Raw genomic sequence first — 44,115 nt, 5'->3', positions numbered from 1 at the left:
CCCCGCCCCCCCCGTCGTGACCGTGGTGCGTCACAGCCCCCTGCGGGGCGCGGGCGGCAGCGCCGCCGGCACATGGTGATGGCCGGTGGCCCGCCGGATCGTCTGGACCGGCTGCCATCCGCCCGTGTAGCCGCCCTGGTGCGTCTGGTACGACCCCGGGCCGCCGCCCGCCCCGAACGACGAACCGAACGAGGAACCGAACGCCTTGAACCCGAGGTCCTCCTCGCCGCTGCGGTCGCCGGGCAGGGTCCTGAACGACCTCAGGTACTCGGAGTACAGCGCGTCGTAGATCGGCGTGGCCGACGGGGCGGACAGTCCGTCCTGCGTGGAACGCATGGCGGGAATCTGCTGGTACGGCTGGCGGGAAGACTCGTATGCGTGCACGTATGAGCCAACGACCTCACCGCCCTTCGGATGCGGTCCCGGGGCGGAAAACGCCGGGCGCGGCACGGTCGGCGCGTGCCCAACCCGTGTGCCGGGGCGTACGGCCGGGTCCTCCACCGCCCGGCCCTCCCCGGCCCTCGAGTGCATCAGGTACCGGCCAGCGGCATCGCCGCCGCGACCAGCCGGCCGTTCGCCGCCGCCTTCTCCAGCGCTTCGCGCAGCAGGTCCTCGCGCGGCTGCTGGCCGATGGAACCGACCGGGGCCGCGAAGACCAGCACCGTGTGCGACTTGTTCGCCGCCGCGCGCCAGCCCTCGGTGACCTGGAGCGGCTGGTGGGCCTGCCACCACGCGACCGGGCTGCCACCGCCCGTGCCCGGCTGGAGGATGGCGTGCAGCTGGCCCATGGCGAGCAGCACCGACCAGCCGGCGATCGGGCCCGGCCTCTGGTTGACGTCACCGACGGGCAGGAAGCCCTGCTCCATCAGCAGCGGCAGGAACTCGTCGCCGTCACCGGCCGAACCGGGACGTGCGATGGGCGCGGTCGGCTCGACGACGAGAGCCGGGTGCAGCTCGTTGTCGATCAGTACGAGACCGCTGGTGACACCCAGGACGGCCTGGTCGCCGGCCGGAGCCGGTGCCGGGGCGGTGGGGGCCGCCTGCGCCTCCGTACCGGTGATCGACCGGACAGCGCCCTGGAGCTGTTCCTCGGCGACCTTGACGACCTGGGAGGGGATGCAGGTGGCGTGGGCGAAGGCGAGGACGGCGGTCTCCTCGCCCACGAACAGGACGGTGCTGGTGCGCTCCTGCTCGGAGTCGCCCTGGGTGCGGCAGGAGGTGCAGTCGTAGCTGCCCGGGGCGTTCTCGCCGGCGAGCAGCCGGTCGGCTTCCTCGTCGCCGATCTCGGCGCGTACGTCCTCGCTGACGTCGAGCATGCGGGGCACGGGTGGCTCCTCGGACTCGTTGCGTGCGAAGCCGGGCGGTTCCCGGCTCGTCTCATGAAGAGTTCAACGGATGACCCGCGGCCGGAGTCACGGGTTGACCCGCGCCTCGGTGCTTCGGCCGTCCGGGTGGGGTTTAGCCGCCGCCCCGCGCGGCGACGGCACCCGGCGCCGCGACCCCCTCTAGCGTGGGCCGATGCCGAAGATCCGCCTGTGGCCGGGAGCGTTGCCCGCCGTTCTGCTGCTCGCGTGGGGGACGACGGACGCGGCCGCCGCGCCGGACGCCCACCCGCCACCGCCCGCCCCCGGGGCGAGGGCCCCGCTCACGTCCGCCGCCGACTGCGCCGGCGACCAGTGGCCTTGGGGCTGCGTCGCGGACTGCGAGAGCGGCGGCCGGTGGAACCTGAACACCGGTAACGGCTACTACGGCGGGCTGCAGTTCAAGCAGTCCACCTGGGAGACGTACGGCGGCCTCGCCCACGCCCGCCGCGCCGACCTGGCGACCCGGCCGCAGCAGATCGCGGTCGCCGAGGAGGTGCTGCGCTGGCACGGGTGGAGCGCCTGGCCCGCCTGCTCCCGGAAGTACGGGCTCTCCGGCCGCGCCCACACCGTCCAGCCGCGCGACACCCTGACCTCCGTGGCGCGGCGCTTCGGGGTGCCGGGTGGGTGGAAGGCGCTGTACAAGGCCAACGGGAAGGTCGTGGGGGCCGATCCGAACCGGATCCGGCCGGGGATGATGCTCACTCTCCCCGGTCTCGCACCCGCCCCGAAGGCGGCTGCGGTTCCCCCGCCGCACGGGAGGTGAACTCGGCCAGCTCACCGCTGAAGGACAGGGTCCCGCGCCGCAGCTCATGGGCGAGCGTCCCGCCGGGCAGACCGGCCGGCGGCCGCTGCTCGGCCACCACGACCGCCGTGCCGTGCCGGTCGCACAGGCCGCACAGCAGACGGTAGGCGCGGCCGGCCACGGCGGGCGCCATGCCGAGGACCGGCTCGTCGACGAGGACGACCCGCGCGGGCGTCAGCAGGGCGCGGGAGAGCGCGAGCATCCGCTGCTCGCCGCCGGAGAGCGTGCCGGCCCGGCGGGGGAGGAGCGGGCGCAGCTCGGGGTAGGCGTCGAGGGCGGGCGTGAGGTCCCGGCCCCGGGCGCCCAGGGCGAGGTTCTCGGCGACCGTGAGCGTGGCGTACAGGGCGCGGCGGTCCGGTACGAAGCACAGGCCGCGGCGTGCCCGGCGGTGGGCGGGCAGCCGCGTCACGTCGGCACCCCGCCACACGACCCGCCCGGCGCTCAGCGGCACCGTTCCGGCGAGGGCGCGCAGCACGGTCGTACGCCCCGACCCGTTGCGGCCCAGGAGCACCGTCACGGTGGCCGGCGGGACCGGGAGGTCGACGCAGTGGAGGGCCTCCAGGGGGCCGTAGCGGACGCGGGCGGCGCGCAGCGAGATCTCGACGCTCATGACACGATCCGCCCCGCTTCCATGACGTGCACGGTGTCCGCGATGTCCGCGACCAGGTCCAGGTCGTGCTCGACGACCAGCACGGCCGTGCCGTCCGCCGAGAGGGCCCTGAGCACACGGGCGAGGGCGGCCGCCTCGGCGGCGTCCAGCCCGGCGGCGGGTTCGTCCAGCAGCAACGTGTGCGGCTGCCCCGCCAGGGCGCGGGCCACCTCGACACGGCGCAGGGCGCCCGTGGACAGCCCGGCGGCGGGCAGGTGACGGACGCCGGTCAGACCGAGGAGGCGCAGGGCGCGCTCGACGGCGTACGGATCGTCGCGCACGCGGCCCTGCTCGCCGCCGACGCGGACGTTCTCCTCGACGGTCAGGGACGGGAACACGGCCAGTTCCTGGAACGTCCGGGCGATGCCGAGCCGGGTGCGGGCGGACGCGGGTCGCGCGGTGATGTCGGCGCCGTCCAGGCGGACCCGGCCGGTGGTGGGGCGGGCGGTGCCGGCCAGGCAGTGGAAAAGGCTGCTCTTGCCTGCGCCGTTGGGCCCGACGAGGGCGGTGACCCTGCCCGGCGCGACGAGGAGGTCGACACGGTCGAGGGCGGTGAACCCGGCGTGGCTGAGGGTGAGGCGCTGGGCCTCCAGCCCATGGGTGGGCGCGGGGGCGGGGGGACGCGGTGGTGCGCCGGCCGCCGTGCGGTGGCGGCGCGCCCGGGCCGCGGCGCGGAGGGGCCAGGTGCTGGTGGTGGTGCCGGTCAGGGCCGGGGGCTCGGGTGGGGGCCCCGCGAGGCGCCGGGGAGCGTCCCCGGCGGTGGCGGCCGGGGCCGGGGCTGCGGGCACGACGGGCGGCCGGCCGTGCGGGGCCTTGCCGCGTGGGGTGCGGGCGGCTCCCGGCAGCAGGGAGGCCAGCGGCGGGACGCGGGCGGTGAAGGCGGCCAGGAGGCCGATCACGGCGGCCGCCGCGCCGCCCCCCGCGCCCGCGTCGAGACCGACCAGCAGGGCCGCGGCGGCCAACGGGGCCAGCAGGCTGTCGGCGCCCAGGACTACGACGGCGGCGAACCACAGCAGGCCGCGCAGCGGGTCGTACGCCGCCGGATCGAAGGCCTGGACGCCCATGCCGAGCAGGCCGCCGCCCAGCGCCGCCAGGGCCGCGCCCGCCACGAAGGCCAGGACCTTCAGGGCGGGGACCCGCACACCCGCCGCCTCCGCTCCCGCCTCGTGGTCGCGCAGCGCGGCCAGCGCCCGGCCCGTACGGCCCCGGCGCAGGGCGCCGACCGCCAGGAGGGCGCACGCCAGCACGGCGAGCTCCACGGCGTAGTACGCGCGGTCCGACGCGAGGCCGGCCGGGCGCGACAGCGACAGCCCCGCCGTCGCGTACGGCTGCGCGAAGACGAACCGGCTCACCGCCACCCCCACCGCCAGCGTCGCCAGCGCCAGCGCCAGGCCGTGGCGGCGGATCGCCGGCCAGCCCGTGAGCAGGCCCAGCGGGGCGACCAGCGCGACGGCCACCGCAAGCGCCGCGGGCTCCGCCAGGCCGGGCAGGCCGGGGAAGCGGCCGGCCGCCAGCAGCGCCGTGAACAGCGCGCCCAGACCGGCGTACGCGGCCTGGCCCAGGGAGATCTGCCCGCCCCGGCCGGTCACCACCACCAGGGAGAGCAGGACGACGGCGAGCGCCGGTACCTGGACCGCCGTCCGCAGGTCGCTCCCGGCGAAACCGAGCGGCAGCAGATACAGCACCCCAGCGGCAACCCACAGCCCCGCCGGGACGCGTGTCCCGGCCGTCGACGTACGCGGCAGGGCGTCCCGCGCCCCCACCCCCGGCAGGACCAGGGCGGCGACCAGCAGGGCGACGACGAACAGGTTCGTGGCGACCGCCTGGACCAGCGGGCCCGCCCAGCCCTCCGGGTGGAAGCGGGTCAGCTGCGCCTGGGCGACCCCGATGACCAGCGCCGTCCCCACCGCCACCGGCAGGCTCCGCATCCGGGCGGCCACCGCCACCACGATCACCTCGACGACCAGCAGCGGAAGCCCGTACGGGTCGAGCCGGACGTACGGCGCCAGCAGCACGCCCGTCAGTCCCGCCGTGAACGACCCGAACGCCCAGCCCGCCGCCGACAGCCGGTCCGCGTCGATCCCGCCCAGCACCGCCAGCTCCCGGTTGTCCACCACCGCCCTCAGCTCGCGCCCCGGCCGCGTCCACCGGGTCACCGCCCCGACCGCGCCGCCCACCAGCAGCACCGTCGCCAACTGCGCCCACGGGTCGTCGCCGAGCAGCACCGGTGCGTCCGCCCGTGCCCCGCCGCCCCACACCAGGGCAGCGCCGCCGACGAGCAGCACGAACACGCCGATCGACGCGACCAGCGTCCTCGCCGGGTCCAGGCCGAGCACCGCCGCCGGCCGGAACACCGCCCGGTCCAGCGCCAGCCCGATGCCGGGCGCCACGACCAGCAGGGTCACGCACGCGGCGAGCGGCAGTGGCCAGCCCCACTCCACCACCAGGTTCCGCAGGATGTACGCGCAGACCATGGCGATCGCGCCGTGCGCGAGGTTCAGTACGCCCGTCGCGCGGTACGTGACGATCAGCCCGATCCCGGTGAGGGCGGCCGCGCTGCCCACCGCGAGCCCGGCCAGGACGAGTTCGTACGTCAGCGAGGACACCGGGGCTTCAGCCCTCCGGCTCGCACACCGGGCACGGGTCCAGCGCCGCGTCCCCGGCCGGCACCGCGTCCGCCTTCCCCGCCACCAGCGGGCAGTCCGGCCGGTGTGCCAGCGTCCCGCCCGGCACCCGCACCGGCGGAGCGTCGGAGGAGGGGCGGTCCGCCCCCGCGGGCTCACGCGCCGCCCCGCCCGCCGCCGCCCGCCGCGTCGGCACCCGGGCCAGCAGCACCGCCCCGGCCACCACCAGGGCGGCGCCCGGCACCGTACAGGACGCCAGGTACGGGATCTGACGCTCCGCGAAACGCTCGCCCGACACCCCGTACCAGCCCAGTACGCACAGCACCGCGCCGGTGGCGGCAGCCACGATTCCGCCCCACCACAGCGCCCGCGATGTCGGCATCCCGAACCCTCCGGCTGGCGATATATGACGATTCCTTGCACTATGCCCAAGAAGGCCCAAGAAGGCACAGACCCCGGAACCCGGCGGTGAGCCAGATGGTCCACAACAGTCCCCGCAAGCACCCCCGTACCCCGGCCCTGGCGGTCGCCGCGGTCCTGGCACTGGTACCGGTCGCCGCCGGCTGCGGCGACGGCGACGGCGGCGAGCCGCAGAGGTCCCCGGCGGCCACCGCGACCGTGACCCAGGGAGAGGACCGGCCCGCCGACCCCGCCGCCGCGCGCGACGAGATCCAGAAGAACTGGACCACCTTCTTCGACCCCGGGACGCCGACCGACCGGAAGGTCGCGGTGCTGGAGAACGGCGACCGGATGCGGCCCGTGCTCCAGGCCTTCTCCGCCAGCCCGCAGGCCGCCCAGACGTCCGTGCAGGTGAAGGACGTCACCTTCACGTCGGCCACCCGGGCCGACGTCACCTACGACCTGCTGGTCGCGGGCAACCCCGCCCTGCCGGACTCCAAGGGCACCGCCGTGCACCAGCAGGACACCTGGAAGGTGTCCCAGAAGACGCTGTGCGCCCTGGTCAGGCTCAGCCCCGATGCCTCGGCCGTACCGGGCTGCTGAATCCGTCCTGCTGGCAGCCCTCCTCGTCCTGAGCGCCGCCTGCGGCAGCCGCCTCCCCGAGAGCGCCTTCGCGTCGCGGCCCCCCGCCGTGACGAGCGACGGGGAGCCCATCCGCGTCGGCGTCATCACCGGCGCCACCAGCCCCGTCGGCGGCGGTGCCCTCACCGGCCCCCGCGACGGCGCGCTGGCGTTCTTCGAGGTTCTCAACGCCCGGGGCGGCATCGACGGGCGCCGCGTGGAGGTCACCACCTGCGACGACGGTGGCAGCGGCATCGGCAACACCGCGTGCGTGCGGGAACTCGTCGACGACAAGCGCGTCCTCGCCCTGGTCGCCACCACCGCCCTGGACTACGCGGGCGCCGCGCGTGTGTCCCGCGCGGGCGTCCCCGACATCGGAGGCCAGCCGCTCGGCCCCGCCTACGACACGTACCCGCACCTGTACGGCATCTACGGCAGCTCCGCCCCGCGCACCGGGGACGAGCCCGGCTGGAACGGCGTCCTCGCCGGCGGCACCGAGGTGTACCGCTGGTTCAAGCGCGAGCACGGCGTCCGCACGGCGGCCGTCGTCGCCTACAACCAGGCCGCGTCCGCGGCCTACGCCCGGCTGGTCACCAAGGGCCTGGAAGCGGAGGGGTACCGGGTCGTCACCGAACAGGTCGACTTCGCCCTCCCCAACTACCGCGCCGTCGCCGCCGACCTCCGCGAACAGGGCGTCGACATCGTCTTCGACGCCCTGGACACCCACGGCAACGCCCGGCTGTGCGAGGCGATGGACGCCGTCGGCGTGACCGTCACCGCCAAGGTCACCAACGTCCAGAACTGGAACCAGGACGTCCCGCGCGACTTCGAGGACGCCCCGCGCTGCCGCAACGCCCTGTGGGTGACCGGCGCCAGCCGCAACCACGACGACACGGCACACCCGGCCGTACGGGAGTTCCGGCGGGCCATGAAGGACAAGCCGCTCTCCCAGTGGGCGCTGGAGGGCTGGGCGGCCGCCATGTGGTTCACGGACGCCGCCGAGTCCTGTACGGAGACGGGACTCACGCGCGCGTGCCTCGAACGGTTCGTCAACCGCGCCGAGCCCTACACCGCCCGTGGCCTCCTGCTGCCCGTGCGCTTCGAACGGCTCCCCGAACCCCCGAAGACCCGTCACACCTGCCTGTCCGTGGCCCGCTGGCAGGACGGGCGGGGCTGGGTCACCCAGGGCGGCGACATGTACGACAACTGCGCCACCGTGCCCCAGCTGCCCTACCGGCCCTGACCGCCCCCGCGGCCGGAAGCCAAGTACAGTCGCCCTTTGAGACCGACCAGAGACCGACCAGAGACCGACCAGAGACCGACCAGAGACCGACCAGAGACCGACCAGAGACCGACCAGAGACCGACCAGAGACCGACCAGAGACCGACCAGAGACCGACCAGAGACCGACCAGAGACCATCGGACGGGCCCATCGGACCCGTCCGGACCAGGGGGACGCGGCGACGCGATGCACATCTCTTTCCTGCTGCACAACGCCTACGGCATCGGCGGCACGATCCGCACGACGTTCAACCTCGCCCGGGAACTGGCCGAGCGGCACGAGGTCGAGATCGTGTCCGTCTTCCGCCACCGCGAGGAACCGACCCTCGGCGCCCCCGCCGGCGTGACCATGAGGCACCTGGTCGACCTGCGCAAGAACAGCCCCGCCTACGACGGCGCGCACCCCGACTACAAGAAGCCCGCCAAGGTCTTCCCGCGCGGCGACGGCCGCTGGAAGCAGTACAGCCGCCTCACCGACGACCGGATCGCCGCCCACCTGAAGACCCTTCAGGCGGACGTCGTCGTCGGCACCCGCCCCGGCCTCAACGTCCACATCGCCCGCCAGGCCCGCCGCGGGCCGGTCCGCGTCGGCCAGGAACACCTGACGCTGGACAGCCACGGCTACCGGCTGCGCCGTGAGATCGGCCACCGCTACGCCCTCCTCGACGCGATCACCACCGTCACCGAGGCCGACGCGCGCTCGTACCGCACCAGGCTGAAGCTGCCCGGCGTACGCATCGAGTCCGTGCCCAACAGCGTGCCCGCCCCGGCCGTCGAGCCCGCCGACTCCACCGCCAAGTGGGTCGTGGCGGCCGGCCGGCTCACCCGCGTCAAGCGCTACGACCTGCTCGTCGAGGCCTTCGCGAAGGTGGTCGCCGCCCGCCCCGACTGGCGGCTGCGGATCTACGGCTCCGGTGACGCGACCGGCAACGAGAGAAACGCGCTGCGCACCCTGATCGAGGCGCGCGGCCTGCACAACCACGTCTTCCTCATGGGTACGGCGAACCCGCTGGAGCCCGAGTGGGTCAAGGGCTCCATCGCCGCCGTGACCTCGCGCCTCGAATCCTTCGGCATGACGATCGTCGAGGCGATGCGCTGCGGACTGCCGGTGGTCTCCACCGACTGCCCGCACGGGCCCGGCGAGATCATCGAGGACGGCGTCGACGGACGGCTGGTGCCGGTGGGCGACGTGGACGCGATCGCCGACGCGCTGCTCGGACTCATCCAGGACGACGAGCTCAGGCGCCGCACCGGGCAGGCCGCGCTCGCGGCGTCGCAGCGCTTCGACCCGGTCCGGATCGCCGAGCGCCACGAGGCGCTGTTCACCGGGCTCGTCGCGCAGGGGGCGAACGGCCGCTCGCGCGGCCGGGTCCGGGACGGGCTGCACCGCACGCGCGGGGCGGTCCTGGACGCCGCCTACTCCGTGCGGTACAAGGCCGCCGACGCGCTCCGGAAGGGAAAGCCCGCATGAGCGACGCCACCGACCCGGCCCTCGCACCCGCGCCGCCTCGCGCGGACTGCGTCGCGGACTCCGCCGGGGGCGTCACCTTCGACATAGCGGTCGTCGACGCTGCCGAGCCGGTCCTGGTACTGCGCCGGCGCGGCGGTTCCGGCGGCCCGGCGGACGAGGCCCGGCTGCCGCTCACCCCCGCGGGCGAGGGGCACATGCGGGCGGTGCTGCCCGGCACGGTGCAACTCGCCGAGGGCCGTTGGGACATGTACCTCGACGGGCGGGCGGTCCAGCCGGGCATCCGCGACCTGCGGGCGCTCGTCGACCGGGTCCCCGACGGGAGTGACGGGGTCTGCGTCCGTGTCCCGTACCCCACGGCGGACGGCCGGCTCGCCGTGCGCAGCTGGGTGCGGCGGCCGCACGCCGAGGCGGGTGACATCGTCCTCGGCGACGGTGCCTGCACGGTCGAGGGGACGCTGTACGGGGTACGGGCCGAGCCCGGCGCGATGGCCGAGGCGCGGCTGGGCGGGACGGTCCACCGGGTGCCGGCCGACGGTGCGGAGGGGGCGTTCACCTTCACCGTCCCCTACGACGCGCTCGCCGAGCCGCCGCTCGCGGCCGAGCAGCTGTGGCAGCTGTGGCTGCGGCCCGGCGCGGGCGCGGAGCCGGTGCGGATCTCCCGCGTCCTGGACGACGTCTGGGACCGCAAGAACGTCTTCGTCTACCCCGTGCACCAGGGGGAGGGGTACAAGGCGGCGCCCTGCTACACGACCGACAACGACCTCTGCGTACGGCTCACCGCGTGATCGACGGCGACACCGAGGACGTCATCGAGGACGTCATCGAGGGCGTCGTCGAGCGTGCCGCCGGGGTCCCGGTCGAGGACGGTCGCTGTCCTCGACCGGTGGCAGACTCGCCCCCATGTTGGAGACCTCGGCACGATTGCTGCGCCTGCTGTCCCTGCTCCAGGCGCACCGCGAATGGTCCGGCGCCGACCTCGCCGAGCGGCTGGGCGTCACGCCCCGCACCGTACGGCGCGACGTCGACCGGCTGCGCGAGCTCGGCTACCCCGTCAACGCCAGCCCCGGCACGGGTGGCGGGTACCAGCTCGGCGCGGGCGCCGCGCTGCCGCCGCTGCTGCTGGACGACGACGAGGCCGTCGCGGTTGCCGTCGGGCTGCGTACCGCGGCGGGCAGCGGCATCGATGGCGTGGGGGAGACGTCGGTGGGCGCGCTGGCCAAGCTGGAGCAGGTGCTGCCCGACCGGCTGCGGCGCCGGGTCAGCGCGCTGACCACCTTCACGGTGCCCGTGCTGCGCACGGCGGAGTCCCCGGTGGACCCGTCGGTGCTCACCGAGCTCGCGGCGGCCTGCCGGGACAGCGAGCGGCTGCGCTTCGAGTACCGCGACCACGGCGGCTCGGCCACCCGCCGTACGGTCGAGCCGCACCGCCTGGTGTGCACCGAGCGCCGCTGGTACCTGGTCGCCTGGGACGTGGACCGCTCCGGCTGGCGGACGTTCCGGGCGGACCGGATCCTCCCCAGGCCGCCGCACGGGCCGCGTTTCCCGCCCCGTACGCCGCCGGCGGAGGACCTGGCGGCGTACGTCTCCGAGGGCGTGGCCAGGAGGGTGTACGCGGCGCAGGCCGTCGTCCGGCTCCACGTCCCGGTCACCGAGGCCGCGCGGGTCGTCGGCCCGATGGACGGTGTCCTGGAGGCGGAGGGGGAGTCGACGTGCCTGCTGCGCACAGGCGCGACCGGCCTCGACGTCCTGGTGATCCACGTCGCGCTCATGGGGCTGGAGTTCGAGGTGATCGAGCCGCGTGCCGTGGAGGACCACGTCCGGGTGGTTCGCGACCGTCTCTCGCGGGCGCTGGACCGGTCCGCCCGGCCCGCGGACGGCGGACGGACGACATGTCGGCCTGGTGGGTGAATTCCATGGCGACTTCGTGAAGGTGTCATGCCGCAGCGATTATCGTGACGATATGCCGAAGCGTTTTTCCGAAGCCATGGAAATGCGTTACTACGGCGGCTCGTGAACAGGTTCTCAGCGCTCCACGGGGTGTCGGCAATTCCACCGCCGACACCCCGTGGAGCGCCGCCGGAGCCCCTCCGGGGCGAAGAGGGCCTTACTGAACACATGTCGCGCTCCTGTGACACAAGCGTGACCCCCGGGGTACGTGAGGATGGTGGGGCGATGTGTCCCGCCCGGCTTCCGTCGCTGTGCGCCGCACCTTACGGTGAAGGGCATGGCACCGATTCCGAGCTCTCCCGCACAGCCCGACGACAGCCCCGAGTCATACGTCGGCCTCGACGAGACCGAGGCGGAACGACGCGCCCGCTCCCGGGGCTGGACCACCGTACGGTCGCTCCCGCCCGGCTCGATCATCACTCTGGAATTCGTGGCGGGCCGGATCAACTTCGAGGTCGACGACTCCACCGTCACGCGCTGCTGGGTCGGCTGACCCCCCGCGCCCGCACGTGCGGAGGGCCCCGGCTTCCGCAGCCGGGGCCCTCCGCACGTACCGCACCGTCTTCCTCAGCCGCCCGTCACGGGCCGTGAGCGCGGCGGCCGGCAACTGCCCGCCGGGGTGACGGGCGCCCGCTCCGAACGCACCGCCGCGTGCGGACGAGGCTGGGTGAGCGTGGCCCTGACCGAGGGACGGGCGACACCGCTCGTCGAGGAGACCGCCTCGCGCACCGGTTCGTCGTCCGCGCCGACCGGCCGCGGGTACATGACCGGCCGCGGCCCGCCCGCCGCGACGGGCAGCGACGGTACCAGGCGGCGGCTCGCCCGCAGCTTCTCCCGCACCTCGAAGATCATCGCCTCGGCGCGGGCGATGAGCGGCTCGCACCAGGGCAGTCCTAGCAGGATCAGCAGGCCGGCGGCCCAGCCGAGCAGCACATCGCTCAGCCAGTGCGTACCGAGGTAGACGGTGGTCAGACCGACGCCCAGCGCGACCACGGCGGACAGGGCCGACAGATGGCGTCTGGCCCGGGGGGTGGTGGCGAGGTACGCCAGGATGCCCCAGGTCACCACCGCGTTGGCGGTGTGGCCGGAAGGAAATATATCGCCGCCGGCGAACATCTCGGCCGAGCCGATCCGCGTCGCGTAGTGGGGGCCGAGCCGGCCCAGACCGAGCTTGACCGCTCCCACCGTGACGTTCAGCAGCAGCAGCGCGGCGCCCAGCGCCAGCAGCGGGCGGAGCGTGTGCTGCCGCCAGGAGCGCCAGCCGAGCCAGGCCGCCACCATCACGGCCGTCGGGCCGCGCTGGCCCAGCACCACGAAGTAGTCCAGCGTCGCGTGCAGCTCCGGCCACTGCTGATACGGCCGGAAGAGCATGACCTTCCAGTCGAGGGTCACCAGCCACGACGAGACGAGCACGGCCACCACGATGGCGAGGTAGAACGCCGACGTCCCGCCGAAGAGGGCGAGACGGGTGCGGCTCATCCGCGGGATCTCAATCTTCGGCGGTTCCGGCTCCCGGTCCAGACGGGCAAAGATGTCGGTACGCACCCAATCGACGTTACAGGGAGTGAGTGTCGGCCCACGCCGATCCGCTCCTTTCGTGATGACGATGTGATGTGGAGTGTGTCTCAGCGAGATGTTTATTCCGCGCTTATCCATAAACCTCGGCGGCCCCGAACCCTATTGACGCAGGGCATCCGGGGGATGTGTGTTTCCCTGCCCCGGGAAATGACCGAAAGTGCCCCCCGGCCGGAATTCCCCCTCCCATGCCGCACACCGCCGCCTCCGGCACCCGGTCCGCCGCGGCCCCCGGGCCGGACCGGAGTGGTGTACGCCACACCTGTCGCGCCCGCCCCATGAGAGATGGGCCACGCGTCACCGGCCCCGACTCGCGTACGCTGACGGCTCACTCGCCCGTCGATGCCGGGCCGCCCCGGAAGTCGTCCCCTCTCCGGCCGGTGCCCACCGAGCGCGAGGGATACGTCTGTGGTCAGTGGGAGGTACGTATATGTCCGTGACGACCACGGCCGGCGCACGGCTGCGTGCCACCGGCGGCGGTGCCAACCGCTGGGTCGTCCTCTTCGTCCTCTGCGTCAGCCTGCTGCTGGTCGCGCTCGACGCCACCGTCCTCCATGTCGCCGTACCCGCGGTCACCGAGGACCTGCGCCCCAGCTCCACGGCGCTGCTGTGGATCGTCGACGCCTACCCCCTGGTCTGCGCCTCGTTGCTGATCCTCTTCGGCACGCTCGGCGACCGGGTCGGGCGCCGCCGCGTCCTGCTCGCCGGATACGGGCTGTTCGGCGTGGCCTCCGCCGTCGCGGCCTTCGCCGACACCCCCGCCGTACTGATCGCCGCCCGCGCGCTGCTCGGCGTCGGCGGCGCCATGATCATGCCCGCCACCCTGTCGATACTCCGCGCGGTCTTCCCCGACCGGCGTGAACGGGCCACGGCGATCGGCGTCTGGACGGCCGTCGCGGCCGCCGGCGCCGCGACCGGACCGGTCCTCGGCGGATTCCTGGTACAGCACTTCTGGTGGGGCTCGGTCTTCCTCATAAACATCCCCCTGATGGCACTGATCCTGCCCCTCGGCCGCTGGCTGCTCCCCGAGTCCAAGGGCAGCGGCAGCGGTCCGTGGGACGTACTGGGAGCCCTGATGGCGGCGGCCGGTGTGCTGGGCGTGGTCCTCGGCGTCAAGCGGGCCGGTGCCGGAGACTCCCTCCTCAGCGTGGAGACGGCGGCACCGCTGCTGCTCGGCGCGGTCCTGCTGGTCCTCTTCGTACGGCGGCAGAAGCGCCGCGCGCACCCGCTGGTCGACACGCGGTTGTTCGCCCGGGCGGCGTTCACCACCTCGGTGGGCTGCATCGTCCTCGCCATGCTCGCGCTGGTCGGTCTCGAACTGATCGCCGTCCAGTACCTCCAGCTCGTCCTGGCACTGACCCCGCTCGAGACGGGGCTGCGGCTGCTGCCGCTCACCTTCGCCGCCATGGCCGCCGGAGCCACCGGCTCCTACACGCTGCGGCGCGTCGGCCCGCGCCGGATGGTGGGCTGGGGATTCGTCCTGACCGCCGCCGCCGTCCTGCTGCTCGTCCTGATGGGACAGCACGACCGGCCCCTGCTGCTCACCACCGGGTTCGTGCTCCTCGGCTTCGGGCTCCAGACCACGCTGTTCGGGGCGTACGAGTCGATGCTCAGCGAGGCCCCGGCGCAGAGCGCGGGCGGTGCCGCCGCGATCGGTGAGACCTCCTACCAGCTCGGCGCCGGAATGGGCATCGCGCTGCTCGGCAGTGTCATGAACGCCGCGTACGCGCCCGGCCTCGCGCACGTGCCGGGCGTCCCCGCACCCGCCGGTGCCGCCGCCGCCAATTCGCTGGGCGAGGCCTATCAGGTCGCGGCCCAGCTCGGCGGCCCGGCGGGCGAGGCACTGCGCACGGCCGCGCGGCACGCGTTCGTGCACGGCCTGCACGTCACGCTGGTCGTCAGCGCGGGACTGCTGCTGCTCGGCGCGCTGATGGCGCTGCGGCTGCCGCGCGTGATGGATTGCCGGCCGGACATCGACGCCCGGCTGGGCGCTGCGGACGCCTGGCCGGATCCCAAGGACGCCGCAGGTCCGGGCGGTGCGCCGGTGACCCGGGTGCCCGCGCGGCGGCAGCCGGCGGAACCGGCCGGGTCGGGGCGCACGGCCCGCCGCGGGACGTAGGGCGGACTGCCGGTGCGGCGCCCGCCGCCGGGTCTGGACGCACGGCACTCGGCGTCGTAACGTCGGCCGCGCAGCGTGACTAACACCGCTAGTTTTAGTGCCGCCCCGTGTCGCTCGGAGGTCCCGTCCATGTCCGCACCCGCGAAGCTCCCGCCGTTCGACGCCGGCGACCCCCTCGGTATCGACGACCTGCTCGCCCCCGAGGACCTCGCCATCCGCGACACCGTCCGCGCCTGGGCGGCCGACCGGGTCCTGCCGCACATCGCCGAGTGGTACGAGAAGGGCGAGCTGCCCGGCATCCGGGAGCTGGCCCGTGAGCTCGGCTCGATCGGCGCACTCGGCATGCCGCTGGAGGGTTACGGCTGCGCGGGCGCGACGGCCGTCCAGTACGGGCTGGCCTGCCTGGAGCTTGAGGCCGCTGACTCCGGCATCCGCTCGCTGGTCTCCGTGCAGGGCTCGCTCGCCATGTACGCGATCCACCGGTTCGGCTCCGAGGAGCAGAAGCAGCGCTGGCTGCCGTCGATGGCGGCGGGCGAGACCATCGGCTGCTTCGGCCTGACCGAGCCCGACCACGGCTCCGACCCGGCCGGTATGCGGACCTACGCCAAGAAGGACGGCACCGACTGGGTCCTCAACGGACGCAAGATGTGGATCACCAACGGCTCGGTGGCCGGGGTCGCGGTCGTATGGGCGCAGACCGACGACGGCATCCGCGGCTTCGCCGTGCCGGCCGGCAGCCCCGGCTTCTCCGCACCCGAGATCACCCACAAGTGGTCGCTGCGCGCCAGCGTCACCAGTGAACTCGTCCTGGACGACGTACGGCTGCCGGCCGACGCCGTGCTGCCCGGCGTCACCGGCCTGAAGGGCCCGCTCAGCTGCCTGAGCCACGCCCGCTACGGGATCGTCTGGGGTGCCATGGGCGCCGCGCGTTCCTCGTTCGAGGCGGCACTGGAGTACGCGAGGACGCGCGAACAGTTCGGCAAGCCCATCGGCGGCTTCCAGCTCACCCAGGCGAAGCTCGCCGACATGGCGCTGGAGCTGCACAAGGGCATCCTGCTCGCCCACCACCTCGGGCGGCGGCTCGACGCCGGGAAGCTCCGCCCCGAGCAGGTCAGCTTCGGCAAGCTCAACAACGTCCGGGAGGCCATCGAGATCTGCCGCACCTCGCGGACGATCCTCGGTGCCAACGGGATCTCGCTGGAGTACCCCGTCATGCGGCACGCCACCAACCTGGAGTCGGTGCTCACCTACGAGGGCACCGTGGAGATGCACCAGCTCGTCCTGGGCAAGGCGCTCACCGGCCTCGACGCGTTCCGGTGAGCCGCCTCGCCCGCTAGCTCTGGTTGAAGAAACCGTCCTGGGTGTGAGGCCCGGGCTCCCCGTTGACGATCTGGGTGTCCGCGGGCGTCAGCAGGAAGACCCGGGTCGCCACGCGCTCGATCGAGCCGCGCAGCCCGAAGGTCAGGCCGGCCGCGAAGTCGACCACGCGCTTGGCGTCGGCGGGCTCCATGGACGTGAGGTTCATGATGACCGGGACGCCGTCCCGGAAGAGCTCGCCGATGCTGCGGGCGTCCCGGAACCCGTCGGGGGAGACCGTGGCGATCCGGCGGCCCTCCTCCTGGGCGGTCTCGGAGACGACGCGGACCCGCGGGTCGGTCACCCAGGAGTCGCTGGAGCGGTCACCCTCGGCGTACTCGTCGTCGTAGTAGCGCTCGTCGTTGTCCTCGACGAGACCGAGCCATGCACTCGCCTTGCGCACCGATCCCATGGACGCCTCCTTTCACGCGGTCACTTGTGGTTCCGCTATCCCTATCGTCGTCCATCATGCGGATCGCGCGCCAAGTGGACAGTCACCGCGCGAGCGATTCGTGACGGTACTGGTGCAGAGGATGTGGCGATTCGTCAAGGTTGTACGGCCGCAAGGGCCGTGAGAAGGGGCCCGCGCAACTCAAATATGACATTCGGGCCGTACGGGTGAGCGTGCGGACGTACGGGTGAACGAAACGGCTCGGTACGATGCCCGCCGCGTACCACGCACAACTCACGGGGGAGCATCATGTTCGGGATCGTCAGGCCGTGCGCACACCGGCTCAGCGACGGGCTGAGAGCGGAGTGGAAGGCCCATCTGTGCGGGCTCTGCCTGGCACTTCGGGCCGACCACGGGCAGTTCGCCCGGGTCGCCACCAACTACGACGGCCTCATCGTCTCGGTCCTGACGGAGGCTCAGAGCGAGCGCGCACCCGGATCGCGGCGTACGGCGGGGCCCTGCCCGCTGCGTGCCATGCGCACGGCTCCCGTCGCCGGCGGAGAGGGGCCGCGGCTCGCGGCGGCCGTCTCCCTGGTGCTGGCGTCGGCGAAGATACGGGACCATGTCGCCGACCGGGACGGCCTGCTGGCGCGCCGTCCGATGGCCGCCGCCGCACGCCGGCTGGCCCTCGGCTGGGACCGGGCGGGCGCCAGGACCGGGCGCGAACTGGGCCTCGACACGGCCGTCCTGGTCGACGCGGTGGACCGGCAGAGCGGGATCGAGGCGCTGGCGGGCGTCGGCACACCCCTGCTGACGGTGACCGAGCCGACCGAGACGGCCACCGCCGCCGCCTTCGCGCACACCGCCGTGCTGGCCGGCAAGCCGGGGAACGTGGCACCGCTGGCGGAGGCGGGCCGGCTGTTCGGGCGGCTGGCGCACCTGCTGGACGCGGTGGAGGACCGGGAGGCCGACGCCGCCTCCGGTGCCTGGAACCCGCTCACCGCGACGGGGACCTCGCTCGCCGAGGCGCGCCGGCTCGCGGACGACGCGCTGCACGGGATACGGCTCGCCCTGCGGGACGCGGAATTCGTGGACGACACGCTGCTGCACGTGCTGCTCGCGCACGAGCTGCGGCAGTCGGTGGACCGGGCGTTCGGCACGGCGACCTGCTCGCACCAGGGGTACGGCGGCGGTGCCCCCCACCGGGGTGCCCCCCATCAGGCCCCCCACCCCGGCGGCCCCCACCAGGCCCCCGGGCAGGGCCCGTACGGGCCGTCGAACCCCTACGGCGGGCAGCCGGGAGGGCCGCAGGGCCCGGGTCACCCCGGCGGGTACGGCGGCTCCGGTGGGTACGGCGGTTCCGGCGGCGGGATGCCGCCAGGCTTCGGCGGACCCGGCGGCGGCGAGCCGTCCCGGCCCACGCCCCGGGGCTTCCTGGCCGGCTGCGCGGCCTTCACCTGGCTCTTCTGCACCTGCCGGATCTGCTGCGCCAAGGAGTACGAGGGCCCCTGGTCCCGCAAGAAGCGCGAGGGCTGCTGCCGCGACTGCGACTGCGGCCCCGGCGGCTGCGACTGCTGCTGCCCCTGTGACGGCTGCTGACGGACCGTAAGACGGCCCGTCCGGGTGGCGGCCCCCGAACCGGGCCGGACCGGACCGGAGCGGCCTCTCCCCGAGCGGGCCCGGAGCGGACCGGCAGTGCCGGCACGCACGGCGCACCGCCCTCACCCAGGCGCCCCGCGGCCCCCGGGAGGGCCTCCGTCCGGGAGGGCCCGGCTCCGCGCTCACTCGGAGGGGCGACTTCCGGCCGTTCCGGAGGCCCTGGCGCGAACGGTGACCGGGTGCTCCCGGGTGCCACCCCCGCCGACGGCCCCACTCCCGGCGGCAAGCCCCTGACCGGCGGCGACCGGTGATGCCGTGCCGCGAAGGGCTGCGGGTGGTGGGTGACTTCGACCCCCGGCGTCCTGGCGCGGTTCCCCTTCACGTGCGTCGAGGGGACGCCGTACGGCGAGCGCCGGGTGACGCCGGGGACGTGCCGGCCCGTACGCGGAGCGGCGCGGCGTCCGGGCCGGGAACACCGACGGACGCGAGCGCCGGCTCGCCCGGGACCGTCCCGACCGACGCGTCCGGCGGCGAGGACACCCACCGCCTCCGGTTCCGAGGCCGCCGCCCCGGACCTGGCGCCGGACGTGGCCGGACGCGTGAGCGCCGACGGCGACCGCGCGCCTCGTCCGACCGCTCCCGTCACCCGCCGGCACCCGGCCGGCCCCGCCGCCCGGAGGGGGAACGTATCGAGCGGCTGACGCGTCACACCGGCGCCACCCCGGCGGAGAAGCACCACACCGCCGGGCGCCCCGTCGCGTCCGTGCCCGCGCGGCCGAAACGCACCCTTGCGGCCCTCGGTCGACCGCACGAATACTCCCGAAGCAGCGCTTGTCAGGGACACGGCGTGTCCGGAAAACGGACGCACGCGGACCAGCCGGAACCTGACTGCGCCTCACGGGCCCGGCACCCCCACGGCGGGCCCCCGATTCCCCTCGGGAGGAACGACAAGTGAGGATCAAGCGCACCACCCCCCGCAGCGGCATAGCCAGACGCCCCCGTCTGCTCGCCGTCGCCACCGGTCTCGCCGCCGCCGCCACCCTCGCGGTCCCCGCCGCGAACGCCGACTCGTCACAGACCTTCAGCGCCGCCCAGCTGTCCGCCGCCGGCCAGGCCGTCCTGGCGGCGGACGTACCGGGCACCGCCTGGCACGCCGACCCGGCGACCGGCAAGCTGGTCGTCGCCGTCGACTCGACCGTCTCCCAGGCCGAGATCGCCGAGATCAAGCGGGAGGCCGGAGCCAACGCCGGCGCCCTGAAGATCGAGCGCACCCCCGGCACGTTCACCAAGCTGATCTCCGGCGGCGACGCCATCTACGCCAGCAGCTGGCGCTGCTCGCTCGGCTTCAACGTCCGTGACAGCGCGGGCACCACGTACTTCCTCACCGCCGGTCACTGCACCGACGGCGCGGGCACCTGGTACGCCAATTCCGGCCGGACCACCGTCCTCGGTCCGACCACCGGCTCCAGCTTCCCCAACAACGACTACGGCATCGTCCGCTACTCCAACAGCTCCATCGCCAAGCCCGGCACCGTCGGCAACGTCGACATCACCAGCGCCGCCAACGCCACCGTCGGCATGTCCGTCACCCGCCGCGGCTCCACCACCGGCACCCACAGCGGTTCGGTCACCGGCCTGAACGCCACCGTCAACTACGGAGGCGGCGACGTCGTCTACGGGATGATCCGGACGAACGTGTGCGCCGAGCCCGGCGACAGCGGTGGCCCCCTGTACTCCGGCAGCCGCGCCATCGGTCTCACCTCCGGCGGAAGCGGTAACTGCTCCTCCGGCGGCACGACCTTCTTCCAGCCGGTCACCGAGGCACTGAACGCCTACCGCGTCAGCGTCTACTGACCGACACCGCCCAGCGCGACGAGCCCCCGGCGGATTCTCGCCGGGGGCTCGACGCCCTGCCCGGAAGCGCCCACATTTGAGAGGATGTGGCAGCGCGGTCACAGGTCCACTTCGGGAAGCGGGGGCGGATGAAGCGCATCGGAGTGACCGGTCACCGGGACATCCCGCACGGACTCCACGCCCATGTGCGCGCCGCCATCCACACCGCCGTCCTCGCCGCCGTCCGGGGGCAGGAGGGCGGAGTGGAGGCCCTGTCCAGCCTGGCGGCCGGCGCGGACCAGCTCTTCGCGGACATCGCCCTCGCCTGCGGGGCCGAGCTGACCGCCGTCATCCCCAGCGGGGACTACGAGGACGGCTTCTCCGACCCCGAGGAGCTGGCCCGCTACCACTGGCTCCGCAAGCGCGCCAGCCGCGAGGTCCGGATGGACTACCCCCGCTCCACCGACGAGGCCTACTACGCGGCCGGCACCTACATCGCCGACCACTGCGACCGGCTGCTCGCCGTCTGGGACGGCCGCCCCGCCCGCGGCCTCGGCGGAACCGGCGACATCGTCCACTACGCCCGCGGCCTCGGGAAACCGGTGACGGTCATCTGGCGCGCGGGCGTCGAGCGGCCCTGAGGTGCCTACCGCCGGTGCTGGACCAGCCAGTCGGTGTGCTGGGGCGAGACGACGCGCTCGGTCTCGTAGACCGCAGCCGCCCACCTGTCCTCGCCGATCACCGTCTCCATCGCGGTGTGCATCGCCGCCAGGTCCTCCTCGACCAGGGAGTGCGCCGCTATCAGCGGCTGGTGGCGGCGGATCTCGCTCCATGCCACGCACGCGGCCGCGGCGGCCGACAGCAGCCCGGCCGCCACAGCCGGATCACCGACCGAGAAGGCCCGCAACACGCCGATGAGCAGGGCGAGGGCGGTGAGCACCGCGATGGTGACGGACCACAGTGTGGTGGCCCGGCGCGACACCACCGTCTTCCTGTGGTACCAGTTCCGCTGCTCGATCAGCCGGTCCCTGACATATGTCTCCTTGCGGACCCGGAAGGGCTTGCCGCGCAGCAGGCGCATGGCCGGTGTGATGAGCTCGCCGCGGTCGTCGGCCGGCCCGGCGGCCCGCGGGTCGGCCCAGCCCACCTTCCGCAGCTCGCCGAGCCCCGCCTCCAGCCGGGACAGGAACTCCCCGTCCGGGTCGGGGGAGTCGGCGACGAAGGGTGCCCCGTGCACCGCGTACCGCCAGCACATCGACTTGATGAACTCGGCCGCCGAGCGGTTCAGTTGCCAATGCGACGTCGCACGCCGCCTGGAGGCGCGATACGTCGCCAGGAGTACGCCCGCGTACGCCAACGCGCTGAGGGCTCCCGCCAGTTGGAAGGTGTCGCCGATGCGCCAGCCGCCGGGTACCGCGGCCAGGCAGGCGCCCAGGACCAGCAACCAGAGCTGCAGGCGGGTGTCCTGCACCGCGTCTCGTTGGCGGGCGACGGCGATCTCGTCGGCCCGGTGGAACAGCGCGGGCAGATCTGCGTTTCGGAAGACCATGCTCTGCAGCGGGCCCTGAAACCCGGTCATGCGCACCCCCGTCTGCGATTTTGTCTTCACTCTTTTGATGGAATGGCTCGTTCCGGGCCCGTCGGGGAATACTGGCGCAACGCTTTTGTTTCAACCCCTTGCGCTGATTTGCCGCGCGTGGGCATGAGAGTAAAGTCGTGCCGCCGACACTGCAACGGTGCGGTTATCCCCAACCGATCCACTCCCCTAGGACGGCCGTCGTGAGCTTGCAGACTTCAGTCACCTTCGCTGTCGCGAAGAAGAATCGGGTGCCTCTCGCCGAGATCGACGTGCGAGGAGCGGCGGTCACCCGGAAGCTCAGCCGGGTTCTGCCTTCCGTGAGCGACCGTACCGAGCGCGTCCCGACGTTCAACTCGGCGCTCTAAACTGGCGGAATGACTGGACCGCTGGTCCCATTCCGCGAGATCGTTCTGAAGGTCCACAGCAGGTGCGATCTTGCGTGTGACCACTGCTATATCTACGAACACGCTGATCAGAGCTGGCGTACCCGCCCCAAGGCAATCTCTGACCAGGCCATTTCCTGGACAGCTCTGCGACTGGCCGAGCATGCCAAGAAACATGCCCTGCCCTCCGTGACAGTGATCCTGCACGGAGGGGAGCCTCTGCTGGCAGGGCCCGCGCGTCTGAGGCGCGTCTGCGAGGAGCTGACCACCGCCCTCGCCCCGGTCACCGACCTGGACCTGCGGATCCACACCAACGGCCTCCAGCTCAGCCCCCGCTACCTCGATCTGTTCGACGAGTACGGCGTGAAGGTGGGCATCTCCCTCGACGGTGACAAGGCGGCCAACGACCGCCACCGCCGGTTCGCCGACGGCCGCAGCAGCCACCCGCTCGTGCTCAGGGCCGTCGACCTGCTGCACCAGGAGCGCTACCGCCACCTCGACCTCGGCCTGCTCTGCACCATCGACGTCGCCAACGACCCCGTCGCCGTGTACGACGCGCTCACCGAGCTCGCGCCCCCGCGCATCGACTTCCTGCTGCCGCACGCCACCTGGGAGGAGCCCCCGCCCCGGCCGGACGGCTCGCCCACCGCGTACGCCGAGTGGATCCTCACCGTCTTCGACCGGTGGGACGACCGGGGCAGGCCCGTCCCCGTACGGTTCTTCGAGTCCGTGCTGTCCACCCTGAACGGCGGCCCCAGCCTCACCGAGTCCCTGGGCCTGGCCCCCACCGACCTCGTGGTGGTCGAGACCGACGGCACCCTCGAACAGGTCGACTCCCTCAAGAGCGCCTACGAAGGCGCCGCCGCCACCGGCTTCGACGTGTTCAGGCACACCCTCGACGACGTCGCCGCCCACCCCGGGGTCCGCGTCCGGCAGCTCGGCCTCGCCGGAGTCGGCGACACCTGCCGCCGTTGCCCCGTCGTCCGCTCCTGCGGCGGCGGCCTCTACACCCACCGCTACCGGGCCGACAGCGGCTTCGCCAACCCGTCCGTGTACTGCGCCGACCTCGAAGCGCTCGTCCGGGGCATCGAGGACCGCACCGCCTCCGCCACCGCGGCGCCCGCCGTGGCCGACCCCGGCACGCTCGTCGCCGAGCAGCACGAGCTGACCCGCGTCCTCCTCGCCGAACTCCACAGCGAGCTCGACGGGCGTGGCGGCGAGGGGTGGGCCGAGGCCTGGGAGCTGGCCGGCACCGTCGAGCGGCGTTCCGACGGGCTCGACGAGGTGCTCGCCCACCCCTACACGCGCACCTGGCTCCTCGACTGCCTGGACGCCCTGCGCGGCGGCCGCCCCGGAGCCGCCGCCCCGGCGGGGGAGCTGGCGCGGTACGTGGCCGCCGCCACCGTACGGGGCCGGGCCGACGTCCCGGTCCGTGTCGCCCACCGGGGCGGCGCGCTGCACCTGCCGACCCTGGGGACGCTCGGCCTCGACGCGGCCGGTGCCGTCGAGGTGCGGGCGACCGGGGACGGCTTCCTGGTGCGGCGGGCCGGGGGCGCCGAACTGCGCGTCGAACGGCTCGATGAGGAGGGTGCCGCATGGCGGCCGGTCCGGCGGGGGGCGCACGGTGTCGCGCTCGACGACCTGGACCCCCTCCGCGACCGCTTCGGCGTGCCCGTCGCCGGACGGCTCACGCCCGGTGAGGCGGCCGACTGGAGCGGCCGGCTGGACCGGGCCTGGGCGTTGCTCCGGGACGCGGTTCCGGAACAGGCCGAGGAGGCCGCCGCGAGCCTGACCACCCTGACGCCGGTCACCGGGACGGAACCGGCCGTCGGGCGGCACGCGTACGGGGCGCTGGGGCTGCCGCTCGCGGGCGGAGACCGGGAACTCGCACGGGCCCTGCTGCGCGGTTTCCGGCGGGCCAAGCTGCGGGCGCTGCGCGATGTCGCCGACCTCTACGCACTGGACGGCGCGTGGAGCCACTCCGCGCCCTGGCAGGAGATTCCGGTGCCGGTGTCCGCCCTGCTCGCGGGGGCGTACGAGCGGGCCGGGCTCGCGGCGTACGAGAAAGGCCACGCCGATCACGCCGAAAGGGCGCTCGACCTGCTCGACAACGCGGCCGAACTCACCGTGAGCGGCAAACTCCTGGTGGCCGGCGTGCGCAAGGAACTGTGCCGATCAAGGGAACGCTCCGTCGCGCACTCGCAGGGATGACCGAAAAGCGGCGTTGAATGACTGAACGTCGTGGGGGTGGAGCAAAGCCTGCTCCGGAATGATTGACCAGCTCGTATCCTTCCCATCCCGGACGCGAGTGATCACAGAGGACGGGGGTCGTGTGCAGGCGTCACCGCAAGCGCGAGCGGCGGACCATCGGCCGTATTTCTTCCTGAGTTATGCGCACACGCCGAGGTACGGAACCGGCGGCCCCGATCCCGACATGTGGGTCGAGCGGCTCTTCCGCGACCTGTGCGGCCATGTGATGGCCCTGACCGATCTCCCCGCCGGAGCCCCCGCCGGGTTCATGGACCGGGAGATACGGTCCGGCGAGGGCTGGTCGGAACGGCTGGGTGAGGTCCTGGCCACCTGCCGGGTCTTCGTCCCCCTGTTCTCCCCCCGCTACTTCGCCAGCGAGATGTGCGGCAAGGAGTGGTACGCCTTCGCCGCGCGGGCGATCTACCACCACGCCAAACACAACAGGCCCGCCGAGGCCATCGTGCCCGCCCTGTGGGTGCCCGTCCCGCCCGAGCAACTGCCGGGCCCGGCCGAGCGGTTGCAGTTCAACCACCGCGACTTCGGCGACCGGTACGTCACCGACGGACTCTACGGCCTGATCAAACTCCGCATATTCGCCGAGGAGTACGAACGGGCCGTGTACGAGCTGGCGAAACGCATCGTCGCCGTCGCCGACACCGCGGGCATCAGCCCCAGCCGACCCGTCGACTACCGCTCCGCGCCCAGCGCCTTCGGCACCCCCGGCCGCGGCCCGAGGCCCCTCCGCGTCACCGTCGCCGCCCCCACCCGCCACGACCTGCCCGAGGGCCGCGACCCCGCGTACTACGGCGACATGCCGCAGGACTGGAACCCGTACCGGCCCGACGCGGCCCGGCCGCTCGCCCACGTCACCGAGGACCTGGTCCGCTCGCTCAACTACCAGGCCACCGTCTCCTCCTTCGACCACGACTCCGGCCCGTCCGACGCCAAACAGCCCCCCAGGCACCCGGAGATCCTGCTCCTCGACCGCTGGGCCCTGAAGGACGAGGAGTGCCGCGAACGGCTCGCCGCCTTCGACGCGGAACACCGCCCCTGGGTCAGCGTCGTCGTCCCCCGCAACCAGATGGACCACCAGAGCAGGGCGGCGGACGCCGAGCTCAACCGGACACTCGAAGAGACCCTGCCCATCAAGATGGGCCAGGGCCGCGCCGCGAGCCGCGCCGCCGCCAGGGGCGTACCGAGCATGGAGGCGTTCGGCCAGATCCTGCCGCAGGTGGTGGAGGCGGCCGCGCAGCAGTACCTGCGGCATGCCGCCGTCTACCCGCCCGCGGGCGGCCGGCACACCGAGCGGCCCCGGCTGCGCGGCCCGATGGCGGGCGAACAGGGCACCACGCACTTCATTCCCGAGACGCACGAGATCGCGCCCGATGCGGAGGACCTGGATGACAGCCAGTCGTGACGGACGCATCGTCACCTTCTACTCCTACAAGGGTGGTACGGGACGGACGATGGCCCTGGCCAACACGGCCTGGATTCTCGCCGCGAACGGCAAGCGGGTCCTGGCCGTCGACTGGGACCTGGAAGCGCCCGGCCTGCACCGCTTCTTCCACCCCTTCCTCGACCCGTCCACCCTCGGCGCCACCACCGGCGTCATCGACCTGATCACCGAGTACGCCTGGGCCGCCACCAGCCCCGTCCAGCGGCCCGACGACTGGCACCGCGACTACGCGCGCGTCCAGCCGCACGCGGTCTCCCTCACGCCCGAGGCGCTCGGCTGGGAGTTCCCCGACGGCGGCACCCTCGACTTCGTCTCCGCCGGAAAGCAGAACCGGGAGTACTCCGCCACCGTCTCCACCTTCGACTGGGACAACTTCTACGACCGGCTCGGCGGCGGGCACTTCTTCGACGCCCTGCGCGACGACATGAAGGCCACCTACGACTACGTCCTCATCGACAGCCGCACCGGCCTGAGCGACATCGCCGACATCTGCACCGTCCACCTGCCCGACGCGCTGGTCGACTGCTTCACCCTCAGCGACCAGTCCATGGACGGCGCCGCCGCCGTCGCCCGCCAGATCGACGAACGGTACGGCGGCCGGGGCATCCGGATCTTCCCCGTACCCATGCGGATCGACGAGGGCGAGAAGGAGAAGGCCGACGCGGGCCGCGCGCTGGCACGGCTCAAGTTCGACGGCTTCCCCAGCGGAATGACGGCGGAGGAACTCGCCGCCTACTGGGGGGCCGTGGAGATCCCCTACCGGCCCTACTACGCCTACGAGGAGACCCTGGCGACCTTCGGCGACGACGCCGGGATCGCCAACTCGCTCCTCTCCGCCTTCGAGCGGCTCACCGCCGTCGTCACCGAGGGGGACGTCACCGCCATGCCGGCGGTCGACGAGGAGGTGCGGCTGCGGATACGCGACGCCTTCACCCGCCGTCGCCCCGCCCTGCCCGCCGACCTGTTCCTGTCGTACGTCGCCGAGAACCGCATGTGGGCCGACTGGATCGAGTCCGTCCTCACCCGCGCCGGGTACCGCGTCGTCCCGCGCGACGTCTCCGCCGATCCGGCGACGAACGGCGGCGTCGTGCCGCACGCCGTCGAGAACGCCTCCCGCACCGTCGTCCTGCTGTCCAGCGCGTACCTCAAGTCGGCGCGCGCGGTGGAGGTGTGGGAGCGGGCCGCCGCCGAGGACCCGGGCGGCGCGCGCCGCCACCTGCTGCCGCTGCGCGTCGGGGACGTCCGGCTCACCACCCCGTACATCGACCGCAACCCCGTCGACCTGTTCCGGCTCGACGAGGCCGGCGCCACCGCCGCGCTGCTGCGCGCCCTGGACCGGCCGGTCAAGCTCAACGAGGGCGTACCGCCCGGGCCGCGCTTCCCCGGGACCGTACCGAGGATCTGGAACGCGCCGCCCCGCAACCCCGGCTTCACCGGCCGGTCCGTCGTCCTGGAGCGGATGCGCGACCGGCTCGGCGGCGGGATGGCCGTCGTCCTGCCCCAGCCGCAGACCCTGTACGGGCTCGGCGGCGTCGGCAAGACGCAGGTCGCGCTCGAGTACGTGCACCGCTTCATGGCCGACTACGACCTGGTGTGGTGGATGTCCGCCGAGCAGACCGACGACGTGATCGCCGGCCTCGCCGAGCTGGCCGTCCGCCTCGGCGCGCAGGGCGGCGACGACATGGCCGCCGCCTCCCAGGAGGCCGTCGACCTGCTGCGGCGCGGCGTGCCGACCAGCCGCTGGCTGCTCGTCTTCGACAACGCCGACGACCCCGACGCGCTGAAGCGCTTCTTCCCCACCGGCGGGCACATCCTGGTCACCTCCAGGAACCAGACCTGGTCGCAGTACGGCGACGCGCTGCCGGTCGACGTGTTCCTCCGCGAGGAGTCCGTCGAGCACCTCCAGCGCCGCGCCAGGGGGCTCGATCCGGAGGACGCCGACCGGGTCGCCGAAGCGGTCGGCGACCTGCCGCTCGCCGTCGAACAGGCCGCGGCCTGGATCGCGGAGACGGCCACCCCGGTCGCCGCCTACCTGGAGCAGCTCCAGGAGGCCGCCGCGCGCACCCTGGCACTCAACCAGCCGGCCGGCTACCCCGAGCCCGTCGCCGCGACCTGGAACGTCTCCATCGAACGGCTCAAGGAGCGCTCACCGGCAGCCGTGCGGCTGCTCCAGCTGTGCGCGTTCTTCGCACCCGAGCCGATCCACGCCAACCTCCTCTACAGCAAGGAGATGATCGAGGCCCTCAAGCCGTACGACGCCTCCCTCCAGGAGAAGCTGGTGCTGGGCCGGGTGATCCGGGAGATCGGACGGTTCGCGCTGGCCAAGGTCGACCAGGTGTCCAACTCGATCCAGGTGCACCGGCTGGTGCAGGCCGTGATCCGCGCCCAGCTGTCCGAGCAGGAGCAGCGGGACGCCCGGCACGCCGTCCACCGGATCCTCGCCGGAGCCCGGCCGGACGACGACGAGCCCATCGACAACCCCGAGACCTGGCCCCGGTTCGCCACCATCTGGCCGCACCTGGGCACCTCCGAGGCCCGGTACTGCAAGGAGCCGGAGACCCGCCGGCTGCTCATCGACCGCGTCCGCTACCTCTGGAAGCGCGGCGACTGGCAGACCGCCGGCGCGCTCGCGGAGGACCTGCGCGACGCCTGGCGCGAGATGCTCGGCAACGACGACCTCCAGTACCTCTACCTGCGCTTCCACCTTTCCAACATCCTCCGCTCCCAAGGCCGTTACGTGGAGGCGCGGGAACTGGACGAGGTCACCCTGGAGCGGCAGCGCGCCGTCCTCGGCCGGTCCCACCCGCACACGTACATGACCACCTCCAGCCTCGCCATGGACCTCGGCGCGCTCGGCGAGTACGGCAGGGCCATGGAGCTGGCCACCGAGGCGCACGAGGGCTTCAGCCAGATCTTCCACGACTCCCACCCGCGCACCCTGGCCGCCGCCAACAACCTGGCGCTCAACCTCCGCATGGTCGGCCAGTACGCCCGGGCCCGCGAGATCGACCAGGAGGTCTTCGACCGCCGCACCGAGGTGCTGGGCCCCGAGCACCCCTACACCCTCTCCTCGGCCACCTCGCTCGCCCGCGACCTGCGGGAGGTGGGCCGGTACGAGGACTCGGTGTCGCTGCTGGCGCGTACGTACGGCAGTTACAAGGAGACCCTGGGCCGGGCCTTCCCCGGCACGCTCGCGGCGGGCAAGAGCCTGGCCGTGTCCCTGCGGAGGGCGGGCCGGCTGGAGGACGCGCGGCGGCTCACCACGGCCACGCGCAACCGGTACCGCGCCAAGTACACCTACGCCCACCCGGACTCGCTGGCCTGCGACCTGAACCTGGCGGCCGACCTGTTCGCGGCCGGGGAGCCGGTCGCGGCCCGTGACCTGGCGCAGGAGGTCGTCGACCAGTACCGGGAGGTGCCGGGGGAGCGGCACCCGTACACCCTGGCCGCCCTCAACAACCTGGGCATCTACCAGTGGGGCTGCGGGGCGCCGGAGAGCGCCGAGCACATGCTCCGGGCCGCCCTCCGGGCCATGCGGGAGGTCCTCGGAGAACGGCACCCGCACGCCCTGTTCTGCACCGTGAACCTCGCCAACGCCAAGGCCGACCTGGGCGAACTGGAGGAGGCCCTGGCGATCGAGCAGCACACCGTGCGCGCGCTGCGCGAGATCCTGGGCGGCCACCACCCGGAGGTGCTGGGCCTCGCCTCCAACCTGGCGGTCACCCTCGGCGCGCTGGGCCGCAAGGACGAGGCGGCCCAGCTGCGCACGGAGACCGCCGGCGAGCTGGCCCGGCAGCTGGGGGACGAGCACGCCCTCACCCGCCTGGCACGGGACGAGCGCCGGGTGTACCGGGACCTGGAGCCGCTGGCTGTTTAGTCTTGTGGCTCGGTTCGCCTCCGGGGCGCTTCAGCCGGTGGACGGTCGATCGTGCTCGGGTCGTTCGCTCCTCACGACCCTCCGCGCGTTCTCCCTTTCGACACCGTCGCGCCCCTTCGGCTCACTCGCCTTCCCATGCCGGGTCCGGCCCAGGGCTCACTCGCCTCGCGAGCCGCCGCGTGCCTTCGGCTCACTCGCCCGCGGCCAGCAGCCAGGTCAGGACGCGGGGCAGGGCGTGGAGGGCGTCGAAGTGCGCGGCGGCCGGTTCCAGGACGGCCGTCGCGCCCGGGATGCGTTCGGCGAGCCAGCGCGAGTGGCCGACCGGCGAGAAGACGTCCTGCTCGCCGTGCCAGAGCAGTACCTCGCCCGGGATGTCGGCGGGGTCGAACCCCCAGGGGCCGCAGAAGGCCAGCGCGTCGTCGATCCAGCCGTACGCGGAAGTGCGCAGCGCCTCCTGGTAGTTGCGCAGCAGCATGGACCGTACGCCCGCGTCCGCGACGACCATCCGGTCGGACGCGGTCAGTTCCCGCCGCAGGTCGTCCAGGAGCCGGACCGGGTCCTGGCGGATCGCGTCGGCACGTGGCGTGAGCCGGGCCGCGACGCCCTCGGGGTCGAGGGTCGCGTGGGTGTACTCCGTGACGTTCGAGGCGGCCATGCCCTCGAACCAGTCCAGTCCGTCCGCGTCCCTGGGCGCCAGTGTCACCAGCGCGGCGGTACGGGTCACCCGGTGCGGCAGCAGGGCCGCGCAGGCCAGCGCGTGCGGGGCGCCGCCCGAGCGGCCCACCACGGCGAACCGCTCCAGGCCGAGCGCGTCCGCGATGTCCGCCACGTCCGAGGCCACGTCGGCGACGCTGCGCCCCGCCAGCCGGTCCGAGCCGCCGTAACCGGGACGGTCGTACGCGATCAGTTGCATGCCGCGCTGGTAGAGCACCATGCCGCGCGGGGCCGGCCCCAGTCTGCTGCCGGGCGTGCCGTGCAGCAGGAAGACCGGACGGCCCCGCGGGTCCCCCAGGCGCTCCACCATCAGATGCCGGCCGTCCGCCGCGCGCACCCGACGTCGCAAACCCCCCGCCTCCTTCACCGTGTCCGTCGATGACTATCCCTCAGGGTGCCTGGGCGAGGTGTCTTTGTCGCCGGTGGGAACGCGGTGGGTGTTCGCAAACGGAACCGGCGGGGGCGCCGGGAGTGGTGGGAGCGGCGGGGGCGCGGAGTGAAGGTCGTGTGCGCGTCCACAACTCGACCTTGTGTGCTACCGGTTGGTAACGGGATCGTGGCCTGACCATCCTCCGTGTCAGGGCACCCCACGTACCCGGACACGGCCCCCACAGGAGAGGTCGATGTCGTGAAGCACCGACGCATACCCACAAGGCGTGCGGCTGTCGCCGGCGGAGCCGTTGTCGCTCTGCTCGGAGCGGGAGTCACCTTCCAGACTGCGAACGCCAGTGAGGAAGCACCCCGGATCCCCGTGAAGACCCTGACCGCGCCCGCGGCGGCGGCCCTCGCCGTGACGCTCGACTCGTCGCTCGGTGGCGACGCGGCCGGCGCGTACTACGACGCGCAGGCCAAGCACCTCGTGGTCAACGTGGTCGACGAGGCGGCCGCCGACGCCGTGCGCAAGGCGGGCGGCAGGGCGAGACTCGTCGAGCACACGCTGGCCGAGCTGACGGGTGCCCGCCAGACGCTGAAGAGCCGGGCGACCATACCCGGTACGTCCTGGGCCGTGGACCCGGTCAGCAACAAGGTCGTCGTCACGGCCGACCGCACGGTCGGGAAGGCGGACTGGGAGAAGCTCGGCCAGGTCGTGAAGGGGCTGGGCTCCAGGGCCGAGCTGAAGCGCACGGCGGGCGAGTTCAAGCCCTTCATCGGGGGCGGTGACGCCATCCACTCCGGCGGCGGGCGCTGCTCGCTCGGTTTCAACGTGGTCAAGGACGGCTCGCCGCACTTCATCACGGCCGGTCACTGCGGTGAGCAGGGCAGTCAATGGTCGGACTCCCGGGGTGGGGCGGCGATCGGCACCATGGTCGACTCGCGGTTCCCCGGCGACGACTTCGCGCTGGTCAAGTACGACGGTGACACCGCGCACCCGAGCGAGGTCAACCTCTACAACGGCAGCAGCCAGGCGATCACCACGGCGGTCGAGGCGACCGTCGGCATGAAGGTGACCCGCAGCGGCTCGACCACCCAGGTCCACGAGGGCGAGGTCACCGGCCTGAACGCCACCGTGAACTACGGCAACGGGCAGGTCGTCGAGGGGCTCATCCAGACCGACGTCTGCGCGGAGCCGGGCGACAGCGGCGGCTCGCTCTTCTCGGGCGACGCGGCGGTCGGTCTGACCTCCGGCGGCAGCGGCGACTGCTCGGCGGGCGGTGAGACGTTCTTCCAGCCGGTCACGGAGGCACTGAGCACCTTCGGCGCGCGGATCGGTTGACACACCCGTACGCGGGACATGGCGTGACAGGACGTCACCGGGCCGCGGAGCGCAGCACCACCGGCGCTCCGGGGCCCGTCCCTGTGGTCCGCGCCTAGGAGGCGTCCGCGCCGACGGGCCCGCCGTCCTCCCGGACGGCCCGCCGGCGGGCCGCGGACATCACCAGGGTGACCACGGTGCCGATGACGGCCCAGATGGCGAGGACCTGCATCGCCCCCGAGAGCGCGTTGCCCTTGAAGTACGCGATCGAGCGGGCCGCCCAGGTGCCCGCGCCCGGAGGCAGGGCGGGGCCGATCGCCCGCCAGAAGTCGGGCAGCATCGGGGCCGGGAAGGCGCCGCCCGCGCTGGGGTTGCCCGCGATCACGATCAGCAGGACCGCCAGGCCGATGCCGACGATCCCGGTGAGCGCCTGGAGCGCGAGCGTGACCGCGCCGACCGAGAAGACCACCAGGGTGCCCAGGCCCCACAGGGCGACCACGCTGCCGGGCAGGGCGCCGAGGACCGGGCCCACGATGACCGCGCCGCCGAGGCCTCCGAGGAGCGCGGAGAGCGCCAGGACGACGAGCCGGATGACGGCGCGCTGCGGGTTGGCGGGCCGGGAGCCCGCGCTGATCGCCAGGATCGAGGCGAGCAGGTAGCCGCCCACGCACCACCCCACCACCAGGTAGAACGCGGACAGGCCGTCGAAGTCCTGGGGGGAGGCGGGGGCCACGTCCACCGTCCGTACGGTGCGGCCCTGCGGCCTCTCGACCGCGGTGATGATCGTTTCCAGGGCGTTGGCGAGGACGGTGCCGCCGCCGGAGGCGACCAGCAGGGTGTCGGTGGTGCCTCTCGGGTCGATGATCAGGGCGCCGTCGATCTCCCGGTCCATGATCTGCCGCCGGGCCTCCTCCGGGCCGGCGAGCACCCGCGGGTCGAGCGGGTCGCCGGGGAGCCCCGCCAGCCGGTCGGCGGCCTGGGCGGCGGCCGCCCCGGGCGCCACCACGCCGAAGGGCACGTCCTTCGGCTTGGGGTCGTGCAGCGCGCCCACGTAGGAGGCGATGAACAGCAGCTGGAGGGCGAGGACGCCGACGACCAGCAGCGCGGCGCGCGGTGTGACGGCGTTCCTGACTTCGGCGGCGAGCTTCATGTCCCCACGCTCCGGGGTGCTGTCCGTTCACGCAGGTGGGGCGGGCCGAATGGCGGACCCGTGGCCCGGCGCCCACCGCGGCCGAACCTCGTCGTACGAATGTTCGAAACTGGTCTATGGTGGAAGTGGGGGAGGTGAGACCGGATTGATCCAGGAGGTGCGGGTGCCAGGGTTCACGCATCTGCACACCGTTTCGGGTTTCTCCCTGCGCTATGGGGCGTCGCACCCGGAGCGGCTGGCGGCGCGCGCCGCCGAGCGCGGCATGGACGCCGTCGCCCTGACCGACCGCGACACCGTGGCGGGCGCGGTCCGCTTCGCCGCGGCCTGCGCCAAGGAGGGCGTCCGCCCGGTCTTCGGCGTCGACCTCGCGATCGCCGGGCCGGCCGGGGAGGCGGGTTCCGGCTCCCGGCCCGCCGCCCCCGGCGGCCCCGCCCCGGGTCACCGCTCCGGGTCCGCCCCGGGCCACCGCCCCGGCCCCGGCCCCGGCGGCAGCGACCGTGACCGCGACCGCGGCAGCGGCGGCAGGGGCAACGGCAACCGCTCCGGCTCCGGCGAGGGCTACCGCTCCGGTGCCGCCGAGCGGCGCCGTACCCCCGTGCGCGGTGGCGCCTTCGTCGACGAGTCCGCGCCCCGCGCGGTCTTCCTGGCCCGCTCCCGCCAGGGCTGGGCCACCCTGTGCCGGCTGATCACCGCCGCGCACACGGCGGAGGGCTCCCCCCTGCTTCCCCGGGCGGAGAACCACGGCGACGGCGTGACGGTGCTCCTCGGTCCCGGCTCCGAGATCGGCCGCGCCCTCGCCGCCGGCCGCCCCGACCGGGCCGCCCGGCTCCTCGACCCCTGGCGCGACGCCCACGGCGACGCCCTGCGGCTGGAGGTCGTCCACCACGGGCGCACCGGTACGGGGCCCGGCTCGCTGCGGCATGCCGCCCGCACCCTGGGCTTCGCCACCGAGCAGGGCGTGCGCGCCGTGCTCACCAACGCCGTGCGGTACGCCGACCCCGGCCAGGGCCCGGTCGCCGACGTCCTCGACGCGGCCCGCCGCCTGGTCCCCATCGACCCCCGCAAGGGGCTCGACAGCGGGGAGCGCTGGCTCAAGGACCCCGCCGCGATGGCGGCCACCGCCGAGCGCGTCGCCGAAGCCGCCGGACTGCGCCGTGACACCGCGCACCGGCTCCTCGCCATGACCGAGGAGACCGCCGCCGCGTGCCTGGTCGACCCCGAGGGCGACCTCGGCATCGGCTCCGTCCACTTCCCCGAGGCGCACCTGGTCGGCGCCGGCCGGCGCACCGCCGAGCGGGTGCTGCGCTCGCGCTGCGCCGCCGGGATGGTGCTGCGCGGCCACGACCGGGAGCGGGCGTACTGGAACCGGCTGGAGGACGAACTGCGCACCATCGAGCGGCTCGGTTTCGCCTCGTACTTCCTCACCGTCGCGCAGGTCGTCGACGACACCCGCGAGATGGGCATCCGGGTCGCCGCCCGGGGCTCCGGAGCGGGCTCCCTGGTCAACCACCTCCTCGGCATCGCGCACGCCGACCCGGTCGAGCACGGTCTGCTGATGGAGCGCTTCCTGTCGGTGCGGCGGCCCGTGCTGCCCGACATCGACATCGACGTGGAGTCCGCCCGCCGCCTGGAGGTCTACCGCGCCATCCTCGGCCGCTTCGGCCCCGAGCGCGTGGCCGCCGTCGCCATGCCCGAGACGTACCGGGTGCGCCACGCCGTACGCGACGTGGGCGCCGCCCTGTCGATGGACCCGGCCGAGATCGACCGGATCGCCAAGGCCTTCCCGCACATCCGCGCCCGGGACGCCCGCGCCGCGCTCGACGAACTGCCCGAGCTGCGCGAGCTGGCCGGTGAGCGGGAGAAGTACGGGCGGCTGTGGGAGCTGGTCGAGGCGCTGGACGCGCTGCCGCGCGGTGTCGCCATGCACCCGTGCGGGGTGCTGCTCTCGGACTCCTCGCTGCTGTCGCGGACGCCGGTGGTGCCGACCAGCGGCGAGAGCTTCCCCATGGCCCAGTTCGACAAGGACGACGTGGAGGAGCTGGGGCTGCTCAAGCTCGACGTCCTCGGGGTGCGGATGCAGTCGGCGATGGCCCACGCGGTCGCCGAGGTCGAGCGGGCGACCGGCGAGGTCGTCGACCTCGACGACCCCGGGCAGGTGCGGCCCGGCGACCCCGCCACGTACCGGATGATCAAGTCCGCCGAGACGCTCGGCTGCTTCCAGATCGAGTCGCCGGGCCAGCGCGACCTGGTCGGGCGGCTCCAGCCGTCCACCTTCCACGACCTGGTCGTGGACATCTCCCTCTTCCGCCCCGGTCCGGTCGCGGCCGACATGGTGCGGCCGTTCATCGAGGCCCGGCACGGCCGCGCGCCGGCCCGCTACCCGCACCCCGACCTGGAGGACGCGCTGAAGGAGACGTACGGAGTCGTCGTCTTCCACGAGCAGATCATCAAGATCCTCGACATCATGACCGGCTGCGGGCGGGAGGAGGCCGACGCGGTACGGCGCGGTCTGTCCGACCCCGAGTCGCAGGGGCGGATCAAGGTCTGGTTCGCACGGCACGCGAAGGCGAAGGGGTACGCGGACGACGTCGTCGCCCGGACCTGGGAGATCGTCGAGGCCTTCGGTTCGTACGGCTTCTGCAAGGCGCACGCGGTGGCGTTCGCCGTACCGACGTACCAGTCGGCGTGGCTGAAGGCGCATCACCCGGCCGCCTTCTACGCCGGGTTGCTCACCCATGATCCGGGGATGTACCCCAAGCGGCTGCTGCTGGCCGACGCGCGGCGGCGGGGGGTGCCGGTGCTGCCGGTGGATGTGAACCGGTCGGCGGTCGCACACAGGATCGAACTGGTGTCCGGTTCGTTGGGGCGGTGGGGCCTTAGGCTGGCGCTCTCCGACGTCCACGGGATGAGCGAGGCGGAGGCGGCACGCGTCGAGGCCGGACAGCCGTACGCCTCACTGCTGGACTTCTGGGAGCGGGCCAGGCCCAGCCGGCCCGTCGCCGAACGGCTCGCCCAGGTCGGCGCGCTCGACGCGTTCGGCGGCAACCGGCGCGACCTGCTGCTGCACCTCGCCGAACTCCACCGCCTCCAGCGGGGCTCCGGCTCTTACGGCGACCAGCTCCCACTGGCGGGCGGCCGGAAGTCCGCGCCCATCGGGCTGCCGGACCTCGACGACGCCGAACGGCTCAGTGCCGAACTCGGCGTACTGTCCATGGACGCCTCACGGAACCTGATGACCGATCACCACGCCTTCCTGGCCGAGCTCGGCGTGGTCTCCGCGCAGGCGCTGCGGGCGGCGCCGCACGGGCAGACCGTGCTGGTCGCGGGCGCCAAGGCGGCGACCCAGACCCCGCCGATCCGGTCCGGCAGGCGTGTCATCTTCACCACCCTCGACGACGGGACGGGCCTGGTGGACCTGGCCTTCTTCGACGACAGCCACGAGCGGTGCGCGCACACCGTCTTCCACTCCTGGCTGCTGCTGGTGCGCGGTGTGGTGCAGCGACGAGGCCCGCGCAGCTTCAGCGTGGTCGCCTCGGCCGCCTGGAACCTCGCCGAACTGGTGGAACTGCGGCGCGAGGGCGGCCTGGAGGCGGTGGCGGCGCGACTGGCGGAGCCGGCGCCCGGTTCCCCGCCCGGCCCCTCCTCCGACAGTGGCCGCCGCATCACCATGCCCACCGGCTACGAGATGAACCCCTGGGCGGACCTCCGCCCGGCGGGCGAGGGAACGGCGGTACCGAGGAAGCTGTGGCACCAGAGCCAAGGGAGCGCGGGATGATCCTGTACGTACGATTCCGGCTGGAACCGATGTATGAAGCCCTGCTTCCGCACCTGATCGGCATGCTCGGCCAGTTCACGCCCGTCGTCGAGGCCACCCCGCCCGACGCCGCGCTCGCCGACGTGAGCGGCGCCGTACGGTACTTCGGGCGCGGCCCCGCCGAACTCGCCGCCGTGATCCGGGTCAGGGCACTCGCCCTGTACGGCGTGGACTGCGTGATCGGCGCCGGGCCGAACCCGATGCTCGCCCGCATGGCGGCACGGGACGCGGTGCCCGGAACGACCCTGGTGGCCGACGACCCGGAGACCTTCCTGCGCGACAAGCCGGTCGCCGCGCTGTACGGGGTCGGCCCGGCCACCGCCCGGACGCTCTGCTCCTACGGGCTCGACTCCGTCGGGCGCGTCGCCGCCGCGCCGCTCGCCGTCCTCCAGCGGATCGTGGGCGCGCGGGCGGGGCGCGAGCTGTGGGAGCGGGCGCGGGGTATCGACCGTACGGCGGTCGTCCCCAACGCCGCGTCCCGGTCGGTCGCCGCCGAGCGGGCCTTCGACCGCGACGAGCTGGACCAGGACCGGCACCGGCGCGCCCTGCTGTCCCTCGCCGGTGAACTGGGCGCGCGGATGCGCGGCGAGGGGCAGGTGTGCCGCTCGCTGACGCTGACCGTGCGGTACGCCGACCGGACGACGACCACCCGGACCCGCACCCTGCGCGAACCGACCGCCCACACGGCGGACCTGGCCGGCACCGCGTACGCGATGCACGAGGCGCTCGGACTCCAGCGGGCCCGGGTGCGGGGCATCGGGCTGCGCGCCGAGGGCCTGGCACCCGCCGAGAAGGCCGCGCACCAGCTCTCCCTCGACCCGGCCGACGACAAGGCACGGCGGCTCGAGGCGGTGGCGGACAAGGCACGGGCGAGGTTCGGGCCGGGCGCGGTCGTGCCGGGCTCGCTGGCGGCCTAATCCTTCGCGAGTCCGACCTTCACCAGGTAGCGGTCGAGGTGGGCGGGGTCCTGGGCGGCCAGTCCGACGTGGCCGTCGGGGCGGACCAGGAACAGGCCCGCGCCGAGAGCCTCCGCCAGTGCGCCGGCGGGCACGCGGAGCGTGACGACGGCCGACGGCACCGGCGGCGGGGTCCGGTCCACCACGAGCAGTGTGAAGTGCGGGCCCCGCAGCAGCTCCAGCAGCCGCCGCGAACCGCCGTCCTCCGTGCCGCACGGCAGGTCCGGGACCCGGTCGCCCGCCCGGACCGCCGTGTCGGGCAGCCGCTCCCTGGTCTCGGTGCTCAGGGCGCTGTCGCGGTAGTGGGCCGACAGCAGGTGGGTGAGCCTGCCGCGGTGACGCGCCTTCTCGCTGCCGCCCTCCGGGCTGCGGCCCGCCCGGTACAGCCGGGAGCTGAGCTCCAGGACGTGCGCGGCGGCCGGGCGGCGCTCGGCCTCGTAACTGTCCAGCAGGGCGTCCGGGGCGTGGTGGCGCACGACCTGTCCCAGCTTCCAGCCCAGGTTGTAGGCGTCCTGGACGCTGATGTTCAGGCCCTGCCCACCGCCCGGCGGGTGGGCGTGCGCGGCGTCGCCGGCGAGGAGGACCCGCCCGTCCCGGAAGCGCTCGGCCAGCGCCGTACGGGGCTGGTAGTACGAGTACCACAGCACGTCGGTGACGGCGTCGGCGGGCAGGTGGGTGCGGGTGGCGATCAGCTCCCGTACCGCTTGCGGTGTGAGGTCGTGCTCCTCGCCGTCGGCCCGGGCGTTCAGCTGGAACTCGTCGGTGCCCGGCAGCGGGCACAGCAGCAGGCTGCCCACGCCCCGGGCGTCCGGGTCGTCGAGCCAGATGTGCCAGTGGTCGCGGTCCAGTCCCCGGACGCGTACGTCCGCCACCACGGCCGGGTGCAGATCGCTCTCCTCGCCCTTCATGGTGACGCCCAGCGAGTCGCGCACGGTGCTGTGCCCGCCGTCGCACCCGACCAGGTACGGCACGGTCAGCGTCCGGCGGCTGCCGTCGGCGCGCGTCAGCTCGGCCAGCACGTGCCGGTCCGTCTGATGCAGGGAGGTGAGCCGGGTTCCGTACTCCACCGTCCCGCCCAGGGCGAGGAGCCGGTCCCGCAGGATCTCCTGCGTACGCCACTGGGGGACCAGCCACGGCTCCGGGTACCGCGACGCCGGAGCCCCGGGATCCTGTTCGAGCAACCGCCAGGTGCCCTCCCGGCGGCCGCTCCGCCAGGTCTGCATGGGCGGGAACGGCCCGCCATCCGCCCGGATCGCCTCCATGACACCGAGGTCGTCGAGCACCTCCTGGGTGCGGGGCTGGAGGCTCTTGCCGCGCGAGCCTCCGAAGAGCCGCTCGCCCGCCTCGACGACATGGGTCCGTACGCCACGGCGGGCCAGGTCGCAGGCGAGGGCGAGTCCGGTCGGACCGGCGCCGACGATCAGGACGTCCACGGCGCCCTGTACCGGCGCTCCTCGACGCGGGCCGGCGTGGTGCGGGTCGGTGGGCATCTCTCACCGCTTTCTGCCGTGCGGTCACGGCCTGGGGTGCACGGCGCAGCCGTTTACCGCAAGATGCGGCATATGCGTAATATGCCCGCCGATCAGACGGCCCCGTCGAGCGACCGCCGACATCCGCCCACATGGCCGGACGCCGTCACCTGCCCCTTCGACTTCAGCGAGGCCCTCGATTTCGACCCGGTGCTCGCGGACCTCATGGCCAGGGGCCCGGTGAGCCGCGTCCGGCTGCCCTACGGCGACGCCGAGGCGTGGCTGGTGCTCAGCTTCGACGGCGTACGGCAGGTGACCACCGACCCGCGGTTCAGCCGCGCGGCCATCGTCGGCCGGGACTATCCCCGGCTGACGCCGGAACCCATCGTCTCGCCGGAGTCGGTCAACGTGCTGGACCCTCCGCGCAGCGGCCGTCTGCGCCGGGCCGCCGCGCGGGCGTTCACCAAGAAGCGCGTGGAACGCATGACACCGGCCGTCGAGCGCGTGGCCCACCGCCTGCTGGACGAGATGGCCGACCACGGCCCGCCGGCCGACCTGGCCCACCACCTCTCCACCCGGCTCCCGCACCACACCATCTGCGAACTGCTGGGCGTGGCCCCGGCCGACAGACCCGTACTGCTGCGCCGTACGCACGAGATGCTGGCCACCGCGCCGGAGGCGCGGCGGACGGCGGCGGACGCCAAGCGGTCCTTGCGCGACTACTTCGCCGGCCTGGTCGTGGAGCGGCGCCGGGCGCCGGGGGACGACCTCATCAGCGCCATGGCCACCGCCGCCGCCGACGGCGAGGAGCCGCTGAGCGAGGAGGAGCTGGCGGTACTGGCGGTGACGCTGATCCTGAGCGGCAACGACACGGCGGCGTGCCAGATCAGCAACATGGTCTACACCCTGCTCACCCGCCCCGGCCAGTGGGCCGCGCTGGTGGACGGCCCCGGCCGACTGCCCGCGGTGCTGGACGAGCTGCTGCGCCTCATCCCCTTCCGCAAGGGCGTCGGCATTCCGCGCGTCGTGCTGGAGGACGTGGACGTGGCGGGCGTCTCCCTCCGCGCGGGCGACTTCGTCCATGTGTCGTACCTGGCGGCCAACCGGGACCCCGCCGTGTTCCGTGACCCCCATGTGCTGGACCCGGACCGGCCGGCCCACCCCCATATGACCTTCGGCTGGGGCGGACACCACTGCGTCGCCGCCCCCTTGGCGCTGGCGGAGCTGCGGGTGGCCGTCGGTACCCTGCTCGCCCGCTTCCCCGGGCTGCGCCTCGCGGTGCCCGCGCGCGAGGTGGTGTGGGACACCGCGACCATCCGGCGCTTTCCGGTGCGGCTGCCGGTGAGGTGGTGACTCGTCAGTTCCTGCTGCCGCGTGGCTTTCCCGTTCTCCCTGCTTCCCGGTAGCTTGGCATGAGCGCGGCATGCGGGTCCGTTCGTGTACGCGTACGCCGCGAGCGCCCGGAGCCTCGGCCGTGCCGCTGCTCCGGCCGTCGCCGCGGCGCTCGCCCCTTGCCTGGTCGAGCACCGAGCTGCTGCGGTTTACTTCCCCGGCGCGGCCGGCCTGCCGAGAGGCCCCCGGGCCTCGCCGTCCGCCCCTGTTCCTCACCAGGATCGATGAGCGCGGCCGCGACACCGTTCCGGGCGTCCGCCACACCGTCATCGCCACCCGGTACGGCGAGGTCGTCACCCCGTACCGCTCCCGGTTCCCCGACGGACCGGGCATCCGCAGCGGGCTCCTCCAGGACCTGAGCCCCCTGCCCTTCTCCGCGCCCGCCGCGCTCGGGCTGTCCGGCCGGATCGCGCACCACGGGGCCGCCAACGCGTTGGACCCGGCGCACACGACGCCCCCCACCCGCGCCTCGGCATCGGCTGACGGGACGACGCGAAGGGGCCCGTCCGGACGCGGACGGGCCCCTGGTGAGCTACCCGGTCGTCAGCGCGTGGCCCTGCGGCGCGCCGTGCCGAACAGCACCGCGGCGCCGATCGCCAGGACGGCCGCGCCGCCGGCGGCCAGGTACGCGGTGGTGCCGCCACCCCCGGTCTCGGCGAGGTTCTCGCCGCTCGCGGCGGCCACGGGCGAGGGGGTGCCGGCGCCGTTGGCCTGCAACGTGCCGGGCTGCCCGGTCGCGGTGGCCGTCGCGGTTCCCTCCGGCGTCCCGGACTGCTCGGACTCTTCGGTGGTGGGGGCGGCGGGGCTCGTGGGGCTCGCGGGATCCGAAGGCGACGCGGAGTGGTCGTCGCCGCCGTGTCCGCCGTGGTCCACCGTCGACTCGTCGGCGCCGTCCTGGATCTGCTCCTCGGAGGGTGCCGACGCGGTCGGCGCGGGGGCGCCGCCCGCCTGGCCGTCGTCCTCACCGAACACCACGTCGGAGCAGGTGTAGAACGCCTCGGGGGAGTCGGAGCGCTGCCAGATCGAGTAGACGAGGTGGCGCCCGGACCTGGCGGGGACGGTGCCGTCGAAGACGTACGCGCCGTTCTCCAGCCTGGGGTTGGTGACCTTCGCGAAGGGTGCCGCCTCCAGGTCGGACCACTTCAGCGGCTTGGAGGGGTCGTAGCCCTCCTTGGTGATGTAGAGCTCGAAGGAACCCTTGTGCGGGGCGGTGGCCCGGTAGCGGAAGGTGTGCTTGCCGGCGGCCAGCGCGGACGACGGCCAGTCGCCGCGGGGCAGGTCGAGCCCCTTGTACTTGTCGCGGTTCGCGCTGCACAGCTTGCCGTCCGGTATCAGCTGCTGGTGCTTGCCGGCGGCGTTGGCGATGTTGACCTCGTTCCAGTCGTAGAACGCCTGCGGTCCGCTCGCCGCGACCGCCGCCTTGCACGCCGCCGAGTCGGGGCTCTCCGGGCCCTCCGCGTAACACGCGGACACCCGGCTGACCGGATCGGTCATCGTGCCGTGCGCCGCGGCGGGCGACGCGGTCAGTCCGGCGAGCGCGAGCGGCGCGAGGCCCAGGGCGACGGCGGCGGCTGCCGGCTTGCGGAGGCGAGCAGTCATGGTGACGTTCTCCTTCGAGGGGACGAGCAGGTGTGGGGGGTTACGGGTATGGGGCCCGGACGGGCGGCGCAGCCCCCCGGCTTCGGCACCGACGGTCCGGACCAGCCCCGGTGATCAGCAAACTAGCCCCTGGAAAAGCCGGAACCGGCCGTCCGCGGCGGCAGATGGGGATCCTTATGCTCCGCTTAAGGCGTCGCTAAGAGGACGCTCAGGAAGCGGGCGGGCGCCGCCCCCACTACCGCGAGCCGGTCTCCTGACCGCCCGGCAGGCCGCCCGCGCGCGCCAGCGTCTCAAGGGTGTCCAGTGCCGCGCGGGCGGCCGCCGCGGCGGTGGGGTCCCGCTCCGCCAGACCGCTCGCCGCGAACTCGTCCTCGTCCAGGCGCAGGATCTCGGTGCCGTCGGCCGACACCCACAGGTCCAGGTCCAGGTCCTCCACGAGCACCTCGCCGAGGTCCCGGTCGACGACCGAGGGCCGGGTGACGTCGCAGTACCAGCCCTTCAGGGCACCGTCCGCGGAGCGGACCTCCTTCACCGCGTACCACCGGTCCCGCCAGTAGTGCTCGGTGAAGACGTCACCCGGTTCGAAGCGCACGAAGCCGAAGTCCCGCACGCCGTCCGCCGCCCATGGGGCGCGGACGGTGAGCAGGGTGCCGTCGTCGGCCAGCACCTCGGCCGGGTAACGGATCTTCGTACGCCCGGCTTTGACGAGGCGCACCTCAACCGAGGGCACGGACATGCCGGACCTCCGTCGCGCAGATCTCGTACCCGAACCACTTGTTGATCGCCAGCATCGGCCCGTTCTCCGCGTCGTTGTTGGTGAACGCCGACGTGTAGCCCGCCGCGCGAGCCCGGAGCAGCGAGTCGGTCTTGGCGAGCTTCGCCAGGCCGCGCCCCCGGTGCGCGCGCAGCGTGCCGGTCATGCCGGAGTGGTAGCGGGACTCGCCGTCGGTGTGGGCGGCGGTGAAGGCCGCGATCCGCCCGTCCACCGTGACCACCGTGGTCAGGTCACGGTCGAGCAGCGGGTCGTTCCAGGTGTCGGCCAGCCAGTCCTCGTAGTCGTCCAGGTCGGCACCGATGTCGCTCGGCTCGTCCGCGGTCACCTCCGCGTCCGCCTCGAACAGCGGGCGCGGATCGTCGGCGTACGCGGCGGCGGTGCGCAGCTCGACACCCGGGGGCAGCGACCCGGGCAGCTCCGGCAGGGCACCACCCGCGAGGTCGAGCCGTAGGAAGTGGGCCGGACGGGTGGGCCGGTAGCCGCGCTTCTCCGCGAACACCCGGAACCCCGGCTCGTCCAGCACCCAGGCGTACACGCTCTCGGCGCCCTCCGCCGCCAGGTGCTCCTCGGCGGTACGCAGCAACAGACCGCCCGCGCCCTGGCCCCGGTGGCCGGGGTGGACCTGGGGGTTGGCGTACGAAAGTCCGGGAGTGCCGGAGTCGAACGCGATACCGGCGTTCGCCGTGCCGATGACCTCGCCGTCCCGTTCCGCTATCAACAGCCGGTACTTCTTCGCCGGGTTCGCCGACTCCACCCGGGCGAGGACGGCCCGGGCCGTCGTCACCTCGAAGGGCAGCGCGGCACGCCGCACCAGGGCCACGGCCTCGGCGTCCTCAGGGCGGAAGTCACGCACGATCACAGTCATGGAGCAGCACGGTACGCGTGACACATGATCATCTTCTCCCCATTTAGACCTTGTTTCACTTGGTGAGTCGCCGGTAGTTGATGAGGCTGGTGGCGATGGCTGTGAAGGCGA

34 protein-coding genes and 1 pseudogene are annotated in these 44,115 nt (G+C 73.6%); 21 read left to right on the top strand and 14 right to left on the bottom strand.

Annotated elements, in window-relative coordinates:
* Positions 1–30: 30 nt before the first annotated feature.
* Both ABD347_RS25580 and ABD347_RS25575 read right to left on the bottom strand, forming a co-directional pair.
* Positions 31–336 (bottom strand): hypothetical protein, encoded by a 306-nt coding sequence (locus ABD347_RS25580; RefSeq protein ID WP_425575764.1) that lies wholly within the window; start codon positions 334–336, stop codon positions 31–33.
* Positions 337–530: 194 nt separating this feature from the next.
* Complete coding sequence (locus ABD347_RS25575) at positions 531–1,325, bottom strand: hypothetical protein (protein ID WP_344365512.1); 795 nt, start codon at positions 1,323–1,325, stop codon at positions 531–533.
* Between the two features lie 193 nt (positions 1,326–1,518).
* Between ABD347_RS25575 and ABD347_RS25570 the strand changes: the two genes are divergently transcribed.
* Positions 1,519–2,127 carry a transglycosylase family protein gene (locus ABD347_RS25570; protein ID WP_344365511.1) on the top strand — a complete coding sequence of 203 codons (609 nt, stop codon included), beginning with the start codon at positions 1,519–1,521 and terminating at the stop codon, positions 2,125–2,127.
* On the opposite strand, the gene ABD347_RS25565 is transcribed toward ABD347_RS25570, so the two are convergent.
* From ABD347_RS25565 to ABD347_RS25555, 3 genes are read right to left on the bottom strand one after another with little or no spacing between them, the layout of a single operon-like run.
* Positions 2,063–2,776, bottom strand: a complete 714-nt coding sequence (locus ABD347_RS25565) for an ATP-binding cassette domain-containing protein (protein WP_344365510.1) — start codon at positions 2,774–2,776, stop codon at positions 2,063–2,065. The two genes, ABD347_RS25570 and ABD347_RS25565, sit on opposite strands and share 65 nt — an antisense overlap.
* A complete protein-coding gene (locus ABD347_RS25560) occupies positions 2,773–5,421 on the bottom strand; it encodes an ABC transporter permease subunit (RefSeq protein WP_344365509.1) in 2,649 nt (882 codons plus the stop codon). Before ABD347_RS25560 ends, ABD347_RS25565 begins: the two co-directional genes overlap by 4 nt.
* A 7-nt stretch (positions 5,422–5,428) precedes the next feature.
* Positions 5,429–5,821: a hypothetical protein gene (locus ABD347_RS25555; protein WP_344365508.1), complete on the bottom strand. Its 393-nt coding sequence runs from the start codon at positions 5,819–5,821 to the stop codon at positions 5,429–5,431.
* 95 nt (positions 5,822–5,916) lie between these two features.
* On the opposite strand from ABD347_RS25555, the gene ABD347_RS25550 reads away from it, so the two are divergent.
* From ABD347_RS25550 to ABD347_RS25525, 6 genes are all read left to right on the top strand, one after another.
* Positions 5,917–6,441, top strand: a complete 525-nt coding sequence (locus tag ABD347_RS25550) for an MTB12 C-terminal domain-containing protein (protein ID WP_344365569.1) — start codon at positions 5,917–5,919, stop codon at positions 6,439–6,441.
* Positions 6,416–7,702: an ABC transporter substrate-binding protein gene (locus ABD347_RS25545; RefSeq protein ID WP_344365507.1), complete on the top strand. Its 1,287-nt coding sequence runs from the start codon at positions 6,416–6,418 to the stop codon at positions 7,700–7,702. The genes ABD347_RS25550 and ABD347_RS25545 overlap by 26 nt, the downstream gene beginning before the upstream one ends.
* A gap of 226 nt (positions 7,703–7,928) precedes the next feature.
* Entirely contained in the window at positions 7,929–9,212 is a 1,284-nt protein-coding gene (locus ABD347_RS25540; RefSeq protein ID WP_344365506.1) for a glycosyltransferase family 4 protein, read from the top strand.
* Positions 9,209–9,997, top strand: a complete 789-nt coding sequence (locus tag ABD347_RS25535; protein ID WP_344365505.1) for a hypothetical protein — start codon at positions 9,209–9,211, stop codon at positions 9,995–9,997. The genes ABD347_RS25540 and ABD347_RS25535 overlap by 4 nt, the downstream gene beginning before the upstream one ends.
* A gap of 115 nt (positions 9,998–10,112) precedes the next feature.
* A complete protein-coding gene (locus ABD347_RS25530) occupies positions 10,113–11,120 on the top strand; it encodes a helix-turn-helix transcriptional regulator (protein ID WP_344365504.1) in 1,008 nt (335 codons plus the stop codon).
* A 316-nt stretch (positions 11,121–11,436) separates the two neighbouring features.
* Positions 11,437–11,652: an I78 family peptidase inhibitor gene (locus ABD347_RS25525; protein ID WP_344365503.1), complete on the top strand. Its 216-nt coding sequence runs from the start codon at positions 11,437–11,439 to the stop codon at positions 11,650–11,652.
* Positions 11,653–11,726: 74 nt separating this feature from the next.
* Here ABD347_RS25525 and ABD347_RS25520 read toward each other — a convergent pair whose 3' ends face one another.
* Positions 11,727–12,704, bottom strand: coding sequence for a phosphatase PAP2 family protein (locus tag ABD347_RS25520; RefSeq protein ID WP_344365502.1), 978 nt, complete (start codon positions 12,702–12,704; stop codon positions 11,727–11,729).
* A 460-nt stretch (positions 12,705–13,164) separates the two neighbouring features.
* Between ABD347_RS25520 and ABD347_RS25515 the strand changes: the two genes are divergently transcribed.
* Both ABD347_RS25515 and ABD347_RS25510 read left to right on the top strand, forming a co-directional pair.
* The gene (locus tag ABD347_RS25515) at positions 13,165–14,853 is read left to right on the top strand and encodes an MFS transporter (RefSeq protein WP_344365501.1); all 1,689 of its coding nucleotides are present in this window, start codon (positions 13,165–13,167) and stop codon (positions 14,851–14,853) included.
* Between the two features lie 129 nt (positions 14,854–14,982).
* On the top strand, positions 14,983–16,173 hold the full coding sequence (locus ABD347_RS25510) for an acyl-CoA dehydrogenase family protein (RefSeq protein WP_344365500.1): 1,191 nt from the start codon (positions 14,983–14,985) through the stop codon (positions 16,171–16,173).
* Positions 16,174–16,186: 13 nt separating this feature from the next.
* Here ABD347_RS25510 and ABD347_RS25505 read toward each other — a convergent pair whose 3' ends face one another.
* Entirely contained in the window at positions 16,187–16,621 is a 435-nt protein-coding gene (locus tag ABD347_RS25505; RefSeq protein ID WP_344365498.1) for a cell division protein SepF, read from the bottom strand.
* Positions 16,622–16,909: 288 nt separating this feature from the next.
* Here ABD347_RS25505 and ABD347_RS25500 point away from each other — a divergent pair, with 288 nt between their 5' ends.
* From ABD347_RS25500 to ABD347_RS25490, 3 genes are all read left to right on the top strand, one after another.
* The gene (locus tag ABD347_RS25500) at positions 16,910–18,199 is read left to right on the top strand and encodes a DUF5685 family protein (RefSeq protein WP_344365496.1); all 1,290 of its coding nucleotides are present in this window, start codon (positions 16,910–16,912) and stop codon (positions 18,197–18,199) included.
* A 951-nt stretch (positions 18,200–19,150) separates the two neighbouring features.
* On the top strand, positions 19,151–20,053 hold the full coding sequence (locus ABD347_RS25495; RefSeq protein ID WP_344365494.1) for a S1 family peptidase: 903 nt from the start codon (positions 19,151–19,153) through the stop codon (positions 20,051–20,053).
* Positions 20,054–20,181: 128 nt separating this feature from the next.
* Positions 20,182–20,673, top strand: a complete 492-nt coding sequence (locus ABD347_RS25490) for a hypothetical protein (protein WP_344365492.1) — start codon at positions 20,182–20,184, stop codon at positions 20,671–20,673.
* A 5-nt stretch (positions 20,674–20,678) separates the two neighbouring features.
* Here the strand turns inward: ABD347_RS25490 and ABD347_RS25485 are convergent, their stop codons facing one another.
* Positions 20,679–21,581 carry a DUF4231 domain-containing protein gene (locus ABD347_RS25485; protein WP_344365491.1) on the bottom strand — a complete coding sequence of 301 codons (903 nt, stop codon included), beginning with the start codon at positions 21,579–21,581 and terminating at the stop codon, positions 20,679–20,681.
* 230 nt (positions 21,582–21,811) lie between these two features.
* Between ABD347_RS25485 and fxsA the strand changes: the two genes are divergently transcribed.
* The 4 genes from fxsA (at position 21,812) to fxsT (ending at position 29,577) form a co-directional block, all read left to right on the top strand.
* The gene (fxsA, locus tag ABD347_RS25480; protein ID WP_344365489.1) at positions 21,812–21,976 is read left to right on the top strand and encodes an FxSxx-COOH cyclophane-containing RiPP peptide; all 165 of its coding nucleotides are present in this window, start codon (positions 21,812–21,814) and stop codon (positions 21,974–21,976) included.
* 9 nt (positions 21,977–21,985) lie between these two features.
* Complete coding sequence (gene fxsBH, locus ABD347_RS25475; RefSeq protein WP_344365487.1) at positions 21,986–24,205, top strand: radical SAM/SPASM protein FxsBH, inactivated beta-hydroxylase extension form; 2,220 nt, start codon at positions 21,986–21,988, stop codon at positions 24,203–24,205.
* 97 nt (positions 24,206–24,302) lie between these two features.
* On the top strand, positions 24,303–25,661 hold the full coding sequence (locus ABD347_RS25470) for a TIR-like protein FxsC (RefSeq protein ID WP_344365485.1): 1,359 nt from the start codon (positions 24,303–24,305) through the stop codon (positions 25,659–25,661).
* Entirely contained in the window at positions 25,645–29,577 is a 3,933-nt protein-coding gene (gene fxsT / locus ABD347_RS25465) for an FxSxx-COOH system tetratricopeptide repeat protein (protein WP_344365483.1), read from the top strand. The genes ABD347_RS25470 and fxsT overlap by 17 nt, the downstream gene beginning before the upstream one ends.
* A 190-nt stretch (positions 29,578–29,767) precedes the next feature.
* Here the strand turns inward: fxsT and ABD347_RS25460 are convergent, their stop codons facing one another.
* A complete protein-coding gene (locus ABD347_RS25460) occupies positions 29,768–30,640 on the bottom strand; it encodes an alpha/beta fold hydrolase (RefSeq protein WP_344365481.1) in 873 nt (290 codons plus the stop codon).
* Positions 30,641–30,919: 279 nt separating this feature from the next.
* Here ABD347_RS25460 and ABD347_RS25455 point away from each other — a divergent pair, with 279 nt between their 5' ends.
* A complete protein-coding gene (locus ABD347_RS25455) occupies positions 30,920–32,005 on the top strand; it encodes a S1 family peptidase (protein ID WP_344365479.1) in 1,086 nt (361 codons plus the stop codon).
* 94 nt (positions 32,006–32,099) lie between these two features.
* Here ABD347_RS25455 and ABD347_RS25450 read toward each other — a convergent pair whose 3' ends face one another.
* Positions 32,100–33,134: a DUF3533 domain-containing protein gene (locus tag ABD347_RS25450; protein ID WP_344365477.1), complete on the bottom strand. Its 1,035-nt coding sequence runs from the start codon at positions 33,132–33,134 to the stop codon at positions 32,100–32,102.
* Positions 33,135–33,297: 163 nt separating this feature from the next.
* Between ABD347_RS25450 and ABD347_RS25445 the strand changes: the two genes are divergently transcribed.
* Together ABD347_RS25445 and ABD347_RS25440 are read left to right on the top strand one after the other, a co-directional pair.
* A complete protein-coding gene (locus ABD347_RS25445; RefSeq protein ID WP_344365475.1) occupies positions 33,298–36,909 on the top strand; it encodes a DNA polymerase III subunit alpha in 3,612 nt (1,203 codons plus the stop codon).
* Positions 36,906–37,865 (top strand): DNA polymerase Y family protein, encoded by a 960-nt coding sequence (locus ABD347_RS25440; protein ID WP_344365472.1) that lies wholly within the window; start codon positions 36,906–36,908, stop codon positions 37,863–37,865. The genes ABD347_RS25445 and ABD347_RS25440 overlap by 4 nt, the downstream gene beginning before the upstream one ends.
* Here the strand turns inward: ABD347_RS25440 and ABD347_RS25435 are convergent.
* Complete coding sequence (locus ABD347_RS25435; RefSeq protein WP_344365471.1) at positions 37,862–39,394, bottom strand: FAD-dependent oxidoreductase; 1,533 nt, start codon at positions 39,392–39,394, stop codon at positions 37,862–37,864. The two genes, ABD347_RS25440 and ABD347_RS25435, sit on opposite strands and share 4 nt — an antisense overlap.
* Positions 39,395–39,475: 81 nt before the next feature.
* On the opposite strand from ABD347_RS25435, the gene ABD347_RS25430 reads away from it, so the two are divergent.
* Complete coding sequence (locus ABD347_RS25430; RefSeq protein WP_344365567.1) at positions 39,476–40,726, top strand: cytochrome P450; 1,251 nt, start codon at positions 39,476–39,478, stop codon at positions 40,724–40,726.
* A gap of 247 nt (positions 40,727–40,973) precedes the next feature.
* Positions 40,974–41,237: pseudogene (locus ABD347_RS25425) on the top strand (lipase); the annotation flags it as partial.
* 71 nt (positions 41,238–41,308) lie between these two features.
* On the opposite strand, the gene ABD347_RS25420 reads toward ABD347_RS25425, so the two are convergent.
* From ABD347_RS25420 to ABD347_RS25410, 3 genes are all read right to left on the bottom strand, one after another.
* Positions 41,309–42,364, bottom strand: coding sequence for a lytic polysaccharide monooxygenase auxiliary activity family 9 protein (locus ABD347_RS25420; RefSeq protein WP_344365469.1), 1,056 nt, complete (start codon positions 42,362–42,364; stop codon positions 41,309–41,311).
* A 235-nt stretch (positions 42,365–42,599) separates the two neighbouring features.
* Entirely contained in the window at positions 42,600–43,100 is a 501-nt protein-coding gene (locus ABD347_RS25415; protein WP_344365467.1) for a ribonuclease FAU-1 family protein, read from the bottom strand.
* Positions 43,081–44,004, bottom strand: a complete 924-nt coding sequence (locus tag ABD347_RS25410) for a GNAT family N-acetyltransferase (protein ID WP_344365465.1) — start codon at positions 44,002–44,004, stop codon at positions 43,081–43,083. The genes ABD347_RS25415 and ABD347_RS25410 overlap by 20 nt, the downstream gene beginning before the upstream one ends.
* Positions 44,005–44,115 lie beyond the last annotated feature (111 nt).

This window comes from Streptomyces gobitricini, from assembly GCF_039532985.1.
GTDB lineage: Bacteria > Actinomycetota > Actinomycetes > Streptomycetales > Streptomycetaceae > Streptomyces > Streptomyces gobitricini.
Note: the sequence above shows the minus strand (reverse complement) of the source record. Positions and strands in the feature narration are given on the sequence as shown.

Excerpts from the sequence above, each read along its gene's own strand:
- ABD347_RS25580 (WP_425575764.1), bottom strand. The coding sequence starts at position 336 with ATGCGTTCCACGCAGGACGGACTGTCCGCCCCGTCGGCCACGCCGATC.
- ABD347_RS25570 (WP_344365511.1), top strand. The coding sequence starts at position 1,519 with ATGCCGAAGATCCGCCTGTGGCCGGGAGCGTTGCCCGCCGTTCTGCTG.
- ABD347_RS25565 (WP_344365510.1), bottom strand. The coding sequence starts at position 2,776 with ATGAGCGTCGAGATCTCGCTGCGCGCCGCCCGCGTCCGCTACGGCCCC.
- ABD347_RS25555 (WP_344365508.1), bottom strand. The coding sequence starts at position 5,821 with ATGCCGACATCGCGGGCGCTGTGGTGGGGCGGAATCGTGGCTGCCGCC.
- ABD347_RS25550 (WP_344365569.1), top strand. The coding sequence starts at position 5,917 with ATGGTCCACAACAGTCCCCGCAAGCACCCCCGTACCCCGGCCCTGGCG.
- ABD347_RS25545 (WP_344365507.1), top strand. The coding sequence starts at position 6,416 with ATGCCTCGGCCGTACCGGGCTGCTGAATCCGTCCTGCTGGCAGCCCTC.
- ABD347_RS25540 (WP_344365506.1), top strand. The coding sequence starts at position 7,929 with ATGCACATCTCTTTCCTGCTGCACAACGCCTACGGCATCGGCGGCACG.
- ABD347_RS25535 (WP_344365505.1), top strand. The coding sequence starts at position 9,209 with ATGAGCGACGCCACCGACCCGGCCCTCGCACCCGCGCCGCCTCGCGCG.
- ABD347_RS25530 (WP_344365504.1), top strand. The coding sequence starts at position 10,113 with ATGTTGGAGACCTCGGCACGATTGCTGCGCCTGCTGTCCCTGCTCCAG.
- ABD347_RS25525 (WP_344365503.1), top strand. The coding sequence starts at position 11,437 with ATGGCACCGATTCCGAGCTCTCCCGCACAGCCCGACGACAGCCCCGAG.
- ABD347_RS25515 (WP_344365501.1), top strand. The coding sequence starts at position 13,165 with ATGTCCGTGACGACCACGGCCGGCGCACGGCTGCGTGCCACCGGCGGC.
- ABD347_RS25510 (WP_344365500.1), top strand. The coding sequence starts at position 14,983 with ATGTCCGCACCCGCGAAGCTCCCGCCGTTCGACGCCGGCGACCCCCTC.
- ABD347_RS25505 (WP_344365498.1), bottom strand. The coding sequence starts at position 16,621 with ATGGGATCGGTGCGCAAGGCGAGTGCATGGCTCGGTCTCGTCGAGGAC.
- ABD347_RS25500 (WP_344365496.1), top strand. The coding sequence starts at position 16,910 with ATGTTCGGGATCGTCAGGCCGTGCGCACACCGGCTCAGCGACGGGCTG.
- ABD347_RS25490 (WP_344365492.1), top strand. The coding sequence starts at position 20,182 with ATGAAGCGCATCGGAGTGACCGGTCACCGGGACATCCCGCACGGACTC.
- ABD347_RS25485 (WP_344365491.1), bottom strand. The coding sequence starts at position 21,581 with ATGGTCTTCCGAAACGCAGATCTGCCCGCGCTGTTCCACCGGGCCGAC.
- fxsBH (WP_344365487.1), top strand. The coding sequence starts at position 21,986 with ATGACTGGACCGCTGGTCCCATTCCGCGAGATCGTTCTGAAGGTCCAC.
- fxsT (WP_344365483.1), top strand. The coding sequence starts at position 25,645 with ATGACAGCCAGTCGTGACGGACGCATCGTCACCTTCTACTCCTACAAG.
- ABD347_RS25450 (WP_344365477.1), bottom strand. The coding sequence starts at position 33,134 with ATGAAGCTCGCCGCCGAAGTCAGGAACGCCGTCACACCGCGCGCCGCG.
- ABD347_RS25440 (WP_344365472.1), top strand. The coding sequence starts at position 36,906 with ATGATCCTGTACGTACGATTCCGGCTGGAACCGATGTATGAAGCCCTG.
- ABD347_RS25435 (WP_344365471.1), bottom strand. The coding sequence starts at position 39,394 with ATGCCCACCGACCCGCACCACGCCGGCCCGCGTCGAGGAGCGCCGGTA.
- ABD347_RS25430 (WP_344365567.1), top strand. The coding sequence starts at position 39,476 with ATGCCCGCCGATCAGACGGCCCCGTCGAGCGACCGCCGACATCCGCCC.
- ABD347_RS25420 (WP_344365469.1), bottom strand. The coding sequence starts at position 42,364 with ATGACTGCTCGCCTCCGCAAGCCGGCAGCCGCCGCCGTCGCCCTGGGC.
- ABD347_RS25415 (WP_344365467.1), bottom strand. The coding sequence starts at position 43,100 with ATGTCCGTGCCCTCGGTTGAGGTGCGCCTCGTCAAAGCCGGGCGTACG.
- ABD347_RS25410 (WP_344365465.1), bottom strand. The coding sequence starts at position 44,004 with ATGACTGTGATCGTGCGTGACTTCCGCCCTGAGGACGCCGAGGCCGTG.